Genomic DNA, 57,671 nt, shown 5'->3' with positions numbered 1-57,671 from the left:
GCTGTAGCGCCTTTAGCGCCGAGGCGATAAGGGACGATTTGCCAATCCCCGACGGGCCGCTGATCGCCACAAACCCGGCGAGGTTGTCGCGGCATACCCGGTCAAAGGCGTGGATCAGATCCGTTGCCTGGGGATGGGCGGTGTAGAGGGTGTCGGTGAGATGAAACGCCGGGGCGCGATCCTGTAAGCCGGGGGTAAAGGCGGCAATATCGCCCTCGTCGCTCAGGGTAGCCTGACAGCGGCGCAGGTCGGCGATCAGGCCGTCGATGGTCTGGTAACGGTTCTCCGGTTTTTTTGCCAGCATCTTAAGGATGATGGCCGAGATCATAGCGGGCACGCCGGGGCAGACCGCTCCCGGGGAGCGCGGCTCCGAGGCGATGTGGTAGTGCGCCCACTTGCCCTGATCCTGGCCGCCCAGCTCAAACGGCAGGCTGCCGGTGAGCAGCTCGTAGAGCACCACCCCGAGGCTGTAGAGATCGCTGCGGCTGTCCACCGAGCGGTGGGTGCGGGTGGTGTGCTCCGGCGACATGTAGGCGGGCGTGCCGCCCACGATGGCCAGTCGCGACTGCTGTAGCTCTTCCGAGGCGCCGGACGACAGGCCAAAGCCCCCCAGCCGACAGCTGTTGTCGTCATGAATAAAGATATTGCCGGGCTTGATATCCCCGTGTACCAGGTTGCGCAGATGCATCAGACGCAGAGGCAGGCTGATACGGATCGCCAGCTCCAGGAAGCTCTGGATACAGGCCATCGGCGCACCAACGATGCGCGTCAGCAGCACAAAGGAAAAAGGGGCGTAAACCAGTGCAAAGCGCCCGTGGTACTGCGTGGTGGCGACCGGACGGATAGCCCAGTCGTCGCTCAGGTACTCCCGCAGGGCAAACTCATTACGCAGCAGGCGCGTTGCGCTGGCCTCTTCTTCATCGCTCACGGCGGTGGCGATAATAAACGACCCGCCGGAGCTGGGCAGGCGGGCATTCAGCCAGCAGAGGCTCCCCTCCTGGCCCAGCGGGGTAAAAATAACATCTTCTTTAAGCACAAAAGCCCGCCCTTCGGATAAATTTCCGGGGGCGGGCCAGAGTGCAGGCAGCGATGGGGTGTTCATCCACGTTTCCTTATTTTTCTTCATTAATGGTTCTCGTGGGATAACGGTGCAGGTGGTGTCAGGTGGCGAGCGCGCGCTGAATGTGCGCCAGCAGCACATCGACGTTTATCGGCTTGCGCAAAAAAGCAACGGCGCCATTATCAACAGCGTAGCGCTCTATGTTGTCATCCGCATGACCTGAGATAAAAATGAGCGGCGGCGGTGAACTGGCGATAAGGTGCAGCCTGTCGAGCATCTCCAGACCGTTCATCCCCCGCAGGCGGATGTCGGCAATCACCAGCGCCGCGTCTGTCAGCGCGGTGGGGTGGCTAAGAAACCCCTCCGCCGAGTCGAAGGCTTCTGTGGCATACCCCTCCGACTGCAGCAGGTTGCTTAACCCGCTGCGAACAGACCGTTCATCATCAATGATGGCTATGCGCTGCGGCATGCTCTCTTTCCTCAATATGGACGTGATTAACCCTCGCTGCCGTCGCCGGGACGGGGTGGAGGCGGAGTACCGCTGATTTTGGGTACGCATTCGTGGCGAAACCAGGTCATCGTCAGCTGACGGCTGAACAGGCGGCGGCCAATCGGGATCAACTGCTCCCCCACCAGCATGCCAAATAGCCCCATCAGCGCAACAACGGGCGGCGCGGGCGAGTGTACATCAATTGCGGCATAAATAACCCCTGCCAGAATTCCGCAGCTCAGCGAAACGACCCAGGCTTTCATGAGGAGGCTCCTGTGGAGAGGGTGACAGGCGCCTTTTGCGCGGTGTCGTCAGCATGCAAAAAATGGCGGGTGGCCTGTTCGCCTGCCAGCATGCCCAGCAGACCAATCAGCGCCAGCGCGGGCGGCGCCGGAGAGCGGACTTTCAACAGCGCGTAGAGCAGGCCGATAAGCACGCCTGCCGCGAGGGAAATTAACCCAGTACTCATGATGCACTCCAGAGAGGTTAGCGGACCGGGGCCGGAACCGGCGCCAGGGTTTCGTGCTCGCTCTTCTGGCGAGACGGTGCTTTGTGCACCATGGTGTAGGCGTAATCCACGCCCATGCCGTAGGCACCGGAGTGCTCACGCACGATATCCATTACCGCGTTGTAGGTCTCTTTGCGCGCCCAGTCACGCTGCCACTCCAGCATCACCTGCTGCCAGGTTACCGGGATCACGCCCGCCTGGATCATGCGCTGCATGGCGAAGTCGTGGGCCTCTTTTGAGGTGCCGCCGGAAGCGTCCGCCACCATGTAGATCTCGTAGTCGCCTTCCAGCATCGCGCACAGGGCGAAGGTGTTGTTGCACACTTCGGTCCACAGACCGGAGACCACCACTTTCTTCTTGCCATTGGCTTCCAGCGCGTCACGCACTTTCTGGTCATCCCAGGAGTTCATGGAGGTACGCTCAAGGATCTCTTTGCCCGGGAAAACATCCAGCAGTTCCGGGAAGGTGTTGCCGGAGAAGCTTTCGGTTTCAACGGTGGTGATGGTGGTCGGGATGTTGAACACTTTGGCCGATTTCGCCAGCGCTACCACGTTGTTTTTCAGCACCTGACGGTCGATAGACTGCACGCCAAACGCCATCTGCGGCTGCTGGTCGATGAAGATAATCTGACAGTTATCCGGGGTTAACACTTCGAGCTTTGAGTTAGACATAATGGTATCCAGTGAGGTTAACAGGTGAAATCGCACCACGCGTTGACGATGCGTTGAGTGCATCCTATGCCTCTCTGGTCCCGGCGGTAATTATCTCTTTGTATAATTAACCTTTCGTATAGTTATACGCAGGTATAGTTATACTTTGGTATACCTATCCCTTTGTATAACTGGTTTTTTTCAGTAACCGGTTCCAATAATCCTGACCATTCCCCCTCTCAGTCAGGAGCAATTATGACTTCCTCTGCCAAAGCAGATCTGATTCTGGTGAATGGCCAGTTTCACACCGTCGATCGTGAAAATCCCCTCGCCGAAGCGGTGGCCGTGCGTGACGGTAAATTCCTTGCAGTCGGCACCGCTGCCGAGGTGATGCAGTACCACGACGACGCCACCAAAGTGGTGGATCTGAAAGGCCACACCGCCATTCCCGGTCTCAACGACTCGCACCTGCACCTGATCCGCGGCGGGCTGAACTACAACCTCGAGCTGCGCTGGGAGGGGGTGCCCTCGCTGGCTGACGCCCTGCGGATGCTGAAAGAGCAGGCCCTGCGCACCCCGTCACCGCAGTGGGTGCGCGTGGTGGGCGGCTGGAGCGAGTTCCAGTTCGCCGAGCGCCGCATGCCGACCCTGGACGAGATCAACGAGGCCGCGCCGGACACCCCGGTCTTTATCCTGCACCTGTATGACCGCGCCCTGCTCAACCGCGCGGCGCTGAAGGTGGTGGGCTACACCAAAGAGACCCCGAACCCGCCGGGCGGTGAGATCCAGCGCGATGCCAACGGCAATCCGACCGGGATGCTGATCGCCCGTCCGAACGCCATGATCCTCTACGCCACCCTCGCCAAAGGGCCGAAGCTACCTCTGGAGCAGCAGGTGAACTCCACCCGCCAGTTTATGCGCGAGCTGAACCGCCTGGGCTTAACCAGCGCCATCGACGCTGGCGGCGGTTTCCAGAACTACCCGGAAGACTACGAGGTGATCGCCGAACTGCACGAGAAAAAGCAGATGACCATCCGCATCGCCTATAACCTCTTCACCCAGCGCCCCGGTCATGAGCTGGAAGATTTTGAGAAGTGGACCGATATGCTCAAGCCAGGCCAGGGCACCGACTTCTTCCGCCATAACGGTGCGGGGGAGATGCTGGTCTTTTCCGCCGCCGACTTTGAAGATTTCCTCGAGCCGCGCCCGGATCTGGCCCCCGGCATGGAGGACGAACTGGAGCGCGTGGTGCGCCATCTGGTGGAACACCGCTGGCCGTTCCGCCTGCATGCTACCTACGACGAGTCCATCAGCCGGATGCTGGATGTCTTCGAGAAGGTGAACCGCGAGATCCCGTTCGACGGCCTGCACTGGTTCTTCGACCACGCCGAGACGGTGACCCAGCGCAACATCGACCGCATCAAGGCGCTGGGCGGCGGCATCGCCGTGCAGCACCGCATGGCCTTCCAGGGCGAGTACTTCGCCGAGCGTTACGGCATGGAAGCGGTGCGCCACACTCCGCCGGTCACCCGTATGCTCGAGACCGGCGTGCCGGTAGGACTCGGGACCGACGCCACCCGCGTGGCGAGCTACAACCCCTGGACCGCCCTCTACTGGCTGGTCTCTGGCCGTACCGTCGGCGGGATGCAGCTGTACGATCACAGCGCCCGTCTGGATCGCGACACCGCCCTGATGCTCTGGACCCAGGGCAGCGCCTGGTTCTCGAACGAGCAGAACCAGAAAGGCCAGATCAAAAAGGGCCAGCTGGCGGATCTGGCGGTGCTGAGCAAAGACTACTTCCGCGTGCCGGAAGAGGAGATCAAGGGCATCGAGTCGGTGCTGACGGTGGTGGATGGCAACATCGTCTATGCCGCAGGTAGCTTCGGCCCGCTGGCGCCGCCTGCCATCCCGGTTCTGCCGGAGTGGTCCCCGGTGGTCAAGGTGCCAGGTCACTACCGCAGTGCGCCACCGCAGGCCACCCGCGTGGGGATGCAGCCTGCGCACCACTGCAGCGGTCCGTGCGGGGTGCACAACCATTCGCACGATTTTGCCCGCACCGCAGAGATGCCGGTGGCCGACGATAACGCCTTCTGGGGAGCGCTGGGCTGCAGCTGCTTCGCGTTTTAATCATGATGAATTCACAAACACAGACCCTGCCCCGGATCGACCTGGGGCTGTTCTTCCTGCGCATCACCGGCAGCCTGCTGTTGCTCTACGTGCACGGCCTGCCGAAGGTGCTGCATTTCAGCGAAGAACTGACGCGGATCGAAGATCCCTTTGGTTTCGGGCCCTATTTCAGCCTGATCCCGGCGATCGTCGCCGAGGTGATCTGCCCGATCCTGATCCTGTTCGGCGTGGCGACCCGGCTGGCCTGCGTACCCATTATTGCCGTACTGCTGGTGGCGATGCTGGTGGTGCATCCGGGCTGGTCGATTGCGGAAGGTCAGTTTGGCTGGCTGCTGCTGATCATCTTCACCACCCTGGCCATCACCGGCCCCGGTGGCTGGCGGCTGCGTACACGTGCCACGGAGAGATTCGCATGACCCAGGTGACCGACGCGCACGTGGAGCATCCGCCTGCCCCGGCGATCTCAACGTGGCAGCCGCTGCACCAGCGAGTATTCCGCATGCTGTGGATCGCTACGGTGGTGTCGAACGTCGGCTCGTGGATGAGCGACGTCGGCGTGAACTGGAGCATGCTGACGCTGAGCGCCGATCCGCTGGATATCGCCCTGGTGCAGGCGGCAAGCAGCCTGCCGATGTTCCTCTTCGCCCTGCCCTCCGGGGTGATGGCGGATATCGTCGATCGGCGCAAGTACCTGCTCTTCTCCCAGCTGTGGGTGTTTATTGCCGCTGCGGGACTGACGGTGCTGTCGTTTACCGGCCAGGTGACCCCGACGGTGCTGCTGGTGGCAGCCTTTCTGCTGAGCGTCGGCAGCGCCATGAGTTCGCCGCCGTTCCAGGCGGTGGTGCCGGATCTGGTGAGTAAGGCGGAGCTGGGCCCGGCGATTGCGCTGAACTCGCTGGGGGTGAATATCAGCCGCGCCATCGGCCCGGCGCTGGGGGGCTTTTTGCTCTCGCTGGCGGGGCCGTGGATGGTATTCCTGCTCAACGCCCTGTCGGTGCTGGGCGTGGCCTGGGTGCTGTGGCGCTGGAAACCTGCGGCATCGGTGCAGCGCCTGCCGCCGGAGCACTTCTTCTCGGCGGTGCGTGCCGGGGTGCGCTATGTGCACGCCGCCCCGGTGCTGCGTAACGTCTTAATTCGCACCGTGGCGTTCTTTGTCTTCGCCAGCGCGGGCTGGGCGCTGCTGCCGCTGGTGGCACGCCGGGAGCTGGGCCTCGGCCCGGCGGGATACGGCATCATGCTGGCCTGTATCGGGCTGGGGCGATTGCCGGGGCGGTGCTGCTGCCGCGTCTGCGTCAGCGCCTCAATGCCGACCAACTGATGGTGGCGGCAAGCCTGGTCTTCGCCATCACCATGCTGGCTCTGGCCTTTGTGCGCCACTTCTGGCTGCTGAACCTGTTTGAGTTTTTCACCGGCTTTGCGTGGATCGCGGTGCTCTCCACCCTCAACCTGGGGGCGCAACGCAGCGCCGCACGCTGGGTGAAGGCCCGGGCGCTGGCGGTCTATCTGACGGTCTTCTTCGGCTCGATGACCGCGGGCAGCGCCCTGTGGGGGCAGATCGCCTCGCACGTCAACACCGCCACCTCGCTCTGCGTGGCAACGGTGGGGATGCTGCTGGCGAGCGCCACGGTGCTGCGCTGGAAGCTGGAGAAAGATCCCAACCTGAACCTCGACACCAGCGGGCTTATTGCCGACGACGCCCGGGAGAACATCCCCAACGAGCGCGGCCCGGTGCTGGTCTCCTGTGAGTACCTTGTCGATCCCGAAGCGGTACCCGATTTTCTGCAGGCCGTCCACGAGCTGCGCCGGGTACGCCGCCGGGCGGGTGCCATCAGCTGGGCGGTGTATGAAGATATCGACCAGCCGGGCCTTTATATCGAGACCTTCCTGATGGGCTCCTGGGTGGAACATCTGCGCCTGCAGGAGCGCCACACCATGAATGACCACCTGCTGCAAAGCCGCGTCCTGGCTTTTCATCAGGGCGATGCACCCCCGGCGACCCGCTATCTGGTGGCGCCGGTTTAAAACCTAAAACAACCTTTTGAGGAAGAGACTATGGCTACGATCAAAGCGAAAGACGGCACGCAGATTTACTACAAAGACTGGGGTGCAGGTAAACCGGTGCTGTTCAGCCACGGCTGGCCGCTGGATGCCGACATGTGGGACAGCCAGCTCAACTATCTGGCCGAGCGCGGTTTCCGCGCCATCGCCTTTGACCGCCGCGGCTTTGGCCGTTCGGATCAGCCCTGGAACGGCTACGACTACGACACCTTTGCCTCCGACATCAACGACCTGATCACCGCTCTGGATCTGCGTGACGTGACGCTGGTGGGCTTCTCAATGGGCGGCGGCGACGTGAGCCGCTATATCGGCACCTACGGCACCGACCGCGTGGCTGGCCTGGCGCTGCTGGGGGCGGTAACGCCGATCTTCGGTAAATCCGACTCTTATCCGCAGGGTGTGGATCAGTCAGTCTTCGCCGGCATTCGTGACGGATTGCTGAAAGATCGCGCCCAGTTCATCAGCGATTTCGCCACCCCGTTCTACGGTACCAACGCCGGGCAGACCGTCTCTGAGGGCGCCCTGACCCAGACCCTGAACATCGCTCTGCTGGCCTCGCTGAAAGGCACCCTGGACTGCGTAACCGCCTTTGCCGAGACCGACTTCCGCCCGGATATGGCGAAAGTCGACGTCCCGACGCTGGTGATCCACGGCAGCAACGACCAGATCGTACCGTTCGAAACCACCGGCAAAGTAGCGGCGGAGCTGATTAGCAATGCGGAACTGAAGGTGTATGGCAATGCACCGCACGGCTTTGCGCTGACGCATCAGGACCAGCTGAATGAAGACCTGCTGACGTTTGTGAAATCGCTGTAAGATCTAAGATTGACGCCTGCTGTACAGGCGTCAATTAAAATTTATATTGATAACGTTTCTGAACACATCTAGACGTATACAAAATTTGAGCGTAGATCTGTCAAATCCTTCCAGATTAATATCAATTAATTTAGAAAGGAGTGATACAGACATGAATATTCAGCTACATAAACGCTTAAGTAGAAAATTTATCATCGCAATTTTAACATCTTCATCTTTTGTCACGGCGTGTACGTTTAGCGTAATTTGGTTTTATCTGGCCAACATAGAGCGCTTGGACATATTGTATGACGCACTGAGTGTCAGTAGTGCGATAGGAATAATATTCGGCTTTACCCTGCTCTCTTTATTAGGATTCAGTCTTATTATTTTTATCTCATCTTTCATTATTTACCTTATCTATACGGCACATGAAAAAGAATTAAAACATTATGATGGTCTAACTCATACTTTCACGACCGTATGTATGTGCAACAGCTTAGTCATGTGTTTAATACTGATCAGTGCATTTTGTTTGCAATTTTTTGGAGATCTTAATGGTTTTATCGTGTTCGCATTAGCGACATGCGTTATTATTTTATTTTCTTATGGCTTATGCCACAAATTAATTTTTCTGTTAAGTCCTATATCGATAAAGACAATGAACGTACAGTAAAGTACCTCCAAAAGAAATCAGTTAAACGCTTCCTTCCTGCATTACTCATCATCCCTGCATTTACACAAATTTTTCCTCTGGTTTTTATTGCAGGGCAGTTAGACTTTGTTAAAGAAAACAATTCTTTTCTGCAAATTGCAATCTTCTTTATGTTGTCGGTAGTCCTTATCATAGTAGGAATTTTTCCAGGAGTAATCATTATAAATGAAAAGAAAAACAAAAATATCCTTCAAATCATAACCTATACACTGATTATTATTCCTGTAAGCATTCTTGTCCTGACTATGATTTTTCGTCCTACACCGAATATGATTATCAACATGTCAATGAATCTTTCTGGGATAAGCGACTGGCGCACACATCAATATTATATAAGCATTGAAAGCCATCCTCCAGCCATGTTTGATGGCGCTCTCTGGAATACACGTTTTTATAAAGAAATTCCATCGAGGTTTTTTATCACCGGCGTCAGTATCTTCTCCTTGGGTAATATTAAACTTGTATGTCCAACGCGGATCAATGATGCAAGGATTGCAAGCCTAAAAACTACCGTCGATGATTTTGATGAATATGACATTCGTATCAAAAAATTAAAACAAACTGCTATGGCATGCGTACCTTTTGATAAGGGAGAAATACATCTCTGGGACTCCCCGATATCAGAACCGATCTTCTACCAAAAAGTAAAATCGACCGCCAACAGCAAGTTCTTAAATCTGCTTCATGAACTTAAATAATTTTCGCAAAAAATACTGATGTCCGTAACAGGGCATCAGCATTGTCCTGCTCTAACTGTATTTTTGTCTGGTCATTAACTTGGTTACATCTATCAGTTTTTAGCCTGTATCAAAAAAGCAGCTCAACCGAGACAAAAATGCTTATTGCTATTGCCGTGCTTGAGCTAGTCAGCAGAAATGAAGTTCATTCCCGCATAAGGCTCCTGCCGACACACGGCCAGCCGCGCAGCTAAATCCCCCACGTGCAGTTCCAGCTTGTGCCCGTCCGGGTCGAGAAAATAGAACGACGCCCCTTCGCTTTTGTTCTCTTTCCAGACGGTAACGCCTGTGTCTTTAAGCTTTTGCGTGAAGATGTCGAAATGTTCTGGCTCGATGGAGAAGGCGTAATGGGTGTAGTCGCTCTCCTGTGGCGGAATAAATTTGCGCGTATCGTCATAGGACAGACAGAGCCAGAGATCGCCGCAGGTGAGATAGGCCCCGGTGTGCCATTCGGCATGCAGGCGCAGGCCAAGGAGATCGTGCCAGAAGGTGATGCTGGCAGGCAGGTTGCTGACGGCGAGGGTCAGGTGGTTGAGGGCGTTGAGCATGGGGTTCACTCCTTGATAGAGGTTAACCTCACTTCTTTAGCATGTTTATCGACGTATAAATAGACGCGGTTTCTGCACGCTTTTTTGGGCTGGTACCACACCGTATTTACGCCGGGTGGCGCTGCGCTTACCCGGCCTACGGTGTTGTAGGCCCGTGCAAGCGGAGCGCCGCCGGGCAATGCCGTTAGTGCTTCACCATCACGTGCCGCACCACGGTGTAGTCCTCCAGCCCGTACATCGACATATCCTTGCCGTAGCCGGAGAGCTTCTGCCCGCCGTGCGGCATTTCGCTTACCAGCATAAAGTGGGTGTTCACCCAGGTGCAGCCATATTGCAGACGGGCGCTCATGCGGTGCGCGCGCCCCACGTCCCGGGTCCAGACCGACGAGGCCAGCCCGTACCGGGAGTCATTAGCCCACTCCAGCACCTGCTCTTCGTCGTCAAACATGCTCACGCTCACCACCGGGCCGAAGACCTCGCGCTGGACGATCTCATCTTCCTGTTTCGCCCCGGCCAGCAGGGTGGGCTGATAGTAATACCCGCTGCCGCCTGCCACATTGCCGCCGGCGACCACGTGGATGTGCGGCAGGGCTTTGGCGCGCTCTACCGCCTCGCTGACGCGGGTCAGATGGGCGGCGGAGCTGACCGGTCCCAGCTCGGTGGTTTCATCGTCCGGTGCGCCCATTTTCAGGCTGGCGACGGCGACACCCAGTTTTTCCACCAGCGTGTTATAAACCTCTTTTTGCGCATAGATACGGCAGGCAGCGGTGCAGTCCTGCCCGGCGTTGTAGAATCCAAAGGTGCGCACGCCCTCCACCACCGCATCGATATCGGCGTCGTTAAAGACGATGACCGGCGCTTTGCCGCCGAGCTCCATATGGGTGCGCTTAATCGACGGCGCGGTATGGGAAATAATATGCTCCCCGGTGGCGATAGAGCCGGTCAGGGAGACCATGCGCACCTTGTCGTGGCCAGTCAGCGGGTCGCCCACGGTTTTCCCGCGGCCAAACAGGACGTTAATCACCCCTGCCGGGAAGATATCTTTCGCCAGCTCGGCCAGCTTCAGGGCGGTGAGCGGGGTGATCTCAGAGGGTTTGAGCACCACGCAGTTGCCCGCCGCCAGCGCCGGGCCCAGCTTCCACGCCGCCATCATCAGGGGGTAGTTCCAGGGGGCGATGGAGGCGACAACGCCCACCGGATCGCGGCGGATCATCGAGGTGTGCCCCTCCATATACTCCCCGGCAGCGAGACCGTTCAGGCAGCGGGTGGCACCCGCAAAGAAGCGGAACACATCGACAATGGCCGGGATTTCGTCGTTCAGCACGCAGTGCAGCGGCTTGCCGCAATTCAGCGACTCCAGTCGGGCGAAGGTGTCGGCGTTCTGCTCAATCACCTCCGCCAGCTTCAGCAAACATTCGGCGCGCGCTTTCGGCGTGGTCTGGCCCCAGGTACGGAAGGCGCGATCGGCCGCCTGCACTGCGGCGTCTACCTGCTCCGCGCTGGCCTCGGCAATCTCCAGCAGCACTTCGCCGGTGGCCGGGTTATAGACGGGTTGCATCTCACCTGAACCCGCAACCAGTTCGCCATTAATCAGTAAGTTGTGTTGCATAGCCGACTCCATTGTTTTTATGGTCTGAGTGAATTACAGAGATTGTCCCGCGTTAAGGCGTTTTGCGTGCTCGATCGCGTCGTTTTCCGGCGCGTTTGAGCGGCCAAACGGTCGGGCCAGCGCCATGTACACCAGCCCCGAAATCACCACCACCGACAGCCCCACCAGCACCGTCCAGCGGTCGATAAAACTTGCGCTCTCGGCGGGTTGCGCCAGCAACCAGATCCCACACAGCCCGTAAGCCAGCGCCAGGATATTGACCAGCATGCCCCACCCGCCGACGCTCCACTCCCCGGCGGGTCTCCAGCCTTTCAAACGCTGGCGCAGCGCCGCCAGCACCACCATCTGGAACGAAATGTAGATACCGATAACCGCAAAGGCGGTGATGCGCGCCAGGTTATCCGGCTGGAAGTAAACCCACACGCAGATGAGCACCGGCAGCAGGCAGCTGACGATCATCGCGTTGTCCGGGACGCTGTTTTTCGACAGCTTTGCCATCCAGGCGCTACCCGGTAGCATCTGGTCGCGGGAGAAGGAGAAGATCAGGCGGCTCAGCGCGGCCTGCAGGGAGAGGATGCACGACAACATGGCGATCACCGCGATGATGATAAACACCGTGGCGCCGGTTTCTCCCAGGGCTTCGTTGAGGATCGCCGGGATCGGATCGGCAATCTGGCCGTTGACGATGTTCATCAGATTTGGGGAGGCCAGTAGATAGCCGAGGATCGAGATCAGTGCCGAGATGGCGCCAAAGACGATGCTCAGGATCATCGCCACCGGGATCTTCTTGCTCGGGTTTTTCACCTCTTCCGCCACGTTGCCGCAGGCTTCAAAGCCGAAGAACATGAACAGGCCGATCAGCGCTGCCGCCATAAACGCCGGCTGGTAGCTGCCATCTTTCGCCAGTACCCCCATCGAGTCGAAGACCACCGAGAAGGGCTGCGCGCGGTGGAAAATCAGCAGGTAGATCCCCAGCGCAATCACGCTGACGATCTCGCACCAGAAGCCAATTCGGGCCACCCGGGCGAGGTTTTTGGTGCCCGACATGTTGATGGCCATCATCATCAGCAGCAGCACCACCGAGGTGATCAGCATGTTGCCTGCCGAGGTCTCAAAGCCGAAAAGTGACCCGACGAAGGTGGCGGTATATTCCGCCACCGAGGTGATGGTCACCACCAGCGCCCAGAGGTAGATCCAGGCGGCGATCCACGCATATTTTCGCCCCCACAGACGGCGCGCCCAGGGGTACAACCCGCCGGTGATCGGATACTGCGACGCCACTTCGCCAAACACCAGCGCCACCAGCAGTTGTCCGCAGGCCACAATCGGGATCCACCAGATCGCCGGTGGCCCCGCCAGCGTTACCGCCAGGGCAAACAGGGAGTAGACCGCCGTCAGCGGTGAGAGGTAGGTGAACCCGAGTGAAAAGTTAGAGATAAGGCCGATGGAGCGGTGAAATTGCTGTGTATTATCGCTATGAATTGCTTCACTTTTCTTGCCAGAAGTCTGTTCCATACGTTTATTCTCTGTGTTGTGGTTGAGTCGCAGGTAACACGAATCAAGGTATAGAAGAGCCCCTGAAGGCCGTACAGCGTCGCCCGTGCGATTTGTTAAGATTTGTGTGGATATGTCACGCTTTTGTTATGGTTAACCAGCATTTTCCGTGAGACGCATCACGTCAGTGTGATCAGATAGCGACCTGAGTGCGCTTTTTCCCGACCACTTCGCCTTTTTTCCTGCCTGTATCACAGAATTCAAACAATCTCCCCTGAATAAATCCATTTTGCAAAAATGTAGATATTTTTAATTTATGGCTACGAAACACGCCGTTCCCTGAATACTTTCTGAGAGGATTGATTCTGATGAATGCACTGACCGCCGTACAACAGCCCGACGAGGCGTTAGCCCGGACCATCACCGGTTTTAGCATTGCGCCCTCCGCGCAGTCTCCGCGCCTGCTGGAGCTGACGTTCTCCGCGGAGGTCACGCAGCAGTTCCTGCGGGAGGTGGAGCAGTGGCCCATCCAGGCGCTGGAATACAAATCCTTCCTGCGCTTTCGGGTGGCGAAGATCCTCGATGACCTGTGCGGCAACCAGCTTCAGCCCCTGCTGCTGAACACTATCCTCAGCCGCAGCGAAGGCGCCCTGCTGATTGACGCCGTCGGGGTGGATAACGTCGCCCAGGCGGACGAGATGGTGAAGATTGCCACCGCCGTGGCGCACCTGATCGGACGCTCCAATTACGACGCCATGAGCGGCCAGTACTACGCCCGCTTCACGGTGAAAAACGTCGATAACTCAGACAGCTACCTGCGCCAGCCCCACCGCGTGCTGGAGCTGCACAACGACGGCACCTTCGTGGACGAAGTGACTGACTACGTGCTGATGATGAAGATCGACGAGCAGAACATGCAGGGCGGCAACTCCCTGCTGCTGCATCTCGACGACTGGGAAGCGCTGGATAAATTCTTCAGCCATCCGCTGGCCCGTCGCCCGCTGCGCTGGACGGCACCGCCGAGCAAAAACGTCTCTCAGGATGTGTTCCACCCGGTGTTCGATGTTGACCAGCAGGGTCGCCCGGTGATGCGCTATATCGACCAGTTCGTACAGCCGAAAGATTTTGAAGAGGGTGTCTGGCTGAGCGAACTTTCTGACGCGCTGGAGAGCAGCAAAAACATCATCTCCATTCCGGTCCCGGTGGGTAAGTTCCTTCTGATTAACAATATGTTCTGGCTGCATGGCCGGGATCGCTTCACCCCACACCCGGATCTGCACCGGGAGCTGATGCGCCAGCGCGGGTATATCAGCTATGCCACCACCCACTATCAGACTCATCAGTAGGGATGGCGCGGATGTATGATTTTGTCATTACCGGCGGCGGCATCATCGGCATGTCGACCGCCATGCAGCTGATTGCGCTCTACCCGGATGCCCGCATCGCGCTGCTGGAGAAGGAGGCGGGCCCGGCCTGCCACCAGACCGGACGCAACAGCGGGGTGATCCACGCCGGGGTCTATTACACTCCCGGCAGCCTGAAGGCCCAGTTCTGCCTGGCGGGGAACCGGGCCACCAAAGCCTTCTGCGATGAGAACGCTATTCGCTATGACACCTGCGGCAAGATGCTGGTGGCGACCTCCCCGCTGGAGATGGAGCGGATGCAGGCCCTGTGGGATCGCACCGCCGCCAACGGGATCGAGCGCGAGTGGCTGAGCGGTGCCGAACTGCGCGAACGCGAGCCCAACATCACCGGGCTGGGCGGGATTTTTGTCCCCTCCAGCGGGATCGTCAGCTATCGCGAGGTGGCAGCGGCGATGGCAAAACGCTTCCAGCAACAAGGCGGGGAGGTGATTTTCAACGCCGAGGTCAGCGCCCTGAAGGAGCACGCCAGCGGCGTTGTCATTCATACCCGCGACGGGCGCGAGTTTGAAACCCTTACCCTGATTGCCTGCGCCGGGCTGATGGCCGACCGGCTGGTGAAAATGCTCGGCATCGACCCCGGCTTTATTATCTGTCCGTTCCGCGGGGAGTATTTCCGCCTGGCGCCGGAGCACAATCAGATCGTGAACCACCTTATCTACCCGATCCCCGATCCGGCCATGCCGTTCCTGGGCGTGCATCTCACCCGGATGATCGACGGCAGCGTCACGGTGGGGCCCAACGCGGTGCTCGCCTTTAAGCGCGAAGGCTATCGCAAGAGCGATCTCTCCCTCACCGATATGCTGGAAATTCTGGGCTCAACGGGCATTCGCCGGGTGCTACAAAACAACCTGCGCTCGGGTTTAAGCGAGATGAAAAACTCCCTGTGCAGAAGCGGCTACCTGCGGCAGGTGCAAAAATATTGCCCGAGCCTGACCCTGAAAGATCTGCACCCCTGGCCTGCGGGTGTGAGGGCGCAGGCAGTTTCGCCAGAAGGGAAGCTCATCGACGACTTTTTATTTGTCACCACGCCGCGCACCATCCATACCTGTAATGCGCCCTCACCGGCGGCGACCTCGGCGATCCCTATTGGCGCGCATATTGTCAGCAAGGTCCAGACCCTGCTCGCCAGCCAGCACAACCCCGGCCGCGCGCTGCGGGCAGCCTGCAGCGTGGAACCACTACACGCCGCCTATACCCGTTAATCATTCTGAGACAGGAAGCCATCATGCAACTCAACGATCCCAGCTTATTCCGTCAGCAGGCATATATAGAAGGAGAGTGGTGCGACGCGCACAGCGGCGAGACGATTGCCGTGACCAACCCGGCGAACGGCCAGACCCTGGGCAGCGTGCCGAAAATGGGTGCCAGTGAGACCCGCGAGGCAATTGAGGCGGCGAACCGCGCCCTGCCCGCCTGGCGCGCGCTCACCGCCAAAGCGCGCGCCAACATTCTGCGCCGCTGGTTCGATTTGATGATGGCAAACCAGGACGATCTGGCCCAGCTGATGACCCTCGAACAGGGCAAACCGCTGGCGGAAGCCAAAGGCGAGATTAGCTATGCCGCCTCCTTTATAGAGTGGTTCGCCGAAGAGGGGAAACGCGTTTACGGCGACACCATTCCGGGCCATCAGGCGGACAAGCGGTTGATTGTGATTAAGCAGCCGATTGGCATGACGGCGGCCATCACCCCGTGGAACTTCCCCGCGGCGATGATCACCCGTAAGGCGGGCCCGGCGCTGGCGGCAGGCTGCACCATGGTCCTCAAACCCGCCAGCCAGACCCCCTACTCCGCGCTGGCGCTGGCGGAACTGGCGAGCCGCGCGGGCATTCCGGCGGGCGTGTTTAACGTCGTCACCGGGTCGGCGTCCGACATCGGCAACGAACTGACCGGCAACCCGCTGGTGCGCAAGCTCTCCTTTACCGGCTCGACCGATATAGGCCGCCAGCTGATGGCCCAGTGCGCGAAGGACATCAAAAAGGTCTCGCTGGAGCTGGGCGGCAACGCGCCCTTTATTGTCTTTGACGATGCCGACCTGGATAAGGCCGTGGAAGGGGCGCTGGCCTCCAAGTTCCGTAACGCCGGGCAGACCTGCGTCTGCGCCAACCGCCTGTACGTGCAGGAGGGCGTTTACGACCGCTTTGCTGAAAAACTCCAGCAGGCGGTGGAAAAAATGCAGATCGGCGATGGCCTGACCCAGGGCGTCACCATCGGGCCGCTGATTGACAGCAAGGCGGTGGAGAAAGTCGAAGAGCACATTGCCGACGCGGTGGAGAAAGGCGCCCGCGTGGTTACCGGCGGATCGCTGCATAAATTAGGCGGCAACTTCTTCCAGCCGACTATTCTGGTAGATGTACCCGGTGATGCGAAAGTGGCGAAAGAGGAGACTTTCGGCCCGCTGGCCCCGCTGTTCCGCTTTAAGGATGAGGCGGACGTGATCCATATGGCTAACGACACCGAGTTCGGCCTCGCCGCCTACTTCTATGCCCGCGATTTAAGCCGCGTGTTCCGCGTCGGCGAGGCGCTGGAGTACGGCATCGTCGGGATCAACACCGGCATTATCTCTAACGAAGTGGCCCCGTTCGGCGGCATTAAAGCCTCTGGCCTGGGTCGGGAAGGTTCTAAATACGGCATCGAAGATTACTTAGAAATCAAATATATGTGCATCGGCCTTTAATCTTTCAGGAGATTTCAATGAGCAGCAATAAAGCGTTAATGCAGCGTCGTAGCAATGCCATCCCCCGCGGCGTGGGCCAGATCCACCCGATCTTTGCCGCCCGCGCCGAGAACTGCCGGGTGTGGGACGTCGAAGGCCGTGAGTATCTTGATTTCGCCGGGGGGATTGCGGTGCTGAACACCGGGCATCTGCACCCGGAGGTGGTGAGCGCCGTAGAAGCGCAGCTGAAAAAGCTGTCGCACACCTGCTTCCAGGTGCTGGCCTATGAACCCTATCTGGAGCTTTGCGAAACCCTGAACCAGAAAGTGCCGGGGGATTTCCCGAAAAAAACCCTGCTGGTGACCACCGGCTCCGAAGCGGTGGAGAACGCGGTGAAAATCGCCCGCGCCGCCACCAAGCGCAACGGCACCATCGCCTTTACCGGGGCCTACCATGGCCGCACCCACTACACCCTGTCGCTGACCGGGAAAGTGAACCCTTACTCGGCGGGAATGGGGCTGATGCCGGGCCACGTCTATCGCGCTCTCTATCCCTGCGCCCTGCACGGCGTGAGTGATGACGATGCCATCGCCAGCATCCATCGCATCTTCAAGAACGATGCCGCGCCGGAAGATATCGCCGCCATCGTGATTGAACCCGTCCAGGGTGAAGGCGGCTTCTACGCCACCTCCCCGGCCTTTATGCAGCGCCTGCGCACGTTGTGCGACGAGCACGGCATCATGCTGATCGCCGATGAAGTGCAGAGCGGCGCAGGACGCACCGGGACCTTCTTCGCCATGGAGCAGATGGGCGTGGCGGCGGACATCACCACCTTCGCCAAATCCATTGCCGGTGGCTTCCCGCTGGCGGGCGTTACCGGACGCGCCGAAGTGATGGATGCCATCGCCCCGGGCGGGCTGGGCGGCACCTACGCCGGAAGCCCCATCGCCTGCGCCGCCGCGCTGGCGGTGATGAAGGTCTTCGAGCAGGAAGATCTGCTGGGCAAAGCCAACAAGTTAGGCAACACCCTGCGTGAAGGCCTGCTGGCTATCGCTGAAAAACACCGGGAGATCGGCGACGTTCGCGGCCTGGGGGCGATGATCGCCATCGAGCTGTTTGAAGAGGGCGACCACCATAAACCGGACGCCGCCCTGACGGCGCAGATTGTGGCCCGGGCGCGGGACAAGGGGTTGATCCTGCTCTCCTGCGGCCCGTACCATAACGTGCTGCGCATCCTGGTGCCGCTGACCGTGGAAGAGGCGCAGCTTCAGCAGGGGCTGGCGATTATCGCCGAGTGTTTTGACGAGGCGAAGCAGGGTTAATCTTTATGCCCGGTGCAGGCCGGGCAGTCTTCAAGGAGCAGGACCATGACCATCATTTCCCAGGCGACGGCCATCGACGGCTACCGCTGGCTGAAGAACGACATTATTCGCGGCGTCTATCAGCCGGATGAGAAGCTGCGCATGAGCCTGCTGACGTCACGGTATGAGTTGGGCGTCGGCCCGCTGCGCGAAGCGCTGTCGCAGCTGGTTGCCGAGGGGCTGGTGACGGTCATTAACCAGAAAGGCTACCGGGTGGCACCCATGTCCGAACAGGAGCTGCTCGATATCTTTGACGCCCGCGCCAATATGGAGGCGATGCTGGTGCGTCTTGCCATCGAACGCGGCGGCGAAGAGTGGGAAGCGGAGCTGCTCGCCCGGGCACACCTGCTGAACAAGCTGGAATCCCGCGACGCCAGCGAGACGATGCTGGACGAGTGGGACCAGCGGCATCAGGCGTTTCATACCGCCATTGTGGCCGGGTGTGGTTCGCGGTATTTGATGCAGATGCGGGAGCGGCTTTTTGATTTAGCGGCGCGGTACCGGTATGTGTGGTTGAGGAAGACTGTTTTGTCGGTGGCGATGTTAGAAGAGAAGCACGTGGAGCATCAGAAGCTGATGGATGCGGTGCTGGCGCGGGATGCGGATAAGGCGGGGGAGCTGATGTATCAGCATTTATTGACGCCGATTCCGATTATTAGAGGGGCGATGGGGGTGGGTCTGGGGACATGAAAGTTAAATGCATCTTAAAAAGGGCACTATCCGTTTATTGCCAGTTTTAAGGTGCAATGTCCGCATATTTATTACAAAACCTTTAATTTCCCCGTTGCAGTTAAGCCATATAAATTAAAAACATTTTTTGTATTCATCATTATTAATATTTAAAAGCAGTCTAAACGCGCTTATTACGTTTTATATTAATCTGGACTTATTTTTATTTACTGGTTAGATTTACTGGTGTTATTTAACGCAATACGGGCATGCGCCAACATGCCCGTATCGCTCATCACAATCACTATTTAGAGAGAATAGTAACCATGACTGATATCGATTGTATTGCAGAATCACTGCAACCAGAAGTCTTTGCCGCTGACGACCGGGTATTTACCGTAAGTTATGCGACGCGGTATGGAGATTACACCCGCATCCCGGCGTTTATCATGAAAGGCCTTAGGCTCAGTGAAGCCGGGTTCAGCACTGGCACGAAAAAAGGCTTAAGACAGCGATTGAATGATTAAGGCGCCGGTGGGCGCCTTTTTTGTTGCATGTGAGAAGCTGGTAGGTTGATCGGGTGGGGTTTTGCGAGCATCATCGCAGAAACTACTGGCTCCTGTAACAGAAACATGACTATCGCAAAATCCCTGAGTCACAAAATTGCCCAAATGAAAACAGCCTGGTACGACAATGCACCAGCGCTGAATAAGCCATTGCTCATCCTTTATGTTCTTTCTCACTACAAGAAAGGTCATGCACGGCTTTTCCATTTTGAAACTGAGATACAGCAACAACTTCGCGATTTATTGAAGCGCTACGGACCTAAACGAAGCAAGTATGAAGTCCTTATGCCCTTCTGGCGTTTAAAGAACGATGGGTTTTGGGCACTGGAATGCGTGAATGATTTCTTGCTCGAAAGCCTCGTAGAACCCTCACTGAAAGAGGTTTTAGATAGCAATCTGTCAGGGGGCTTTGATGCTACCTCCTTTTCGTTGTTACAAAAACACATGTCATTGATTGATATACTGGCGCAGCAGGTAATGGGACAATATTTACCTACAGAATTATGCTCTGAGCTGTCCCATGAGTTTGGTTTTGAAACAGCAGAGCACATTGCGGAAGCCGAAGACCCGTTCGATCGTTTTGATCTGATCCAGCAAGATCTCAACATCATCAATAAAGATTTATCTCTTAGCGATACCACCCGAACGTCATTGATCCAGGCCAGAGTTGGACAAGGTGCATTCCGGGCTGATTGTCTTAAGCTTTACCCGGCTTGTCCTGTGACGGGTATTAGCTTTCAGCCATTGCTGAGAGCCAGCCACATTAAACCCTGGTCTGACTGCCGGACGGCTCAGGAACGACTGGACCCGCACAATGGCATTATGCTGGCTGCACATATTGACACATTATTCGATTCAGGATGGATTTCGTTCGCCAACGAAGGTGAGGTTCTGATTAGCAACCAGCTTGATTTCGGCACATGCGACAGGCTAAGTCTGCCGGAAAAGATTATTCGACTGCCTGAACCATCATTTAATTATTTGAATTGGCATCGGGAACATGTATTTAAGGGCTGATACCAGCCCTTAAAATGTATTACTGCTCAAGCCCCTTTCAACATATCAAAAACCACCCGCGCAAAGCCTTTCGCCAACTCAGGATTAGAAAGGTACTGCACCATCATCTCCTGCTGAGCCTCGTTGCTGTCCATCACGGCATCTTCAATGGCTTTCGGGAAATCGCCCAGCATCGCCTGCTCGCGGGTATTGTTCGCAATCTGGGTCATCACCGCCAGATTTTCTGACAGCTTGTCGCGCACCGCGAAGGCATAGTTGATCATATCCTTATCGGTCAGATTATCGGTGACGAACAATGACTCTAAGGTGTCTGTTAAACCCGTTGCGTTTCACCAGGCTGGTATGCAGGTTGCAAATACAACCTGCATTTAATGTGACGGATGTCAGCTCACCGTATCAATTAGCGCAGATAATAATTCGCTGAAGTCGTTATGTGACTCAATGACATAATCCGTGGATGCTTTAGCGCGGATCTCGAAACAGTCACCTGTGAAGCTGAAGGCAAATACGGACACGCCATCTTCACCAATCAATACTTTGTCAGTGAGGTTCGGATCAACATATATTTCGTTGTCACGTATTTCAAAGTTTCGGATGTAGATATTAGACCATACGGGCTTACCGTTCTCCGCCTGTACCATGCTGTACAGAGTTAAGCTGTTGTACTCAAGCCCATCCATGATTTCGAACATACCAGTGTAGTCCGGCCGGCTAGTCATCAAACGCTGGATATCCTCATAAACCCTTATCTTCTGCGCATCCCATTCCGCAGGGGCTGCTTTGCGCATCAGGTCCACCATTATGTCTGGGTCTACTGGGTTGGCTATCGGATAATTATTGTCAACCAGCAGTGTTTTGAGGAGGCCGGGAGTGAAATAACTCTTTAGCTGAGCGGGTAACAAAGCAGGCATTGCTATTGTTTTTCCTTCCTCGTCGCAAAATTCGACGAGATAGCCCAGTGTCGGGGTATCGAAAACCATAACAATCGTACCAACAGTCCCTTTTACCAGGCCTTCATTCGGTAAATCCTCGCATAAAACCACAACGTCTAATTCGGCTCTTTTCATTTTTGTTTTCTCATTTAACGAATATGGTTGTCATGCGAGGAACTAGCGCGTCTGTTTCATACATCCAGCCTGTACGCACGATCGCTGTTTCACCGTTGACGCCTAAAATGGGCATATCGACAGCCATTGTTTGACCGTAATTATTTGCCTGCAACACTTTTGCTGGGGCCGATAATACGCCTTCCTGAATTCTTGCTACTAAAACATCCGCATTAGTTGGGTTGTATCCTAGCGCTGACTCAAATACCCTGGCTTTGTGCCCCCCTGTAGGATGTGTTGAATCTAAAGCATAAGTCGCGAGTTTTTTCGGATCGATAATGGCGTATTCAGCGTTCACTAACGTACCACTCTCAGATGTAAAACCCTTTATATATGGGCTTTCAAACGTTGGTATTTTACTGAATCTCGATATTTCATCTAACTCACTTAAAGGGTTCAACCTGCCCATTGTCAATCCTGCCGCAACAGAGGCCCCCGCAATGATGAGTCCTTTATTGTTCATGACCTGATCGTAACCCGCAGGTGCATCTCCACCGAGCTGCTGCGCAGTCTTATGGAACCCTTCAATCTTGCCGTTATACACACCTCCAGCAGCCAGCAGACGACCAACGGCTTTATTGTTCAAAGTTTTTCCTGCTGGTACGGTTATTGGGCCGTAATAATCGTGGTGTATACGTTGAGTGGGGGCAGGTTTTCTGCCTTGCCTATCGGCGATCGCGTGCCGGTAAGCGCTCATGATTTCGTCCTTAAACCATGCATGCCACACTGAGGCGGTAGGGCTAAAAACCAAATCACCCTTATCGTCGATGTAAAAAGGGTTCCTGTCACTGCTCCAGCGTCTGGAGGTGTCTACACCAACAAGCCAACCTATTTGCAGTTTTTGTTCTACCTCATCATAGATAGGATCTGCATAGCTACGATTTTTTCGCTCATACGGTCTTTGATGTGGGGATATGCTGTACTTTTTTTTGGGGAGACCAAAGGTAAGACTGTGACGGTTCGCTTCATAAGACAGTTCGTAATGTACACACGCTTCTTTCAGTGAACCAGTTGGCGTCAGAATGTATTGAAAATCTTTAGGGTCTAATTGCCGTGTTAAATCATGTGACCGGTAAAGTCTAAACATGCGGAGTCCTTATCCTTTAGTTTTATAAGGATTCTCCACCCGAGCACATTAAAAATCAAATAATAACAACCCTGATAACTTAATAATTAATCACTAGCGACCAATATTACCAAAACTCCAGTTTCCAATACTTCTTTTGATTTCTGCGATTAATAAAACCTTGTTAACTATAAATGATACCAATAATTTATGTAAATAAAGACGCCGCTACCTCAATAGATTCTGCCGATGCCACTCCAAATAACAATACGACTCAATAGAAAAAGCCTTTATTTTCTCCGGCAATAAAAGCTGCTCTTTAACACTAACATCCAGTTCATCACTAATTAATAAACGCCCATCGTTCTCAAACGAAATCCATCCCTGATCGAATAGAATATCAATGTGCGCAGCCAGTATAATTCCATTATAAGGATCAAGACGTTCATTCCCGTTCTCGCAGGCAGCCCATGGTTTTATATGGCTGGCGCGGAGTAACGGCGCAAAAATCGTTCCTGTAACGGGGCATGACGGATACAACATGAGACAATTTTTCCGAAAGGTACCCTGCCCCAGTCGTGCCGCAATCAACTGCTCGCGTACGGTATCTTCAATACTTTTATCCTGCTGAATAGCAAGACAGTCACGTTGCGCCTGTTCATCGCTATCAGAAGATATTAACGAAAGAACGCGCTGCTCAATCACACTCTCTGAAAGCACACTCAATCGCTGATGCACACGCTGCGCTGAATGAGAAAGCGCAGCAGGAGCGCCCTGCTCGTCACGCCAGCCGACACGCATATCACTAAGCCAGGAATCAAAACGGTCACGACTATTTTTCAGACTATTGCGAAACTCACTGGCGGTTTTGCCCGCTCCGAAACGGGGATAAAACAAGGCATAAGCCTCTTTCCATTTCTGAACACCCAGTCCCATGGGTGGTTGAAATTTACCGTACTTCGACAAATACCACGCCACTTCAAGCAAATCGTCTTCTGAGCAATTCAATGTTATGTCCTGTTTTTACAGCGTAATTCATCACCAGATTATGTCTGAAAAGAGCGTTAACTAAACTGCTCCGGTTAGTTTTTTTAGAAAAATTTCACATAGAGCGAAGGCTTAATTATTTTTTTGCTTTTGCCTCAACCTATGCCGAACTAAGCTTAACATCACTCAGAGCTATGTTAAGGGTTCTACGCAAATAAAAACATAATCGAATTGGGATACTCTTAAATTTACCCACCTCAATAAATCGGTTGGCTTAGGTTGGTTGAAAAAAGAAGGAAAGCCTTGCGGATACTGAATTCCAGACACAAAAAAAGCCGCCCTTAAGCGACTTTTTTCACATCTTATGGTGCCGAAGGCCGGACTCGAACCGGCACGTATTTCTACGGTTGATTTTGAATCAACTGCGTCTACCGATTTCGCCACTTCGGCACTGAAGGGGATGCGGAAACGTTGTGGATTATACCTGTCGCGCGCCGCCATGCAAGCGGCGACGCGCTAAACCGCGTTAAGTGCCCAAAAAACCAGCGTTCCCGTCAATCCAGTTCTGTCACCGCCAGCCGAATCACTCTCGCCGCCTTCTGCTCCGGCAGCTGCAGCACCTTGCCCCACATCGCCTGCACCATCTCGCAGGTGAGCTTCTCTTTGCCCACCGCGTTCTCCGGCATCACCAGCAGCTGGATATCCTTGCCGTATTGAACAGTGAGTTCCTGCATAATCGGGCGCACATCTTCCACCGCGGCGGCATGTTCTTCCGGGGTCACGGTGTGGCGATCGTTACTCCAGCCCGCGCGCATCATTTCGGCGTCGGCCTGCATGCGGCGCTGCATCAGGTCTTTATCCAGCACCCGCATCGGGTTGATGCCCCCCTTCACGCCCGGAAACAGGAAACGAAAACAGGCGTCGTCACTCGCCTTCTGAATAGCGGCGGTCTGCTCCATGTTGATCTTCATATACGCCACCGCATTCGCGTCGGGGGCATATTGCAGGCGCGACATCTGCAGGCTCAGGATCTGCGGCTGGATCACGTCGATAATGTCCTGCTCAGAATCGCCCGCCTTTTGCATAGTGAGGATCTGCTCGCGAATACGTGTCACAAACCTGGGGTCCTGCTCTTTCAGCACCTGCCAGGAGGGCATGGCGTTAAGGGTGGTATCAAGCCGGTGTTCGGGCGTGTTTTGCAGGCGTTGCTTATCGTAATAAACCCAGAAGGCTACTGCTGCGGAGATAACTGCCACTGCGACTATAGGTGTCCACGCTCTTCTCATCGTTACGCATCCTTAATCCTTTAGCTATGCCGGTTTACACCGGCACGCCGCTATGAAAGCGAAACTCGTTATCCGGTGTTGAGATAAGTGTGGCTTCAATTTCACCAAAAAGCTGTATCCGGGAAGAGATATCCTCGTCGCTGACCTGTTGGGCAAGCGTCAGATAGTCCTGATAATGCCGCGCCTCAGAGCGCAGCAGCGACAGGTAAAACTTCTGCAGATCGTCGTCGAGGAAGGGTGCCAGCGCGGCGAAGCGTTCGCAGGAGCGGGCTTCGATATAGGCGCCGCAGATGAGCTTGTCGATCAGCGTCAGCGGCTCGTGGGTGCGCACGGCTTTCAGCATCCCTTTGGCGTAGCGGCTGGCGGTGATTTTGACGTAGGGGATGTTGCGGGTCAGCATCGCCTCGCGCACCTGCCAGAAATGGTGCAGCTCCTCTTTAATCAGCAATACCATGCTGTCGATGAGCGCCTGGCCCCAAGGGTCGTCGGTCTTCGGCATCACGCTTTTGCCAATCTGCTTGTGCAGGGCGACAAAGTCCGGTTCCGGGCCTTCGCGGAAGGTAAAGGCTTCATAGGGCTTGAGCCACTCGAGCAGCGCGTCGGCCCCGCTCTCGTCGGCGACGTATTTACGCACTAATAACAGCGCGGTCTGGGCGGCTTTGAGCTCGCACACCATATGGTCGGTGAGCAGCAGCGGCAGGTTCGCCGGGTCGCGGGCTTGATCAATCCATGCTTGCGGGGTCGGGCACTGGAGGAAGTTTAAAACAGGGGCGAGTATCTGCGGGTAGTCCATTATTTTTCCTGAAGCGACAGCCGAAGCTGCCGCAAATACACGTCGCCCTTCACGCTGCCTCTTCGTTGGCTGCCTTCGTTCACCCCAGTCACTTACTTATGTAAGCTCCTGGGGATTTACTCAGTTGCCGCCTCGATGCAACGCGAATGACTCGTGTATTGAATCAATTAGTGACGCACGCCGTCGTCATCTTCGTCGATGAAATCTTCGTCGTCTTCGTCACCCTCTTCGCCGTTCGGATCTTCGAAGTAGGTGCCCCAGCCGTCGTATTCCACTTCAAACTTCTCGGCCAGGTTCATCAGCTGTTCCACCTGGGCGTCGATCAGCTCTGCCTTCAGCGCGCCTTCGCTCAGGATGTCGCAGCAGATGACGGTGTCGCCCTCTTCCACTTCCAGCTCTTCCGGCTCGGTCACTTCATAACCCAGACGGAACGCTTCCACCGCCAGTTTCTCCAGCGCTTCGAAATCATCCGCAGAGAAATGGTGCTCGATGGTGTAGAGCGCATCCGGATCGCTGCCGTCTTCCAGCAGTTCTTCAATAATCAGTCGCGTCTCTTCGCGCTGTTCTTCCAGCAGTTCTGGGTTTGCCATGGCTCGTTCCTCTTTAAAGTGCGGCAGATACTTCTATTTTCACACACGGATGTGTTTGCCTCCACCTTTGTAAGAAAGATTTGTGCAACGGGGTTGCATGTGCATATTGATACAGATAAAGTGAATTTTAATTCAATAAGTGGCCTTTGCCATGTGAGGATAAAATGTCTGAACTGTATAAAAAACATTTCCTGAAATTGCTCGATTTTACCCCTGCACAGCTCACCTCCCTGCTTGCCCTGTCAGCACAGCTAAAGTCCGATAAGAAAAAAGGGACAGAAGTACAGAAACTTACTGGCAAAAACATCGCGCTCATCTTCGAAAAAGACTCAACCCGCACACGATGCTCTTTCGAAGTTGCCGCATTTGACCAGGGCGCTCGCGTTACCTATCTCGGGCCGAGCGGCAGCCAGATTGGGCATAAAGAATCAATTAAAGATACCGCGCGGGTGCTGGGCCGGATGTACGACGGCATTCAGTATCGCGGCCACGGCCAGGAAGTGGTCGAAACCCTGGCGGAATTTGCCGGGGTGCCGGTGTGGAACGGGCTGACCAACGAGTTCCATCCCACCCAGCTGCTGGCGGACCTGCTCACCATGCAGGAGCACCTGCCGGGCAAGGCGTTCAACGAGATGGTGCTGGTCTATACCGGCGATGCGCGTAACAACATGGGTAACTCGATGCTGGAAGCAGCCGCGCTCACCGGGTTGGATCTCCGTCTGGTGGCGCCCAAAGCCTGCTGGCCGGAAGAGCGCCTGGTGGCGGAGTGCAGCGCGCTGGCAGAAAAGAACGGCGGCAAAATCACCCTCACCGAAGATGTCGCGGCGGGCGTGAAGGGCGCGGACTTTATCTACACCGACGTCTGGGTATCGATGGGCGAAGCCAAAGAGAAGTGGGCCGAGCGTATCACCCTGCTGCGCGGCTATCAGGTGAATGCGCAGATGATGGCGCTGACGGGTAACCCGAATGTGAAGTTCCTGCACTGTCTGCCGGCGTTCCACGATGACCAGACCACGCTGGGTCAGCAGATGGCGAAAGAGTTCGATCTGCACGGCGGAATGGAAGTAACGGACGAGGTATTTGAATCGGCGGCAAGTATTGTATTTGACCAGGCAGAGAACCGGATGCACACCATTAAAGCGGTGATGGTCGCGACCCTGGGTGAATAAGGTTGCGTTTAAATAACGGGAGGGTTTTGGCCCTCCTGCTTTTCAAATTATCCGTTCAGGAAATTAATTTGCTGTTACCCGCACCTTACCGTAGGGGCACTTTTTAAAAATACATTTTACCGGGGCATCGCACTGTTTGCTCTCCGGATCGCGATGGCCGGGACATCTGGACATGTTGTGCATCACGCGCCACAGGGTGTGGCTGTATTTATCAATTTGCAGGATATTGATATCGCGTAGCTCGTCGTTCACGAATAAACGATTATAAACCACCTTTATTTCATCGCCCGGTTTAAAAAGCTGCTCGCTGTTATACCACAGAATATATTTATGATTATGCTGAGTAAGAACTTTTGAAAATAACGATCCTGTGGCCGGACTGGCAATAGTACCTAAAGTGATCCATGTTTTAGAAGCGGTCATCAAAATACCTTTTAAACGAGCGTGCAGAAAGCGGAAAGCCATACGGTAAATAAGTGTAAAAGAACAATCAAAATGTGGTAATAGGTACAGCCTATCCTTTCAATCAAGGGTAATAAGCCTCAAAGTTTACTTAAGTCAAATTACAGCAGCATGAATATGACCCGGCGTAAAGAACCTGCCTCCCGCATCGATTGATTTTTCAGCGTAAACAGGGTACGTTTTGGCCCTGATTCCAGCGCGGATGTCCCGATCTTATGCCTATTATTCAATCTGTTGAACGTGCCTTACAGATCCTCGATCTGTTTAACGAACAGGCGACGGAACTTAAAATCACCGACATCAGTAAACAGATGGGCCTGAGCAAGAGCACGCTCCACTCGCTTCTCAAAACCCTGCAACTGCACGGCTATATCGATCAGAATCCTGAGAACGGTAAATATCGCCCCGGCATGAAGCTGGTTGAGCGCGGTCACTTTGTGGTGAGCACCATGGATATCCGCCAGAAAGCGAAGCACTTTCTGACGGAGCTATCGGAACGTACCGGGCAGACCACCCATCTGGGCATTCTGGACGGGCGCGAAGGGGTCTATATCGAGAAAATTGAAGGCAAGCTGGCAGCCATCGCCTACTCGCGCATTGGCCGTCGCCTGCCGGTGCATGCCACCGCTATCGGCAAAGTGCTGATCGCCTGGCTGGGCGAGGCCGAGCTGAACACGCTGCTTGAGGGTTATCAGTACACTACCTTCACCCCCGCGACCCTGGCCTCGCGCGAGGCGCTGCTGGCCGCGCTGGCGCAGACCCGCGAGCAGGGTTATGCCCTCGACAGCGAAGAGAACGAACAGGGAGTGCGCTGCGTATCGGTCCCGGTGCGTAACCATGAATCCCGCGTCATTGCCGCCCTGAGTCTGTCGACGTTGACCTCCCGCGTCAGCGACGAGGAGCTGGCCCGCTTCCGCGAGCAGTTGCAGGAGGCCGGGCGCCAGCTCTCACGCGCGCTGGGCTACCCGGCCTGAGCCGTTATACCGGCTCGTAAGTGAAGTAGTCGAAGTCGGCGTGACAGCCGTCACCGCTGATATCCTCGCAGTGCAGCCCGACAAACGCGCCGGTAAAGAAGCCCCGCCCGCCGATATAGTCATCCGACAGTTTCCACGCCTCGTACGTGACCGGCACGGTGTGCCACTGCTCCCCGTCAAACGAATAGCTGTAGCGGTAGACCAGACGATCAACATCCACCCGCAGCCATATACTCTGCGCCTGATCCGGCACCGGGATGGGCTGCTCGTGCAGCGGCCACGACGGCACGTTGTGGTCGAGCTGGATCACCTTGAGGGTTCTGCCCTGCCCCTCCTCGTAGTCGACAAAGCAGTAGCTCCAGTTTTTGCTGTTGTAGTAGCAGGTCAAGCCCGCACTCTGCTGGAAGTGACGCGGGGCGAACTCCATCCGCGTTTCCGCCCGGAAGGTGAAGTGCTGCCAGCGGCGCGCCACGGTAGACTGGGTGAAGGTCGAGTTCAGCGAGTCGTTGCCGTACAGGCGTAAAAAGCCTTTACGCGCCCGCAGGGAGCCGAGGCTATCGTCGAACGGAATGCGCAGGGTTTGCAGCTCCGGGTCGAGGCGCTCGCCGTCGAAATCGTCTCGCCAGTTGGTCTGCGCCACGGCGGCGCTCTCGGTCATCTGCGGGCCGGGCACCGTCAGTTGGGCATGCTTACCGCCTTCCACGTACGGCCAGCCGTCGCGCCATTCAATGCGCGCGATCCCCGTCTCACGCCCCAGGGAGCAGTATCCGCGCCCGCCGGAGCCCAGCAGCGGAATACCCGGCAGCCGCTGCGGGCGGCTGGTGAGATAAGCCATGTACCACTCTCCGGTGTGGGTCTGAAGCAGCGAGCCGTGGCCGCTTTTTTGCAGCGGGTTCTCCGGCAGGTGCCAGCTGGTCATCATCGTCACCTCCGGGTGCAGCTCGTAGGGCCCGTCGATGGTTTTTGCACGCAGCACCACGACGGCGTGCTCGTAGCTGGTGCCGCCTTCAGCGACCAGCAGATAGCACCAGCCATCCTTACGGTAGATATGTGCCCCTTCGGTGTAGCAGAGCGGCGTGCCGGTAAAGAGGGTTTTACGCTCAGGCGACAGCGTGCAGGTGTGCGGATCAAACGCCTGCATCACGATGGTGTTATGCGGGTTGCTGTGGTGGCGCGGCCCCCACGGGCGGTAGATGTAGTATTTGCGGCCATCGTCATCATGGAACAGGGAGGGATCGAACCCGCCATTGCCCATCGGGATCGGCTCGCTCCACGGCCCCTCGATGGAGGGGGCGGTCACCAGGAAGTTGCGCCCGTTTTTCCACGGGGAGTCGACAATCTTCACATCGGTATAGAGCAGCCAGAACTGCCCGTCGGCGTAGCTCAGGCACGGCGCCCAGATGCCGCCGGAGTCCGGGTTGCCCTTCATGTCCAGCATCGACACGCGATCCAACGGGGTACTCACCAGCCGCCAGTTCTTCAGATCTCGGGAGTGGTAAATCCGCACGCCCGGGAACCACTCAAAGGTTGAGGTGGCGATGTAGTAATCCTCGCCCTGACGACACATCGACGGGTCGGGGTTAAAGCCGGTCAGAATCGGGTTGGTGATGGTGTACATAGTGCCTCCTGCTTAATGAGATGCTGCCGTTGCCGCGGCGGGGATGGCTTCGCCCTGCGCTGCGCGATGCTTGAGTAACTGCTGGCTGATGGCTTCCACCCGCGCATCGGTGAGTTTGTAAAACGACAGCATAGTGAACATGCCCACGTAGAGCGCCACCGGCACCACGCAGAACAGAATTTTGATGGTGGTGAGCACCTCTACCGGCTGTACGCTGCTGCTGGCGGAGTAGTTGACGTACGCCAGGATCCAGCCCACCATCGCGCCGCCAATCGCCAGGCCGATCTTCAGGCTGAACAGGTAGGTGGAGAACACCAGCCCGTCCAGACGACGGCCGCTGCGGCTCTCTTCGTAATCCACCACGTCGGAGGCCATCAGCCATTGCAGCGGCGTGGTGGTGTTAAAGACAAACAGGAACACGATGTTGAGGGCAAAGATCAGGGCGATATGCTCGGCCGGGGTGAAGAAGATCAGCAGGCTGATCAGGGAGTAAGCGACGATGATCCACTTGAAGGCCTTCACCCGGTCGAAACGGCCCAGCAGACGGGAAGAACAGAGCGAGCCAAACATGGTGGCGATGCTGCCGTAGAGCAGGAACTGGGTCGCCAGCTCCGGATGATCCATCACATATTTCACAAAGTAGAGCGTCGCCCCGCCGCGCACCACGTTGGAACAGGTGGCCATCATTTTGAATGCGCACATGATCCGCCACTGGCTGTTGCCCAGCAGCAGCTTCAGATCTTTCGCCACCGACGATCCCGGCTGCACCTCAAAGGTGTAGCGCTCTTTGGTGGTGAAGAAGCAGACGAACAGCAGCACCACGCCGCAAAGCCCCAGCACGCACATCGCGCCGAAGTAACCCAGCTGCTCGTTGCCTTTCCCGATGATCCCTACCAGCGGCAGGGCAATGCCGCTGATCGCCAGCGATCCCGCCGCAGCGAGGAAGAAACGCCAGGACTGCATGGCATGACGCTCCTTCGGATCGGCGGTGATCACCCCCGGCATGGCGCAATAGGGCACGTTCACGAAGGTATAGACCAGGGTCAACAGGATGTAGGTGACGCAGGCGTAAATCACTTTGCCGTTGGCAGAGAAATCCGGCGTGTAGAAGGTGAGCATGCAGACGAGGCCAAACGGGATGGCGCCCCACAGCAGGAACGGGCGGAACTGGCCGTAACGGGTGCGGGTACGGTCCACCAGCAGCCCCATCAGCGGGTCGGTTACCGCATCCAGCACGCGGGAGACTAAAAACAGCGTGCCCATAATCCCGGCGGATAAACCAAACACATCGGTGTAGAAATAGGCGAGCAGAAACATGGTCGCCTGCCAGACAAAGCCGCAGGCGGTGTCACCCAGCCCGTAGCCAATTTTATCTTTCATGGTTAATGGCATCATCAGAAATACACCCTTATTTAGTGTGCTGAATTCACAATAACGTGTTAATAGAGTGTAATAAGCTGATTAATTTATCAGCAATGGCCATATCTTATTTCTGAATTACGTTATTTTGCTTTTGTGACACTGCTCGATATATATCAAATCACTGTTTTAAAAGCGTAAAAATAAATAAATGGCAGGCATGGAAAAGCCGTCCACGGAATATTTTCCGTAGACGACAAGAGCGATAAATATAATTAAAGACCGAGCGCTTTTTTACCGGCGTTAATAACCTCGATGATTTTATCCGTGTCGTAAATACACCCTTTCCAGGTGCCGCCGCTCACTGACTGTAATGCCGCCCACAGACGCGTATCGTCCGGTAAAAATTCATGGGCATGCAGTTCAGGATGCGGCTGGCGACGTGCCAGTTCAATGGCGCCCTCTCCCGGGGTGAGCGGCGTCAGTGGCGTGCCGATAAAGTTCACGCTGCCGGTCAGGGTAAGGCGGTCCACCACAATCTCGATGATGTCGTTATCGCGCAGCTTACCAATCGGCCCACCGGCCAGCGCCTCGGGGGCCACATGACCAAAACAGGCCCCGGTGGAGACGCCCGAGAAGCGAGCATCGGTGATCAGCGAGACCGTTTTACCCCAGGAAACATGCTTCAGCGCCGAAGTGAGCTGGTAGGTCTCCTCCATGCCGGTGCCGGACGGCCCGCCGCCGATCACCACCATGATGTCGCCCTGGGCGATCTCGCCGCTTTTGATTGCCTTGATCGCCCGGGCTTCCGAGACGAACACCCGCGCCCGGCCGGTATGACGGTATACGCCATCCTCACCCACCACCGACGGGTCGATGGCCGTGGCCTTGATCACCGATCCCTCCGGCGCGATGTTGCCCACCGGGAAGGCCACCGTGGAGGTCAGTCCGCGGGCTTTCGCGCGCTCCGGCGGCAGGATCACATCATCCGGATCAACGCCGTCCTGCTCGCGCAGGCACTGGCGGAAGCGTTCCCGCCGCTCAGAGCTCTGCCACCAGTCGAGGTTTTCCCCCACGGTCTGGCCGGTGACGGTCATGGCATCCAGATGCAGCAGACCAAGATCGCGCAGATGGAGCATCACTTCCGGCACGCCGCCCGCGAGGAACGCCCGCACCGTTGGGTGGTAATCCGGCCCGTTCGGCAATACGCTCACCAGCCGCGGTACCTTGCGGTTGATCCGCGTCCAGTGCTCCACGTCAGGAATAGTGCAGCCCGCCGCGTGGGCAATGGCGGGGATGTGCAGCAGCAGGTTGGTGGAGCCGCCGAACGCGGCATGGATCACCATCGCGTTTTCAATCGCTTTATCGGTGAGGATATCGCGCGTGGTGATGCCGCGGTTATCCAGTTCTATCACCGCCCGCGCGGACTGACGGGAGATCTCCAGCCACACGTCCTGCCCCGAGGGAGCCAGCGCCGAATGGGGCAACGCCAGGCCTAAGGCTTCCGCCACCACCTGGGAGGTGCCTGCGGTGCCGAGAAACTGGCAGCCGCCGCCCGGTGTGGCGCAGGCGCGGCAGCCCAGCTCGGCGGCCTCCTGCAACGAGAGTTCATGGTTGGCGTAACGCGCCCCGATGGTCTGCACCTTGCCGGCATCTTCGCCGAAGGTTGGCGGCAGCGTGGCCCCGCCCGGCACCAGAATGGTCGGCAGAGTATGCATCGCGGCCAGGGCGATCATGGTGGCAGGCAGCCCTTTGTCGCAGGTAGCGACGCCAATCACCGCCCGGCGCGTGGGCAGGGAGCGGATAAGACGACGAAACACGATGGCGGCATCGTTGCGGTACGGCAAAGAGTCAAACATGCCGTGGGTGCCCTGAGAACGGCCATCGCAGGGATCGCTGACAAAGGCGGCAAAGGGTATTCCGCCGTTGCGGGTGATCTCTTTCGCCGCCGCCTGCATCTGCAGGCCAATCTCCCAGTGACCGGTGTGGTAACCCAGCGCAATCGGACGGCCATCGCCCGCGCGGATCCCGCCCTGAGTGCCGATAATCAGCACCTCTTTGCCGGTGAGTTTGTTGGCATCCCAGCCCATCCCGGCGTTCTGCGTCATGCCAAACAGATTGCCGCTGGGGGATTCCATCAGCATCTGCGGGGTCAGGGGCAGCGCTCCCTGTGGCCCCGCCGCGTGGGTGATCACCGAATAGAAGGCGTCATCCTGCGGGGTAAAAATGGTTTCTATCGACATCGTGACCTTCCGGTTCAGCAGAGCTTGAGCTGTTGCAGCAGCGTTTTCAGCTGCGCCTTGCGCGCGTCATCCAGCGGCCCGGCAGGCGGCAGCACGTGGGTGGAGACCGGGCGCACGCACAGGGAAATCGCCTCTTTGATTACGTTCACAAACGGCGTATCCAACTGATACATCTGCGGGATTTGCAGCAGGGTCTGATGATACTGCGCCGCCCGGGTCAGGTCGCCGTCGCGGAAAGCCTGCAACAGGTTGACTGACACCTGCGGGGCAAAGTTACCGCTGGCGGAGATTGCCCCGTCGCCCCCCAGCAGCAGGGTGTTGAACAGGTGATCGTCGTAACCGCACAGCACCACAAACTGCGGGTGCGCCGCTTTGACGGTGAGGACCATGCTGCGCAGATGGGCCACCGAGTCGATGGTGTCTTTAATGCCCACGATATTGGCCCGGGAGTCCACCAGGGTTTTAACCAACTGCGGGGTCAGATCCTGCCCGGTCAGGGCCGGGAAGTTATAGAGGATCACCGGCAGGGTGACGCTGTCGGCCACCTGTTCGAAGTAGCGGATCAGGTTCGCTTCCGACACTTTCCAGTAATAGGGATTGATCACCACGATGCCGTCGGCACCGGCCTGCTGGGCGTGCTGGCTCAGCTCGATGGTTTCCCGGGCGTTAGTGCCTCCGGTACCGATAAGCACCGGCACACGCCCCTTCACGTGGGCAATGGCGAATTCGGCGATCGCTTTGCGCTCCGCGGTGTTGAGCTGGGAAAACTCCCCGCCGCTGCCTAAAAAGAACAGGCCATCGACACCGGCGTCGATCATATGGTCGATAAGCGCGGCGGTACCGGCTTTATCCAGTGCACCGTCGGCAGTGAAGAGGGTGGAGACAGGGGGAATAATGCCCGAGAACTGCACGGTCTGCTGCATGAGAACTCCTTGCTGACTCATTTTGTTCTACATTATAGAACAGCGTTCGTTTATTTAACTTTTATACTAGAACGCGAAGAAAGCGAAGGACAATCAGGTAACACGAGGGTATGTCGGTTTTTTAAGCTTGATCACAGAACGGAATGAAAGGATGAAACTCCCTCTCCCGACGGGAGAGGGGAAAGGCATCAGGCCACCAGCATCTTCACAACCACTTTGCGCACCTGCGCCGGGTTGCCCACCGCGCACAGCGGTTTGTGGACTTCGCCGGGATAGAAGACCACGAAATCGCCTTCGTTCAGTACCACGGTTTTCTCCTGCTCGCCTTCCGGCAGGAAAGCGATATCTTTATCCGCCAGCCAGTCGGTCTCCGGCGTACCGTTTGGCAGGGTGCTGAAGGTCATCCCTTCCTGGCCTTTCAGCACAATCTGGATATCCAGATAACGGGCGTGGTACTCCGCGCGACGCTCGGCGAACGGCTGGGTCATATCTTCGGAAACCAGATAGAACAGGTTGTTGCCGTCGATGTCGTGTTTACCGGTCGGGGTAGCATCGGTCACGTGCGCTTTAACGTGTTCGATTGCCTGACGCAGTTCTTGCGGCAGCCAGGCCTGGAGATTATGAATATTACCAACGATCATGTTTAAACCCTCAATATAAAACACCGTTTCATTTTCAACTTTTATACGAGAATTTCAGCTGCCATACCACCACTTTTTGACCGGGATTTGCACTTGCGCATAACCATGCACGCCCAACCGTTTTCGCTGCGTAAAGTGTGCATTATTCGCTTGATCCGCGGGTCAGGCTGCGTATAATGCCCCACAATTTGCCAGGAGGAAGCATGCTCAAACATGTTCGACAGAGTGCCCCAGCGCGTCTTAAAGCAGATGCTGGCCTGCTGTTTTTCTTCCCGTTGCGATCCCTATTCCAGAAGCCCCTCATTTGAGGGGCTTTTTTTTGCCCGGCGTCAGGAGATAAAAATGAATCCGCTTTATCAAAAACACATCATTTCCATCAACGACCTCAGCCGTGAAGAGCTGGAGCTGGTTCTGGCAACCGCGGCAAAACTGAAAGCCAATCCACAACCGGAGCTGCTGAAGCACAAGGTGATCGCCAGCTGCTTCTTCGAAGCCTCCACCCGTACCCGCCTGTCGTTTGAGACCTCCATCCACCGCCTGGGCGCCAGCGTGGTGGGCTTCTCCGACAGCAGCAACACCTCGCTCGGTAAAAAAGGCGAAACCCTGGCGGACACCATCTCGGTCATCAGCACCTACGTTGACGCCATCGTCATGCGTCACCCGCAGGAGGGGGCAGCCCGCCTGGCGACCGAGTTTTCCGGCGGTGTTCCGGTGTTGAACGCCGGGGACGGCGCCAACCAACATCCAACCCAGACCCTGCTGGATCTGTTCACCATTCAGGAGACCCAGGGCCGCCTGGAGAACCTGAATATCGCCATGGTCGGCGACCTGAAATATGGCCGTACCGTCCACTCCCTGACCCAGGCGCTGGCGAAATTCAACGGCAACCGCTTCTACTTTATCGCCCCGGACGCGCTGGCGATGCCGCAGTACATCCTCGATATGCTCGATGAGAAAAACATTCAGTGGAGCCTGCACGCCAGCATCGAAGAGGTGATGGGTGAAGTGGATATTCTCTATATGACCCGCGTGCAGAAAGAGCGTCTGGATCCGTCGGAGTACGCCAACGTGAAGGCACAGTTCGTCCTGCGCGCCAGCGACCTTGAAGGCGCACGCGACAATATGAAGGTGCTGCACCCGCTGCCGCGTATCGATGAGATCACCACCGACGTGGATAAAACGCCGCACGCCTGGTACTTCCAGCAGGCCGGAAACGGCATCTTCGCCCGTCAGGCGTTACTAGCACTGGTTCTGAATCGCGATTTAGCTCTGTAAGGGGAAATGAAATGACACACGATAACAAACTCCAGGTCGAAGCCATCAAGCGCGGCACCGTAATTGACCACATCCCTGCGCAGGTGGGCTTTAAGCTGCTGACCCTGTTCAAACTGACCGAAACCGACCAGCGCATCACCATTGGCCTGAACCTGCCCTCCGGCGAGATGGGCCGTAAAGACCTGATTAAAATCGAGAACACCTTCCTGACCGATGAGCAGGTTAACCAGCTCTCCCTGTATGCTCCGGAAGCGACCGTTAACCGCATCGACGACTACGAAGTGGTGGGCAAATCCCGCCCGAGCCTGCCGGAGCGCATCGAGAGCGTGCTGGTGTGCCCGAACAGCAACTGCATCAGCCATGCTGAGCCAGTAAACTCCAGTTTTGCAGTGAAAAAACGCGCGAATGATATCGCACTTAAATGCAAATACTGTGAAAAAGAGTTTTCACATAATGTGGTGCTGGCCAACTAATTGAGGTGGCAATGCATGCCTGGCTTTCTATAATGGCCGGGACTTTTCGTATTCATTCAGGAGAAATCATGACCAAAGTACTCGCGACGGAAAATGCACCTGCAGCTATCGGCCCTTACGTTCAGGGCGTTGATCTTGGCAGCATGATCATCACCTCCGGCCAGATCCCGGTGAACCCAAAAACCGGTGATGTGCCAGAAGATGTCTCCGCTCAGGCGCGTCAGTCGCTGGAAAACGTCAAAGCGATCGTTGAATCCGCTGGCCTGAAAGTGGGCGATATCGTTAAGACAACCGTATTCGTAAAAGATCTCAACGACTTTGCTACCGTTAACGCCACCTACGAAGCCTTCTTCACCGAGCATAACGCCAGCTTCCCGGCGCGCTCATGCGTGGAAGTGGCGCGTCTGCCAAAAGATGTGAAGATCGAAATCGAAGCGATTGCCGTGCGTCGCTAATAGTTGATTTTAATATGCAAAAGGCAGCCCGGGCTGCCTTTTTTATTTTGTTAATACACAGCCATAAATAGACTTCAAGCATTTTCATCATTATTTTTCATCACTGATTGAAATGATCAATTTTTTATTCCAGGGGAAACTGACCCTGCCCAAAAAATTATTAGTCCCTTTTAATGGAATAAAAAATGAAACTGTCTAAAATTGCGTTGGCACTTGCCACACTCACGGTTGCTTCATCGGCTTTAGCACATGGCTATGTAGAATCTCCAGCCAGCCGCGCTTATATGTGTAAGCTTGGTAAAAATATTGATTGTGGTTCTGTTCAGTGGGAACCGCAGAGCGTTGAACGAACCTCTGGCTTCCCAACTGGCGCACTGCCGCCGGATGGACAGCTGGCCAGCGCCGGTATTACGCAGTATTCTCAGCTCGATCGTCAGAGCCTGAACGCATGGACCAAAACTCCGATTACTGCCGGTAAAAATACCTTTACCTGGTATCATACTGCTCCACATAAAACCACCAACTGGCGTTGGTATATTACTAAACAAGACTGGAATCCAAATAAACCGCTGACCCGCGATCAATTTGAATCCACGCCATTCTGTACTGTAAATGGTAATGGCCAGGCACCAGCTCAGCGTCAGGAAATGACCTGTAATGTGCCACAGCGTACCGGCTACCAGGTTATTTACGCGGTATGGGAAATTGCCGATACCACTAACAGCTTCTACCAGGCTATCGACGTAGATTTCGGTAACGGCGGCAACGTGATCCCTGACGAAACCCCGGCTCAGGTATCCGAGTGGACGAAAACCCTGAACGGCCAGATCGCCGGTAATAACGTCAATGCAGGCGATAAAGTGATTGCCCGCTTCTTCGATGCTAATGGCGAAGTGGTCTCCATGCGCACCGAACTGACCATCTCCTCCGCTTCCCAGGGTCAGGCAAGCCAGTGGTCTTATGACCTGGCGCAGGCAATCAACGCCGCGCACAGCGATGTTCGCGTAGGTGTTAAAGATGAGAGCGGTGTGGTGAACCCGGTTCACGGCGCGAACAACGTCTATGTGAAAGATGGCAGCAACCTGAAATCTGTCGCGATCTCCTATGAAGAGCAGCAGGCTCAGGTGGGTGAAGATATCGCCGTCACCAACGTGCGGTTCTCCAAAATCAAGAACGGCGCAGCAACCGTGACCTTCCACGTGAATACCCAGGGCGATGTGAGCCTGGAAGCGCGTGCGATGAACCACGCGGGTGCGGAAAAAGGTTACCTGAAGCAGGAGATGAATAACGCCAACCAGGACGTGACCATGAACCTGACTGACGTGACTGCTGGTCACCACATGCTGAAATACTTCGCCACCAACAAAGATGGTGTAATGTTCGCGCAGGACGTGATCGACATGATGCTGGAGAACGAAGCGTCATCCGGTACTACAGGTAAATATGACTATACCTTCCCGCAGAACATCGCTTCCTACAAAGCGGGCACCGTGGTACTGCAGCCGAAAGACGGCAAAACCTACCAGTGTAAGAAAGCACCTTACAGCGGCTACTGCGTGCAGTACGCTCCAACTGCTAACCAGTTCGAACCGGGTGTAGGTTCTCACTGGCAGATGGCGTGGACCCTGAAGTAATAGGCTCTCCTGATGCCCGGTGAACAGGCCGGGCACAGGGGTCCGTGGTCTGTTTGCCGGGTGGCGGCTTCGCCTTACCCGGCCTACGGAACCGAATTTTAGTCAGCCCGGTAAGCGTAGCGCCACCGGGCGTTTTTTTACTGATTGCGCGTCGCGCGCAGCAGTTTCTCCAGCGGATAGACCGCCGCAATCACCACTTCATCCTGAATCTGCGCCGCCTTATCCAGCTCGCCCTGAATCGACGCAATCTCCGTATCATCCAGCGTCCCCTGACGCGCCACCAGATCCGTTAAGCGCAACCCAATCGCCGCCAGCTTGTCCACCGTCTGGATCACCGGCGTTATCGCCTTCAGCTGATAACTGTTTTCGGCCAGCGCCAGCACGTCCGGCGTATTGTTCTGCCAGCGGTTAAAGAGATGGCGCAGCGACTCCGCGCTTTCGCTATCCTCAGCATCGCTCACCAGCCGCTCAACCCAGCGGTTCATCTGCCGCACCTGGTTGCTCTCCGGCGCCAGCGCGTCGGCCAGTCGGTTTAGCGGCTCAAACAAATCATAATTTCCGGCCTGGAATTTAAGATGGTTACGGGTGTAATAGTGGGCAGGCTCCAGCGCCTGGGCGAGGATCGTCAGCGGCAGCGTGTCGGTGGTGTTCCCCAGACGTGTGAACTGCACCTGCTGGCGGGCATGCTGCTGCAACCCTACCGACACCGTCGACCAGCTATCCATCGCCTGCAGGCGGGTATACATGTTGTCGATATCCTTCACCTCCTGCGCCGACCACAGGCGTTCCGCCACTGCAAATGTCCGCGGCCACAGTTTGATATCCAGTACTGGCGCCGCGACGTTTTCCGCCCACAGCGCCGCCTCGCCGCCCAGCAGATTGGCCTGCTGGCTGGCATCCGGCACCGCCGGGGCGATCCCTTCCGGCACCGCATCCAGCCGTTGGCCTGTCACCGGATAACGGCTGTTACCCAGCAGGAAATAGCCCTCAATCTTGTCCTCTTTTACCGTCACTACCGGGCGGGTCTCCCCCATCCAGGTATCGACGGTGAAGCTCACCTGATTGTCGCTGCGCCAGACGATATCCTGCACCGCCCGCCGTGATTTGCCGCTGAAATCAATAAACCCGCGCCAGCCCGCGTCGCCTTTTATCAGGGTGAAACTGCCCTCCAGCGGCTTGCCCTTCAGGCGCGGCAGGGTGAAGGACCAGCTCTGGGCGCTGTCGCTGTCGGTAATGACATCCACATTGTTCAGCCCCTGGGGCACGATCTCATTGCGGTAGTGATAGGCGGTGTACTGGGGCTGATCGAGATAGAACCCGGTAGAGAGGATCCCTTTGTAGCCCTGCTTCGCCACTTCGCCCAGCGCGTCCTGCCCCTGCCAGGACTGGATCAGAATGCTTTTGGGCAGATCCGGGTGGAAGATCTCATCCCAGCCCACCATCTGGCGCTGATTTTTCTCGAGGATCGTCTCCAGCTTGCGGTTGAAGTACGCCTGCAACGCATGACTGTCCGCCAGCTTGTTGTCACGCATAAATTGCTGGATGGCGGGATTCGCTTTCCACTGGGTGTCGTCCACCTCATCGCCGCCGATATGCAGATAGGGATCCGGGAAGATCGCCGCCAGTTCAGCGATCATCGCGCTGGCGAAGGTGTAAGTCGCCTCTTTGGTGGGATCCATCACCGGCTTGAGCACGCCCCACTGGCGCTCCATCTCGTAAGGCCCCGGGGCGCTCATCAGCTCCGGATAGGCCACAGCGATGGCCGAAGCATGGCCGGGCATGTCAATTTCCGGCACCACGCGAATACCACGCGCGGCGGCGTAGCGCACCACGTCACGCATCTGATCCTGGGTGTAGAATAGCCCATCACTGGCGAGTTCGGTCAGTTTCGGGTAGCGCTTCGAGGCAAACCGCCAGCCCTGATCGTCGGTTAAGTGCCAGTGCAGCACGTTGAGTTTCGCCGCCGCCATGCCGTCGATCTGGCGTTTGATATCCTCCAGCGGAATAAAGTGGCGGGCCGAATCAAGCAGCAGGCCGCGCCACGAGAAGCGCGGGGCATCTTCAATGGTCACCCACGGTACAGAGGTGTTTTCCGGGCCGTTCTGCACCAGCTGAAGCAGGGTCTCCATGGCACGCAGCGCGCCGAAGCGGGTGTTGGCGGTGATATTTACCCCGCTGGCATCGACGGTGAGTTTGTAGCTTTCATCGCTGTCCGGTTTCGGCAGTGGTGCCACCTTGCGGGCGATGGCGATGGTCACCGTCGGTTTTTCCGGCTTATCGGCCTGCGGCTGGAGCGCCCAGCCGGTTTGCAGCGCCACCCGCTGGCGCAAACGTGCCACCGCGTCGCCAAGATCGTCCCCAGAGACGCTCACCTGGAAGTTATTGTTAATGACCAGTGCGCCCTGGGTGGCGGGACGTTCGACCTTTGCAGGCCAGGGCATCAGCGGAAGATCGCCTGCGGGAGCCGCAAACGCAGAAAAGCCGAGCATAAGCCCGGCGGTTAAGAGGCTGTACCGTAACATGAATGTTCCTTATTTGACGGGCCGAAAAAGGCAAAACATTCTGTTAACATGTGCGCAAATTTGCGTCAAGCGCGGCGGATGATGGCGATCACAGGTTGTTGAATTTGGGAAGAAAGCCAGTAGCCGGGTAAGCGCAACGCCACCCGGCAAAAATCACTGCCACCCGTACCGGCGGCTATAAAACCCTTTCACCAGCTGCGTCAGCGTCATATACCCGGCGAGGATCGCCACCAGCCACGGGAAGTAGCTGAGCGGCAGCGCCTGCAGTTGCAGATAGCCCGCCAGCCCCGAAAACGGCAGTGCGATACCGAGCACCATCACCAGCCCCGTCATCACGATCAGCGGCCAGGCGGCGCGGCTCTGGAGGAACGGAATGCGCCGGGTGCGGATCATATGCACAATCAGCGTTTGCGACAGCAGCCCCACCACGAACCAGCCGGACTGGAACAGAGTCTGCTGCTCCGGGGTGTTGGCGTGGAACACAAACCACATCAGGCAGAAGGTTAAAATGTCGAAGATGGAGCTGATCGGGCCGAAAAAGAGCATAAACCGGCCCAGTTCTGCCGGCTCCCAGCGCTGCGGCTTCTGGATCTGATCGTCGTCGACGTTATCAAACGGGATCGCCACCTGGGAGATGTCGTACATCAGGTTCTGGATCAGCAGATGCAGCGGCAGCATCGGCAGGAACGGCAGAAACGCGCTCGCCACCAGGACGCTAAAGACGTTGCCGAAGTTGGAACTGGCGGTCATTTTGATGTACTTGAGCATGTTGGCGAAGGTACGGCGGCCTTCGATCACCCCCTCTTCCAGCACCATCAGGCTCTTCTCCAGCAGAATGATATCCGCCGCTTCCCGGGCAATATCCACCGCGCCGTCGACCGAAATCCCGATATCCGCCGCACGCAGCGCGGGCGCGTCGTTGATGCCGTCGCCCATAAAGCCCACCACGTGCCCCTCACGCTTCAGCAGGGTGACAATCCGCTCTTTGTGCAGCGGGGTGAGACGGGCAAAGAGCGTGGTACGTTGGGCAAGCAGAGCCAGCGCGTCGTCAGAGAGGGCTTCTATCTCGCTGCCTGTCACTACTTCGCCTGCATCCAGCCCCACGTCGCGGCACACTTTCGCCGCCACCAGCTCGCTGTCGCCGGTGAGGATTTTCACTGTGATGCCGCTCTCTTTCAGCGCCTTTAACGCCGGTGCGGTGGTCTCTTTTGGCGGATCGAGGAAGGCGATGTACCCTTCGAGGATCAAATCGGATTCGTCGATACGCTGATAGTCACCTTCCCGCGCGGGCAGGAACTTGCTGGCGACCGCCACCACCCGCAGCCCCTGGCGGTTCAGGTTGTCGGTGACGCGTTTGATGCGTCGCAGCATGGTCTCATCCAGGGGAACAATTTCACCGTGATGCCGCACCTGGGTAGATACATTGAGGATCTCCTGTAATGCCCCTTTGCAGATCAGCTGATGCACGCCCTGCTCTTCACTCACCACCACCGACATGCGGCGGCGTTCGAAGTCAAAGGGGATCTCATCCACCTTCTGCCAGCGGGATGAAAGGGCGCGGGCGGTGGCTTCATCCACCCCTTCCAGCACCGCGACGTCGAGCAGATTCTTCAGCCCGGTCTGGTAGTGGCTGTTCAGCCAGGCGGTTTCCAGCACCCGCTCGCAGATCTTGCCTGCGATGTCGGTGTGGTGCTCCAGCACGATCTTGTCCTGGGTCAGGGTGCCGGTTTTGTCGGTGCAGAGGATATCCATGGCGCCAAAGTTCTGAATGGCATCGAGGTGCTTGACGATCACCTTCTGCTTAGAGAGTTTTACCGCCCCGCGCGCCAGGGTGGAGGTGACAATCATCGGCAGCATCTCCGGGGTGAGTCCCACCGCCACCGAGAGCGCGAACAGCGCCGCTTCCCACCAGTCGCCTTTGGTGTAGCCGTTAATCAGCAGCACGACGGGCGTCATCGCCAGCATAAAGCGGATCAGCAGCATGCTGACGCGGCCAATCCCCTGCTGGAAGGCGTTGGGTTCGCTCTCCTGCTCGCTGACGCGCCCGGCCAGCTGCCCAAACCAGGTGCCGCCGCCGGTGGCGATCACCATCGCCTGGGCCGTGCCGCTCACCACCGTGGTGCCCATAAAGCACAGGGTGTCGCACTCCAGCGGATTGCTCTGCTGCGGATCGCGGCTGTGGTCCACCTTTTCCACCGGCAGGGATTCACCGGTCAGCGACGCCTGGGCCACAAACAGGTCGCGGGCCTGGAGAATGCGCAGGTCCGCCGGGATCATATCCCCGGCCGCCAGCCTGACGATATCGCCCGGCACCAGCTGGTCGATGGGCAGCTCCCGCCAGCCGCTTTCGCCTTTGTCGTTAAGGGTGCGCAGGACGGTGGCGGTATTACTGACCATCGCCTTCAGGGCATCCGCCGCGCGGGTGGAGCGGGCCTCCTGAATAAAGTTCAGCAGCGTGGAGATACCCACCATCAGGGCGATCACCCCGGCGGCAAACAGGACTTCTGTGGCATAAGAGATAAGACCAAGCACCGTCAGCAGCAGGTTAAAAGGGTTGCGGTAGCAGGCCCACAGATGCACCCACCAGCGGGCCGGTTGTTGCGCCGGGATGGTGTTTTCGCCGTGAAGGGCGCGGGTAGCCTGAACCTCGGCGGCGGTGAGCCCTTCCGGGTGGCTGCCAAACGTCCGCCACAGGGCGGGCTCATCCATGGCGGCAATCTGCAGGCAGTGGGCGGCAAGGTTGGCGGGAATAGCGGCATCGCTTTTGCCGGTTGCCATAGGGGTGCGCTGCACCAGACGGCGCGGCAGGTGACGGCTCAGCCGGGCAAACAGCTGCTGTGTGAAATTTTTGAACATAACAAGTCCCCCGCACCCGCAAAAAACGGGCGCAGTTTTGCCTTCAGACGTGACAGAGCCACACCTGAGCGGCGATATCAGTTATGCAGGGACGCGGGAATACGTCACTGCCCTACGCATCCGGTAAGGCAGTGAAAAGGCTTACCGGAGTGAACGGGTTCTCCCTGTCGGGAGAGGGGTGGGATCGGGATCCATACAGCCTCCGGTAAGAAAAAAAGGTAAGTCGGTGCGCACTATAGCGTTTTAGCCATACCGCGTACGGCAATTCGGGCGGTATGATAACGGCCGGGTATTAAACCAAACGTAAACCAGACATTGCCCATTGCACAACCCGGGGCCCGACTTAGGATTAATGATTATTTCATTGATGCATAACAGGATATAAAGCATGCAGAACCGCCTCACCATTAAAGATATTGCGCGTCTGAGCGGCGTGGGTAAGTCCACCGTCTCACGGGTGCTGAACAACGAAAGTGGTGTCAGCCAGCGCACGCGCGAACGGGTCGAGGCGGTTATGAACCAGCACGGTTTTTCCCCTTCCCGCTCGGCGCGCGCCATGCGTGGGCAGAGCGATAAAGTGGTGGCGATCATCGTCACCCGTCTGGATTCGCTTTCAGAGAACCTGGCCGTACAGACCATGCTGCCCGCCTTCTATGAGCAGGGCTACGATCCGATCATGATGGAGAGCAAGTTCTCGCCGCAGATGGTGGAAGAGCACCTCGGCATGCTGAAACGCCGCAACATTGATGGCGTGGTGCTATTTGGCTTTACCGGCATCAATGAAGAGATGCTCATCCCCTGGAAGCCGTCGCTGGTGCTGATGGCGCGGGATGCCCGCGGGTTTGCCTCCGTATGCTATGACGACGAAGGGGCGATTCTCACCCTGATGCAGCGCCTGTATGAGAGCGGCCATCGCCATATCAGCTATCTCGGCGTGCCGCACAGCGACGTTACCACCGGTCAGCGCCGTCATGCTGCCTACCTCGCGTTTTGTAAACAGCACGCGCTCCCCGCCGTAGCCGCGTTACCCGGCCTTGGCATGAAGCAGGGCTATGAAAAGGTGGCCGACGTGCTGACCCCGCAGACCACCGCCCTGCTCTGTGCCACGGATACTCTGGCTCTGGGCGCAAGTAAGTACTTACAAGAACAGCGAATCGATAACCTGCAGCTGGCGAGCGTGGGCAATACGCCGCTGATGAAGTTCCTCCATCCGGAGATCATCACCGTCGATCCCGGCTACGCCGACTCCGGCCGCCAGGCCGCCAGACAATTGATTGAGCAGATTAACGGCCGCAACAAACCGCGTCAGATCGTCATTCCCGCCACCCTCTCCTGAGCGTCAAAAGAGGCTTTATTGTGATCCTCGCCCGCTTTCGGGAACGTTCCCATTTTCCAGGTTACGTTGAAAGAGTAGGCTTGCCCCCAGTCCATAACCCCTACCATCTGTCATGAGGTTTCATGATGAGCAAAGTAAAACAAACGGATATCGACCAGCTGATCGTGCTGGTTGGCGGACGTGACAACATCGCCACGGTCAGCCACTGCATTACCCGACTGCGTTTTGTGTTAAACGACCCGGCCAAAGCCAACCCGAAAGCGATCGAAGAGCTGTCGATGGTGAAAGGCTGCTTCACCAACGCCGGACAGTTCCAGGTGGTGATCGGCACCGAGGTGGGCGACTACTACAAGGCGCTGCTGGCCACCACCGGTCATTCATCGGCGGATAAAGAGCAGGCCAAAAAGGCTGCGCGCCAGAATATGAAGTGGCATGAACAGCTCATTTCACATTTTGCGGAGATTTTCTTCCCGCTGCTGCCAGCGCTGATCAGCGGAGGCTTGATCCTCGGCTTCCGTAACGTGATTGGCGATGTGCCAATGAGCGGCGGCAAAACCCTGGCGCAGCTCTACCCGGCGTTGCAGAGCATCTATGACTTCCTGTGGCTGATTGGCGAGGCGATCTTCTTCTACCTGCCGGTGGGGATCTGCTGGTCGGCGGTGCGTAAAATGGGCGGTACGCCAATCCTCGGCATTGTGCTGGGCGTAACGCTGGTCTCTCCGCAGTTAATGAACGCTTACTTACTTGGTCAGCAGGTACCTGAGGTGTGGAACTTCGGCCTGTTCACCATCGCCAAAGTGGGCTATCAGGCGCAGGTGATCCCGGCCCTGCTCGCGGGCCTGGCGCTGGGGATGATTGAAACCCGTCTTAAGCGTATGGTGCCAGACTACCTCTACCTGGTGGTGGTGCCGGTCTGCTCCCTGATCCTCGCGGTGTTCCTCGCCCACGCCTTTATCGGTCCGTTTGGCCGCATGATTGGCGACGGCGTGGCGTACGCGGTGCGTCATCTGATGACCGGCAGCTTCGCCCCGATTGGCGCCGCGCTGTTTGGCTTCCTCTATGCTCCACTGGTGATCACCGGCGTGCATCAGACCACCCTGGCGATTGATATGCAGATGATCCAGAGCCTCGGCGGCACCCCGGTGTGGCCGCTGATCGCCCTGTCGAACATTGCGCAGGCCTCGGCAGTCACCGGCATCATCATCGTCAGCCGTAAGCATAACGAACGTGAGATCTCGGTTCCGGCGGCCATCTCCGCCTATCTCGGCGTCACCGAACCGGCGATGTACGGCATCAACCTGAAATATCGCTTCCCGATGCTCTGCGCGATGATCGGCTCCGGGCTGGCGGGCCTGCTGTGTGGCCTGAACGGCGTGATGGCCAACGGCATCGGCGTCGGCGGTCTGCCGGGCATCCTCTCCATCCAGACCGCCTTCTGGCAGGTCTTCGCGCTGGCGATGGCCGTGGCGATCGTCGTGCCGATGGCGCTCACGACCGTTGTCTATCAGCGCAAGTATCGTCAGGGCACATTGCAGGCGGTTTAATCTTCTTCGGGGCGCAGTTGCGCCCCTTCGCATTTGCAGGAACGCATTATGAATACCCTTCCTCACTGGTGGCAGAACGGCGTCATCTATCAGATCTACCCGAAGAGCTTCCAGGACACCACCGGGCGCGGCACCGGCGATCTGCGCGGCGTGACGTCGCGTCTCGACTACCTCAAAACCCTCGGCGTTGACGCCCTCTGGCTGACACCGTTCTACATCTCCCCCCAGGTGGATAATGGCTACGACGTGGCAAACTACCTCAGCATCGATCCGGCCTACGGCACGCTGGATGATTTTGACGCGCTGGTGGCCCAGGCTCATGAGCGCGGGATACGCATCGTGCTGGATATGGTGTTTAACCATACCTCCACCCAGCACCCCTGGTTTCGCGAGTCGCTCAATAAAGCCAGTCCGTACCGGGAGTTCTATATCTGGCGCGACGGCACGCCGGAGCAGGCGCCCAACAACTGGCGCTCCAAGTTTGGCGGCAACGCCTGGCGCTGGCACGCCGAAAGCGAGCAGTACTATCTGCATCTGTTTGCCCCGGAGCAGGCCGATCTCAACTGGGAGAACTCGCAGGTGCGCGCCGAGCTGAAAAAGGTGTGCGAGTTCTGGGCCGATCGCGGCGTGGACGGCCTGCGTCTCGACGTGATTAACCTGGTGTCGAAAGACCAGGACTTCCCCGACGATGCGATCGGTGATGGCCGCCGCTTCTACACCGATGGACCGCGCATACACGCGTTTTTGCAGGAGATGAGCCGGGAGGTCTTTACCCCGCGCAACCTGATGACGGTGGGCGAGATGTCCTCCACCAGTCTGGCGCACTGCCAGCAGTACGCGGCGCTCGATGGGCGTGAGCTGTCGATGACCTTTAACTTCCACCATCTGAAGGTGGATTATCCCAACGGCGAGAAGTGGACGCTGGCGAAGCCCGATTTCGTGGCGCTGAAAGCCCTGTTCAGCCACTGGCAGCAAGGGATGCACAACCGGGCGTGGAACGCGCTGTTCTGGTGTAACCACGATCAGCCGCGCATCGTCTCGCGCTTTGGCGATGAGGGAGAGTACCGCGTCCCGGCGGCGAAGATGCTGGCGATGGTGCTGCACGGCATGCAGGGCACGCCTTACATCTATCAGGGTGAAGAGATTGGCATGACCAACCCGCACTTCAGCCGCATCACCGATTACCGGGATGTGGAGAGCCACAACATGTTCGCCGAACTGCGCACCCAGGGGCGGGACGCCGATGAGCTGCTGGCGATCCTCGCGAGTAAATCCCGCGACAACAGCCGCACGCCGATGCAGTGGGACGCCTCCCCCAACGCCGGCTTCACCACCGGCGAGCCGTGGATCGCCCTGAGTGATAACGCAGAGACGATCAACGTCGAGGCGGCGCTGGCCGATCCCGACTCGGTGTTTTACACCTACCAAGGGCTGATTAAGCTGCGTAAAACCCTGCCGGTGCTGACCTGGGGTGAGTATGAGGATCTGCTCCCGGATCACCCGTCGCTGTGGTGCTACCGCCGTCAGTGGCAGGGCCAGACGCTGATGGTGGTGGCTAACCTGAGCCGCGAGTGCCAGCCGTGGCAACCGCAGGCGGTGGACGGCAACTGGCAGGTGGTGATGAGCAACTATGCCGAGGTGTCGCCGCAGCCGGGCACCATGACCCTGCGACCGTTTGAAGCGGTCTGGTGGCTACAGGCATAACCTTCTGCGCCGGGCACCGCGCGGTTGCCCGGCGCACGCTTTTTGGGTGGAAAATCACCCCGATTTCGGCTTGCAAAATTTACAAATCCTCTATCGCGCGTCATCTGTACACTTCGTTTTTTACCTTGTCCTGAATCAAATAAATCGCAAACTTGTTTGATGCAAATCACTACATATAGAACTTAGAATGCTCGCCGACCCAAGATGTTGTATCCATGGTCTATTATTTCCACAAGACGACGGACACCACACAACATAAATTTGTGGATAAAAAGGGTCGAAATCAGGAGAAATCGCGCACGCGTCGAGAGTTACGCTCCCGCGCCTTTTTCCTGCCTCTGTGGATAACCTGTTCTTAAATGGAGTGATCATGACACCGCATGTGATGAAACGAGATGGCTGTAACGTGCCTTTCAAATCAGAGCGCATTCAGGAAGCGATTCTGCGTGCAGCTAAAGCAGCGGGAGTCGATGACGCAGATTACTGCGCCACCGTCGCAGAGGTGGTCAGCAACCAGATGATGGGCCGCAGCAAGGTCGACATTAACGAGATCCAGACCGCGGTGGAAAACCAGCTGATGTCCGGCCCCTATAAGCAGCTGGCGCGCGCCTACATTGAATACCGTCACGACCGGGATATTGAACGTGAAAAACGCGGTCGCCTGAATCAGGAGATCCGCGGCCTGGTGGAACAGACCAACTCCGCGCTGCTCAACGAAAATGCCAACAAAGACAGCAAAGTGATCCCCACCCAGCGCGACCTGCTGGCCGGTATTGTGGCTAAACACTACGCCCGTCAGCACCTGCTGCCACGCGACGTGGTGCAGGCGCACGAGCGCGGGGATATTCACTATCACGATCTCGACTATTCGCCGTTCTTCCCGATGTTCAACTGCATGCTGATCGACCTGAAGGGCATGCTGACGCACGGCTTCAAGATGGGCAACGCCGAGATTGAGCCACCAAAGTCGATCTCCACCGCCACCGCAGTGACTGCGCAGATTATCGCCCAGGTCGCCAGCCACATTTATGGCGGCACCACCATCAACCGGATCGACGAAGTGCTGGCCCCGTTTGTGACAGCCAGCTTCAACAAGCATCGCCAGGTGGCGGAAGAGTGGCAGATCCCGGATGCGGATGGATATGCCCGCTCCCGCACCGAAAAAGAGTGCTACGACGCCTTCCAGTCGCTGGAATATGAGGTGAACACCCTGCACACCGCCAACGGTCAGACGCCGTTTGTCACCTTTGGCTTTGGGCTGGGCACCAGCTGGGAATCACGCCTGATCCAGCAGTCCATCCTGCGCAACCGGATTTCCGGCCTCGGCAAAAACCGCAAAACCGCGGTGTTCCCGAAGCTGGTGTTCGCCATCCGCGACGGTTTGAACCACAAGTTCGGCGATCCGAACTACGACATCAAACAGCTGGCGCTGGAGTGCGCGAGCAAGCGCATGTATCCGGACATTCTGAACTATGACCAGGTGGTGAAAGTCACCGGCTCGTTCAAAACCCCTATGGGCTGCCGCAGCTTCCTCGGCGTGTACGAAGATGAGAACGGCGAGCAGATCCACGACGGGCGTAACAACCTGGGCGTGATCAGCCTGAACCTGCCGCGCATCGCGCTGGAAGCCAAAGGCAATGAAGCAACATTCTGGAAACTGCTGGACGAGCGCCTGGTGCTGGCGCGTAAGGCGCTGATGACCCGTATCGCCCGTCTGGAAGGGGTCAAAGCCCGCGTCGCCCCGATCCTCTATATGGAAGGGGCCTGCGGGGTACGCCTGAAGGCCGACGATGATGTGTCGGAGATCTTCAAAAATGGCCGGGCCTCCATTTCGCTGGGCTATATCGGCATCCACGAAACCATTAACGCCCTGTTTGGCGACAAGCACATCTACGACAGCGAGGCCCTGCGCGCAAAAGGCATCGCGATTGTCCAGCGTCTGCGCGACGCGGTTGACCAATGGAAAGAGGAAACCGGCTACGGCTTTAGCCTCTACAGCACCCCAAGCGAAAACTTGTGCGACCGCTTCTGCCGCCTGGATACCGCCGAGTTTGGCGTGGTGGAAGGTGTCACCGATAAGGGCTATTACACCAACAGCTTCCACCTCGACGTGGAGAAGAAGGTGAACCCGTACGACAAGATCGATTTTGAAGCGGCCTACCCACCACTAGCCAGCGGCGGGTTTATCTGTTACGGCGAATACCCGAACATTCAGCACAACCTGAAGGCGCTGGAAGACGTGTGGGATTACAGCTATCAGCACGTGCCCTATTACGGCACCAACACGCCAATAGATGAGTGCTACGAATGCGGCTTTACCGGTGAGTTCGAGTGCACCAGCAAAGGCTTCACCTGCCCGAAATGCGGTAACCACGACGCCGCCCGCGTCTCCGTGACCCGCCGCGTGTGCGGCTACCTCGGCAGTCCGGACGCCCGTCCGTTCAACGCCGGTAAGCAGGAAGAGGTGAAGCGCCGCGTGAAGCATTTAGGGAATGGGCAGATCGGGTAACCCTCTGCCACATTTATGCCCGGTGGCGCTGCGCTTACCGGGCCTACAATTCGCATTCACACTGTAGGCCGGGATCGCTACGCGACACCCGGCGTGGTTATACACTATGAAGTATCATCAATATTATCCTGTCGACATCGTCAACGGCCCCGGCACCCGCTGCACCCTGTTTGTCTCCGGCTGCGTTCATGAATGCCCCGGCTGCTACAACAAAAGCACCTGGCGACTGAATTCCGGCATGCCGTTTACCGCGGAGATGGAACAGCAGATCATCGACGATCTCAACGACACGCGCATCAAACGCCAGGGGATTTCGCTCTCCGGCGGCGATCCGCTGCACCCGCAAAACGTGCCGGATATCCTGAAGCTGGTGCAGCGCATTCGCGCCGAGTGCCCGGGCAAAGATATCTGGGTGTGGACGGGCTATAAGCTGGACGAACTGAACGATGAGCAAATGCAGGTGGTGGATCTGATTAACGTGCTGATCGACGGCAAATTTGTGCAGGATCTGAAAGATCCGATGCTTATCTGGCGCGGCAGCAGTAACCAGGTGGTGCATCACCTGCGTTGAGTCTTAAAGCCGTTGATTCGCGTCGTGATAGACGGCTGATTTTTCGCGTTTTCCCACTGCGACCACAAATACCGTAATGACCTTATCCCTGACCTGATATACCAGCCGATAACCGGACGAACTGAGTTTAATTTTATAGCAGTCCGGCAAGCCATGTAACCTGGCAGACTCTCTCCGCGGGTTTGACAGGACGACTGCCAGCTTCTTCTTAAACTGACTCTTAACCGTATCACCCAGCTTCTGCCACTCCTTTAGCGCACGTGGATCGAATTCCAGCTCATAGGTCATCCAGACTAACCTTGATCCCTTTTTGCGGATTCGCCAGCCGTTCCCTGACCGTCCTGATCAGTTCATCTTCGCTGTCGCTCACCGTCAAGGTTTTGACCGGCATGCGGCCATTTTCCGCGACATACTGGAACAGAAGCCGAACGGCTTCCGTCGGGGTAATGTTCAGTTTTTCCAGCACGGCATATGCCTCGTTTTTGAGTTTGTCATCCAGACGGACGTTAAGCGTGGCCATTATGCCTCCGGTAAAAACGAATGTGTAATGCAGTTTAGCATTACATTCGCATTACATCGAATTCTGGATAGCGCCTCTCAAAACCGGCTCAAACTCTCCATCGCCACAGTTTTAAACTCCGCGAAGTCGTGACATTGACAGAGTCGCGTCATCGCCCGTTCGCGCAGGAAGGTGACGAAAATATCGTAGATGGCCATCGCCTCTTCATACTCGCTTTTACTGATCGCCAGCAGGAAGATCACGTGCGCGGTTTCATCCCCCCACTGAATCCCCTGCGGGGCCAGCACGGTGTAGACCACGGTTTTTTGCGCCAGTAAACCGAGGGAGTGCGGCAGGGCGATGCCGTCGCCGAGCAGGGTGCTGACGATGGCCTCGCGCTCCACCACCGAGTCGAGAAACTCCGCATCCACAAACCCCTCCTCCTGTAGCTGACCGCACAGCTCACGGAACAGCGTCTGCTGGTCGATGGGCTGATTAATCATCCGGAAGTGGCTGGCGTCAAAGTACTTTTCCAGCATCCAGGGGCGCGTTCTGTCCACCAGCACCAGCTTGCCGATCTGCTCAAGCTGATAGTCGGTCGGGAACGGGGCAATCATCACCACCGGCTTGGCTTTTTCGCCGATCCGCGCGGTAGAGATGACAAAATCTTCGCTGATGTTCTCGCACTGCTCATACTCCCGCAGCGTCAGCACGCGCGTCACCTCGATTTGCGGATACTTGCGCTGCAACACGGCCTCGATCATCCGTACCATCGCGTTGCCCGCGTCGCACACCAGCATCACCCGCGGCTGGCGCTGATAGCCAATGTTGTAGTGGCGCTCCAGCCCGACGCCGATATGCAGCACCAGGAAGCCAATCTCGTTTTCGCTGATCACATACGGCGTGTACTTGCCCCAGCTCGAGACCGCCGCCAGGGTCATGTCCCATGCCATCGGATAGTGCTGCTTGATGTTATCCAGCAACGGATTGGGGATCATGATCTGGTAGCGCACCCGGGTGATCATGGTTTTTATGTGGGTCAGCAGATCCGCGTGGAGCTGAGCGTCCGCGAGGAGGTTGTAGTTATAGTGGGTGTTGATATAGCGCAGGATGTAGTTCACCAGCGCCTCTTCATCATCGGCGTTGATGGCGCTGGGGGAGATCTCCTGCACCTGACGCGCGGCGATATGCACTCCCAGCCAGGTCACCTCCGAGGGCGACAGCGTTTTATCTGCCAGCCGGGCGATGGCGCTGGCGATATCCCGCGCAGCGTCGCGCACATTCTCGGCCACCTCTTCAGCGTTAAACTCTGGCAGCGGATAGCCTTCGCTGATACGTCGCACCGTGACCGCGCCGTAGAGCCGTAAAAACAGCTCGCCCTCATCGGTCAGACGGATATGGTGGCGGGTGAAGGTCTCATGCAGCACGGCGGCGAGCTGCTCCGGCACGCCCGCATTGAGTGCCACTTCCGTTACCAGCGGATTAAGGTTGTCCTGCTGCGCCAGCTGCCACAGCAGATCGGTGAGGCAGGCGCGGATCGCCATCTCGCTGCCAAATAGCTTCATGCCGTGACGTGGGCGGGTCTCCAGCGTCAGGCGATAGCGATGAAACCACTCGCGCACCTCCGCCATATCGCTTTGCAGCGTGGCGCGGCTGACAAACCACTCGTCGGCCAGATCCTCCAGCTTGAGGGAGAATGCCGAGGTGAGAAAGCGCACCACCAGGTAGTGCACCCGCTCGGGGCCGGTGCGCGGAATACGCAGCGTCTGCGGATGCGAAGCCTGCAACAGCTGATAGCGCGCCGGATCGTCAATTTTCAGTTGATAGCCGTTACCCCGGCTAAGGATAAACTGCGCCCCGTTCCCCGCCAGTAGCGCGTTCAGCGCGGTGATATCAGCCCGGACGGTACGCGTGGAGACCGACAACCGTTGCGCCAGTTCGTCCTGCGGCAGCGTCTCGTTTTGCAACATCTCGAACAGTTGCGCTAAACGTTGGTTGGGAAATCGCACGGGGTTGTCCTCTTACAGCTTAGGGTGAAATGACCATCTGGGATGGACTGCCGACCGGGGTATAGTCTGGCTCGACGCTCAGCTTGCCGTCCTGCGCCACGCGAAACCGGGTGATGTTGTCGCTGCGCTGGTTCATGACATAGAGCCAGCGCCCCTGTTTATCCAGCGTCAGGGTGCGCGGGTAATCGCCACGCGTCCAGACATCGTCCTGATGCGTCAGCGTTCCTTCCGCCGTTACGGTAAAGTGACCGATGCTGTTATGCAAACGGTTAGCAACATACAACTGCTTGCCATCACCACTTAACGCCAGCCCGGCGGCAAAACTGGTGCCCTTGTAGCCGGCTGGCAGCGCAGAGACGCTCTTGCCCTCTTTCAGCGTACCGTTGGCCTCTACGGCATAATGGGTCAGCGTAGACGCCTCTTCGTTTATCAGCCACAGGGCGTCACCTTTTGGCGTAAAGACGAAATGGCGCGGCCCGGCCCCTTTTGAGGAGGCGCTGATAAATGGCGGATCGTTCGGGGTGAGCTTCCCGGTGCGATCGTCAAAACGGTACTGATAGATACGATCCAGCCCCAGATCGGTGGAAAAAACATATTTCCCGCTCGGATCGGCGGCGATCATGTGCGCATGGGGGCCGTTATGATCGCTGATGGCAAAACTGCCCTCTACGGCGGCTTCAGGTTTAGCGGCACCCGGTTCGCCTTGATCCTGGTGGGTATCCGTGGCATTACCCAGGCTGCCGTCAGCGTTGATCGGCAGCACCGCAATGGATCCGCTGATGTAGTTGGCCACCAGCAGGTGCTTGCCGTTCGGCGTCAGCGAGAAATAGACCGGGCCCGCACCGCCGGATGCCACCTGATTCAGTTCGCTCAGCTCGCCGTTATCCCCTATCCGCAGCGCCTGCACCACCCCCTGCTCCACTTCGCTTGCCAGATAGAGCGTTTTGCCATCGTGTGAGACGGTTAACTGCGCGGCGTTCGGCAGTTTGCTCACCAGCGTTTTGTTGGCGAGCGCACCGGATTGCGGATCGACGGTAAAGCGGTAGAGCCCTTCACCGTTGGGGTTGTAGGTTCCCACCCAGGCATACTGCGTCTGGGCGACAGCGGCGGTGGCAAGCATAGAAAGTGAAGCGACAAGCAGGTTACGGGTGTGCATGGTGGCTCCTGATCGTGTTTCCCTCCCCCGGCGGGAGAGGGTTAGGGTGAGGGACTACTTAACCTGTTTTTTCGTCATCTCCAGCAGCGTACGCACATCCTCCGGACGCGTATCGCCGCTGGCTTTGTCGATAATCGAGCTGTAGATATGCGGGATGATCTTGCTCACGCCTGCATCGAGGGCGATCTGCAGGATTTCCTCAAAGTTTTCCAGATCGATACCCCCGGTCGGCTCCAGCCAGAAGTCGTGACGGGCGCAGGCTTCCGCCACCGCTTTATACTCGTCACGGCATTTCAGGCCGCCCATCGGGAAGTATTTGATTGAGCTGCCGCCGAAATCTTTCAGCAGGGCAATCGCCGTTTCAACCGGTACGATGCCGTCCGGTGCCGCGCTGCTCAGCGGGCCGGTGGAGATTTTCACCATCCCGACGGTGCCGGTCGGGGAGACCAGGCCGTTAACCACGGACTCGCTCTGCCCCAGCAGCGCGCGGCTGGTCGCCACGCCAGTGAAGACCTGGTTGACGTGCTGCGGCTGCACCTGACGGGCGATCTCGCTCACCATCGCCGACTGGTTCGGATCGCCCGCGCCCAGGCCCACAGAGAGCGCATTATCAATCAGGGCGGCGTATTCGCGCATATCGGCGACGGCGCTGTCCACGTCCGGGTAATTTTTGGAGAGCACGCCTACCAGCACATGACCTTCCGCCGCCTCGTAAATGGCGCTGGCGTTGGCTTTCGAGCCGGCCAGCACGTTCAGGCAGACGCGGTCACGGTAAAAATTGGGGGTCAGTTTCATGCGGTTTTCTCCTGCCTAATACTTCGCTGATGCGGCGGTAGACAATGTTCAGTTGGTCAGCGGTGACGCTGCGCACGTCCGCTTCGATAATCCCTTCGTTCGCTTTATAGCCGCGGAAGTAGATGGCGTATTCGCCCTGTTTCAGCGCGTGCACCAGATCGCCGGTGCCGACGCCGGTGGTGGCTTCGTCGAACTTAATCTCGGTGCGGGCGATATCGCGCCCGGCGCTGTCCCACACCACGCGGGCGGTTACGCCATTCAGGGTGTTGAGCGCGTCGATAAACGGCGTCATCTTCGCCACCATCTCCGCCCCGCTCTCTTTGGTCGCCGTCAGGTAGTGTTCGATGGCGCAGGTGAGGCCCAGAATGCCCTCTTTACCCACCTTCATCGCCCGGCCAATGCCCGCCGTCTGACGCTTCACCCACTCCACATACTGGGTTCTGCCAATCACCAGCCCGCTGGTTGGCCCTTCGATCGCCTTCGCGCCGCTGTAGATAACAAGAGAAGCCCCGGCGCGGTAGTAAGTGTGCAGATCCTCTTCCGCTGCCGCGTCGACGATCAGCGGCAGATCGTGTTTACGTGCGACTACCGCCGCCTGCTCCACGCTGAGCATGCTTTTCTGCACGCAGTGGTGC

The 57,671-nt window shown here is 57.3% G+C and carries 51 protein-coding genes, 1 tRNA gene and 3 pseudogenes (2 of these 55 cut by a window edge); 25 read left to right on the top strand and 30 right to left on the bottom strand.

The annotated features are described in order from the left end of the window. The 5 genes and pseudogenes from C3406_RS15535 to C3406_RS15515 form a co-directional block, all read right to left on the bottom strand. Positions 1-1,102: pseudogene (locus C3406_RS15535) on the bottom strand (trifunctional serine/threonine-protein kinase/ATP-binding protein/sensor histidine kinase); it reaches 4,515 nt to the left of the window's first position. A 58-nt stretch (positions 1,103-1,160) separates the two neighbouring features. After that, positions 1,161-1,529 carry a response regulator gene (locus C3406_RS15530; RefSeq protein ID WP_103823085.1) on the bottom strand — a complete coding sequence of 123 codons (369 nt, stop codon included), beginning with the start codon at positions 1,527-1,529 and terminating at the stop codon, positions 1,161-1,163. Between the two features lie 26 nt (positions 1,530-1,555). Then, positions 1,556-1,813 (bottom strand): DUF1427 family protein, encoded by a 258-nt coding sequence (locus C3406_RS15525; RefSeq protein WP_103823084.1) that lies wholly within the window; start codon positions 1,811-1,813, stop codon positions 1,556-1,558. Further along, on the bottom strand, positions 1,810-2,019 hold the full coding sequence (locus tag C3406_RS15520; RefSeq protein WP_032616311.1) for a DUF1427 family protein: 210 nt from the start codon (positions 2,017-2,019) through the stop codon (positions 1,810-1,812). The genes C3406_RS15525 and C3406_RS15520 overlap by 4 nt, the downstream gene beginning before the upstream one ends. Before the next feature lie 17 nt (positions 2,020-2,036). Continuing rightward, on the bottom strand, positions 2,037-2,729 hold the full coding sequence (locus tag C3406_RS15515; RefSeq protein WP_103823317.1) for a hydrolase: 693 nt from the start codon (positions 2,727-2,729) through the stop codon (positions 2,037-2,039). A gap of 234 nt (positions 2,730-2,963) precedes the next feature. On the opposite strand from C3406_RS15515, the gene C3406_RS15510 reads away from it, so the two are divergent. From C3406_RS15510 to C3406_RS15490, 5 genes and pseudogenes are all read left to right on the top strand, one after another. After that, entirely contained in the window at positions 2,964-4,835 is a 1,872-nt protein-coding gene (locus C3406_RS15510) for an amidohydrolase (protein ID WP_103823083.1), read from the top strand. Between the two features lie 5 nt (positions 4,836-4,840). Further along, complete coding sequence (locus tag C3406_RS15505) at positions 4,841-5,251, top strand: DoxX family protein (protein WP_442913467.1); 411 nt, start codon at positions 4,841-4,843, stop codon at positions 5,249-5,251. Further along, positions 5,248-6,857, top strand: a pseudogene (locus C3406_RS15500) (MFS transporter). The gene C3406_RS15505 and the pseudogene C3406_RS15500 overlap by 4 nt, the downstream one beginning before the upstream one ends. Positions 6,858-6,887: 30 nt before the next feature. Beyond that, on the top strand, positions 6,888-7,709 hold the full coding sequence (locus C3406_RS15495) for an alpha/beta fold hydrolase (RefSeq protein ID WP_103823081.1): 822 nt from the start codon (positions 6,888-6,890) through the stop codon (positions 7,707-7,709). Between the two features lie 594 nt (positions 7,710-8,303). Next, complete coding sequence (locus tag C3406_RS15490; protein ID WP_233210571.1) at positions 8,304-9,101, top strand: hypothetical protein; 798 nt, start codon at positions 8,304-8,306, stop codon at positions 9,099-9,101. A 164-nt stretch (positions 9,102-9,265) separates the two neighbouring features. Here the strand turns inward: C3406_RS15490 and C3406_RS15485 are convergent, their stop codons facing one another. The 3 genes from C3406_RS15485 to C3406_RS15470 all read right to left on the bottom strand — a co-directional run bounded on the left by C3406_RS15485 (position 9,266) and on the right by C3406_RS15470 (position 12,812). Beyond that, positions 9,266-9,688 (bottom strand): FosA8 family fosfomycin resistance glutathione transferase, encoded by a 423-nt coding sequence (locus C3406_RS15485; RefSeq protein ID WP_103823080.1) that lies wholly within the window; start codon positions 9,686-9,688, stop codon positions 9,266-9,268. 184 nt (positions 9,689-9,872) lie between these two features. Next, positions 9,873-11,297 (bottom strand): aminobutyraldehyde dehydrogenase, encoded by a 1,425-nt coding sequence (gene patD, locus C3406_RS15475; RefSeq protein WP_103823079.1) that lies wholly within the window; start codon positions 11,295-11,297, stop codon positions 9,873-9,875. Positions 11,298-11,330: 33 nt separating this feature from the next. Then, entirely contained in the window at positions 11,331-12,812 is a 1,482-nt protein-coding gene (locus C3406_RS15470; protein ID WP_103823078.1) for an APC family permease, read from the bottom strand. Between the two features lie 347 nt (positions 12,813-13,159). Between C3406_RS15470 and glaH the strand changes: the two genes are divergently transcribed. From glaH to C3406_RS15435, 7 genes are all read left to right on the top strand, one after another. Further along, complete coding sequence (glaH, locus tag C3406_RS15465) at positions 13,160-14,137, top strand: glutarate dioxygenase GlaH (RefSeq protein ID WP_103823077.1); 978 nt, start codon at positions 13,160-13,162, stop codon at positions 14,135-14,137. Between the two features lie 11 nt (positions 14,138-14,148). Next, on the top strand, positions 14,149-15,417 hold the full coding sequence (gene lhgO, locus C3406_RS15460) for an L-2-hydroxyglutarate oxidase (protein WP_103823315.1): 1,269 nt from the start codon (positions 14,149-14,151) through the stop codon (positions 15,415-15,417). A gap of 23 nt (positions 15,418-15,440) precedes the next feature. Continuing rightward, on the top strand, positions 15,441-16,889 hold the full coding sequence (gene gabD, locus C3406_RS15455; RefSeq protein WP_103823076.1) for an NADP-dependent succinate-semialdehyde dehydrogenase: 1,449 nt from the start codon (positions 15,441-15,443) through the stop codon (positions 16,887-16,889). A 17-nt stretch (positions 16,890-16,906) separates the two neighbouring features. Further along, complete coding sequence (gabT, locus tag C3406_RS15450) at positions 16,907-18,190, top strand: 4-aminobutyrate--2-oxoglutarate transaminase (protein ID WP_103823075.1); 1,284 nt, start codon at positions 16,907-16,909, stop codon at positions 18,188-18,190. A gap of 45 nt (positions 18,191-18,235) precedes the next feature. Continuing rightward, complete coding sequence (gene csiR / locus C3406_RS15445; RefSeq protein WP_103823074.1) at positions 18,236-18,919, top strand: DNA-binding transcriptional regulator CsiR; 684 nt, start codon at positions 18,236-18,238, stop codon at positions 18,917-18,919. Positions 18,920-19,224: 305 nt separating this feature from the next. After that, a complete protein-coding gene (locus C3406_RS15440) occupies positions 19,225-19,425 on the top strand; it encodes a SymE family type I addiction module toxin (protein WP_103823073.1) in 201 nt (66 codons plus the stop codon). Between the two features lie 105 nt (positions 19,426-19,530). Continuing rightward, on the top strand, positions 19,531-20,481 hold the full coding sequence (locus tag C3406_RS15435; protein ID WP_233210570.1) for a phosphorothioated DNA-binding restriction endonuclease family protein: 951 nt from the start codon (positions 19,531-19,533) through the stop codon (positions 20,479-20,481). Between the two features lie 26 nt (positions 20,482-20,507). Here C3406_RS15435 and C3406_RS15430 read toward each other — a convergent pair. From C3406_RS15430 to rraB, 8 genes and pseudogenes are all read right to left on the bottom strand, one after another. Continuing rightward, positions 20,508-20,786 (bottom strand): annotated as a pseudogene (locus C3406_RS15430) (hypothetical protein); the annotation flags it as partial. Positions 20,787-20,864: 78 nt separating this feature from the next. Beyond that, positions 20,865-21,548, bottom strand: coding sequence for a YrhA family protein (locus tag C3406_RS15425; protein ID WP_103823072.1), 684 nt, complete (start codon positions 21,546-21,548; stop codon positions 20,865-20,867). A gap of 10 nt (positions 21,549-21,558) precedes the next feature. Continuing rightward, entirely contained in the window at positions 21,559-22,674 is a 1,116-nt protein-coding gene (locus C3406_RS15420; protein ID WP_103823071.1) for a DUF8093 domain-containing protein, read from the bottom strand. 207 nt (positions 22,675-22,881) lie between these two features. Then, positions 22,882-23,661: an HNH endonuclease gene (locus C3406_RS15415; RefSeq protein ID WP_103823070.1), complete on the bottom strand. Its 780-nt coding sequence runs from the start codon at positions 23,659-23,661 to the stop codon at positions 22,882-22,884. A gap of 344 nt (positions 23,662-24,005) precedes the next feature. Beyond that, positions 24,006-24,090: transfer RNA gene (locus tag C3406_RS15410), tRNA-Leu, on the bottom strand. Between the two features lie 104 nt (positions 24,091-24,194). Further along, positions 24,195-24,926, bottom strand: coding sequence for a topoisomerase II (locus C3406_RS15405; protein ID WP_103823069.1), 732 nt, complete (start codon positions 24,924-24,926; stop codon positions 24,195-24,197). A gap of 34 nt (positions 24,927-24,960) precedes the next feature. Further along, complete coding sequence (gene miaE / locus C3406_RS15400) at positions 24,961-25,719, bottom strand: tRNA isopentenyl-2-thiomethyl-A-37 hydroxylase MiaE (protein ID WP_103823068.1); 759 nt, start codon at positions 25,717-25,719, stop codon at positions 24,961-24,963. 167 nt (positions 25,720-25,886) lie between these two features. After that, positions 25,887-26,309 carry a ribonuclease E inhibitor RraB gene (gene rraB / locus C3406_RS15395; RefSeq protein ID WP_103178050.1) on the bottom strand — a complete coding sequence of 141 codons (423 nt, stop codon included), beginning with the start codon at positions 26,307-26,309 and terminating at the stop codon, positions 25,887-25,889. Here rraB and argL point away from each other — a divergent pair. Together argL and argF are read left to right on the top strand one after the other, a co-directional pair. Continuing rightward, entirely contained in the window at positions 26,199-26,504 is a 306-nt protein-coding gene (argL, locus tag C3406_RS26885) for a putative translational regulatory protein ArgL (protein ID WP_371413825.1), read from the top strand. The genes rraB and argL overlap by 111 nt on opposite strands. Beyond that, positions 26,474-27,478 (top strand): ornithine carbamoyltransferase, encoded by a 1,005-nt coding sequence (gene argF, locus C3406_RS15390; RefSeq protein WP_103823067.1) that lies wholly within the window; start codon positions 26,474-26,476, stop codon positions 27,476-27,478. Before argL ends, argF begins: the two co-directional genes overlap by 31 nt. Before the next feature lie 63 nt (positions 27,479-27,541). On the opposite strand, the gene C3406_RS15385 is transcribed toward argF, so the two are convergent. Next, the gene (locus C3406_RS15385) at positions 27,542-27,901 is read right to left on the bottom strand and encodes a hypothetical protein (protein WP_103823066.1); all 360 of its coding nucleotides are present in this window, start codon (positions 27,899-27,901) and stop codon (positions 27,542-27,544) included. Positions 27,902-28,155: 254 nt separating this feature from the next. Here C3406_RS15385 and C3406_RS15380 point away from each other — a divergent pair, with 254 nt between their 5' ends. Then, positions 28,156-28,914: an IclR family transcriptional regulator gene (locus C3406_RS15380; protein ID WP_103823065.1), complete on the top strand. Its 759-nt coding sequence runs from the start codon at positions 28,156-28,158 to the stop codon at positions 28,912-28,914. Positions 28,915-28,918: 4 nt separating this feature from the next. Here C3406_RS15380 and C3406_RS15375 read toward each other — a convergent pair whose 3' ends face one another. From C3406_RS15375 to C3406_RS15355, 5 genes are all read right to left on the bottom strand, one after another. Next, complete coding sequence (locus tag C3406_RS15375) at positions 28,919-30,532, bottom strand: glycoside hydrolase family 43 protein (RefSeq protein ID WP_103823064.1); 1,614 nt, start codon at positions 30,530-30,532, stop codon at positions 28,919-28,921. Between the two features lie 12 nt (positions 30,533-30,544). Then, entirely contained in the window at positions 30,545-31,927 is a 1,383-nt protein-coding gene (locus C3406_RS15370; protein ID WP_103823063.1) for an MFS transporter, read from the bottom strand. 239 nt (positions 31,928-32,166) lie between these two features. Continuing rightward, complete coding sequence (gene yagF / locus C3406_RS15365) at positions 32,167-34,134, bottom strand: xylonate dehydratase YagF (RefSeq protein ID WP_103823062.1); 1,968 nt, start codon at positions 34,132-34,134, stop codon at positions 32,167-32,169. Between the two features lie 14 nt (positions 34,135-34,148). After that, entirely contained in the window at positions 34,149-35,057 is a 909-nt protein-coding gene (locus C3406_RS15360; protein ID WP_103823061.1) for a dihydrodipicolinate synthase family protein, read from the bottom strand. A 188-nt stretch (positions 35,058-35,245) separates the two neighbouring features. Further along, positions 35,246-35,698 (bottom strand): YhcH/YjgK/YiaL family protein, encoded by a 453-nt coding sequence (locus tag C3406_RS15355; protein WP_103823060.1) that lies wholly within the window; start codon positions 35,696-35,698, stop codon positions 35,246-35,248. Between the two features lie 176 nt (positions 35,699-35,874). Here C3406_RS15355 and C3406_RS15350 point away from each other — a divergent pair, with 176 nt between their 5' ends. The 5 genes from C3406_RS15350 (at position 35,875) to gbpA (ending at position 39,535) form a co-directional block, all read left to right on the top strand. Further along, on the top strand, positions 35,875-36,006 hold the full coding sequence (locus tag C3406_RS15350; protein WP_370463881.1) for a pyrBI operon leader peptide: 132 nt from the start codon (positions 35,875-35,877) through the stop codon (positions 36,004-36,006). Positions 36,007-36,040: 34 nt separating this feature from the next. Further along, positions 36,041-36,973, top strand: a complete 933-nt coding sequence (pyrB, locus tag C3406_RS15345; protein WP_103823059.1) for an aspartate carbamoyltransferase — start codon at positions 36,041-36,043, stop codon at positions 36,971-36,973. Between the two features lie 11 nt (positions 36,974-36,984). Next, the gene (pyrI, locus tag C3406_RS15340) at positions 36,985-37,446 is read left to right on the top strand and encodes an aspartate carbamoyltransferase regulatory subunit (RefSeq protein WP_103823058.1); all 462 of its coding nucleotides are present in this window, start codon (positions 36,985-36,987) and stop codon (positions 37,444-37,446) included. Positions 37,447-37,514: 68 nt separating this feature from the next. After that, on the top strand, positions 37,515-37,901 hold the full coding sequence (gene ridA / locus C3406_RS15335; protein ID WP_103823057.1) for a 2-iminobutanoate/2-iminopropanoate deaminase: 387 nt from the start codon (positions 37,515-37,517) through the stop codon (positions 37,899-37,901). 185 nt (positions 37,902-38,086) lie between these two features. Then, positions 38,087-39,535, top strand: coding sequence for an N-acetylglucosamine-binding protein GbpA (gbpA, locus tag C3406_RS15330; RefSeq protein ID WP_103823056.1), 1,449 nt, complete (start codon positions 38,087-38,089; stop codon positions 39,533-39,535). Between the two features lie 137 nt (positions 39,536-39,672). Here the strand turns inward: gbpA and C3406_RS15325 are convergent, their stop codons facing one another. Next, on the bottom strand, positions 39,673-42,057 hold the full coding sequence (locus C3406_RS15325; RefSeq protein ID WP_103823055.1) for a beta-N-acetylhexosaminidase: 2,385 nt from the start codon (positions 42,055-42,057) through the stop codon (positions 39,673-39,675). 153 nt (positions 42,058-42,210) lie between these two features. Next, on the bottom strand, positions 42,211-44,913 hold the full coding sequence (mgtA, locus tag C3406_RS15320) for a magnesium-translocating P-type ATPase (protein WP_103823054.1): 2,703 nt from the start codon (positions 44,911-44,913) through the stop codon (positions 42,211-42,213). A 388-nt stretch (positions 44,914-45,301) separates the two neighbouring features. Here mgtA and treR point away from each other — a divergent pair, with 388 nt between their 5' ends. The 5 genes from treR (at position 45,302) to nrdG (ending at position 52,577) form a co-directional block, all read left to right on the top strand. Further along, the gene (treR, locus tag C3406_RS15315) at positions 45,302-46,249 is read left to right on the top strand and encodes a trehalose operon repressor TreR (RefSeq protein WP_103823053.1); all 948 of its coding nucleotides are present in this window, start codon (positions 45,302-45,304) and stop codon (positions 46,247-46,249) included. A gap of 125 nt (positions 46,250-46,374) precedes the next feature. Next, the gene (treB, locus tag C3406_RS15310) at positions 46,375-47,793 is read left to right on the top strand and encodes a PTS trehalose transporter subunit IIBC (protein ID WP_199182724.1); all 1,419 of its coding nucleotides are present in this window, start codon (positions 46,375-46,377) and stop codon (positions 47,791-47,793) included. A gap of 48 nt (positions 47,794-47,841) precedes the next feature. Continuing rightward, positions 47,842-49,497: an alpha,alpha-phosphotrehalase gene (gene treC, locus C3406_RS15305; RefSeq protein ID WP_103823051.1), complete on the top strand. Its 1,656-nt coding sequence runs from the start codon at positions 47,842-47,844 to the stop codon at positions 49,495-49,497. Between the two features lie 370 nt (positions 49,498-49,867). After that, entirely contained in the window at positions 49,868-52,006 is a 2,139-nt protein-coding gene (nrdD, locus tag C3406_RS15300; protein ID WP_103823050.1) for an anaerobic ribonucleoside-triphosphate reductase, read from the top strand. Between the two features lie 106 nt (positions 52,007-52,112). Then, positions 52,113-52,577 (top strand): anaerobic ribonucleoside-triphosphate reductase-activating protein, encoded by a 465-nt coding sequence (gene nrdG, locus C3406_RS15295; protein WP_103823049.1) that lies wholly within the window; start codon positions 52,113-52,115, stop codon positions 52,575-52,577. A gap of 3 nt (positions 52,578-52,580) precedes the next feature. On the opposite strand, the gene C3406_RS15290 is transcribed toward nrdG, so the two are convergent. The 6 genes from C3406_RS15290 to C3406_RS15265 form a co-directional block, all read right to left on the bottom strand. Next, the gene (locus C3406_RS15290) at positions 52,581-52,865 is read right to left on the bottom strand and encodes a type II toxin-antitoxin system RelE family toxin (RefSeq protein WP_103178030.1); all 285 of its coding nucleotides are present in this window, start codon (positions 52,863-52,865) and stop codon (positions 52,581-52,583) included. Continuing rightward, positions 52,855-53,097, bottom strand: coding sequence for a type II toxin-antitoxin system RelB/DinJ family antitoxin (locus C3406_RS15285; RefSeq protein WP_103823048.1), 243 nt, complete (start codon positions 53,095-53,097; stop codon positions 52,855-52,857). The genes C3406_RS15290 and C3406_RS15285 overlap by 11 nt, the downstream gene beginning before the upstream one ends. Before the next feature lie 77 nt (positions 53,098-53,174). Next, positions 53,175-55,085 carry a BglG family transcription antiterminator gene (locus C3406_RS15280; RefSeq protein WP_103823047.1) on the bottom strand — a complete coding sequence of 637 codons (1,911 nt, stop codon included), beginning with the start codon at positions 55,083-55,085 and terminating at the stop codon, positions 53,175-53,177. A 19-nt stretch (positions 55,086-55,104) separates the two neighbouring features. Beyond that, positions 55,105-56,241, bottom strand: coding sequence for a lactonase family protein (locus C3406_RS15275; protein WP_103823046.1), 1,137 nt, complete (start codon positions 56,239-56,241; stop codon positions 55,105-55,107). A 54-nt stretch (positions 56,242-56,295) separates the two neighbouring features. Continuing rightward, positions 56,296-57,036, bottom strand: coding sequence for a 2-dehydro-3-deoxy-phosphogluconate aldolase (gene dagF, locus C3406_RS15270; protein WP_103823045.1), 741 nt, complete (start codon positions 57,034-57,036; stop codon positions 56,296-56,298). Next, positions 57,008-57,671, bottom strand: partial view of a DgaE family pyridoxal phosphate-dependent ammonia lyase gene (locus C3406_RS15265; protein WP_103823044.1) — the 3' portion only. It continues 479 nt past the right edge of the window; 664 of the gene's 1,143 nt are visible here — the last part of the coding sequence; its start codon lies off the right edge, out of view; it ends in the stop codon at positions 57,008-57,010. The genes dagF and C3406_RS15265 overlap by 29 nt, the downstream gene beginning before the upstream one ends.

It is taken from the genome of Leclercia sp. LSNIH8, from assembly GCF_002920195.1.
GTDB lineage: Bacteria > Pseudomonadota > Gammaproteobacteria > Enterobacterales > Enterobacteriaceae > Enterobacter.
The sequence above is the reverse complement of the archived record's forward strand: the minus strand, read 5'-3'. Positions and strand labels throughout refer to the sequence as shown.

Bases quoted from the DNA above. Each gene is read 5' to 3' on its own strand.
- C3406_RS15530 (WP_103823085.1), bottom strand. From the start codon at position 1,529: ATGCCGCAGCGCATAGCCATCATTGATGATGAACGGTCTGTTCGCAGC.
- C3406_RS15525 (WP_103823084.1), bottom strand. From the start codon at position 1,813: ATGAAAGCCTGGGTCGTTTCGCTGAGCTGCGGAATTCTGGCAGGGGTT.
- C3406_RS15520 (WP_032616311.1), bottom strand. From the start codon at position 2,019: ATGAGTACTGGGTTAATTTCCCTCGCGGCAGGCGTGCTTATCGGCCTG.
- C3406_RS15515 (WP_103823317.1), bottom strand. From the start codon at position 2,729: ATGTCTAACTCAAAGCTCGAAGTGTTAACCCCGGATAACTGTCAGATT.
- C3406_RS15510 (WP_103823083.1), top strand. From the start codon at position 2,964: ATGACTTCCTCTGCCAAAGCAGATCTGATTCTGGTGAATGGCCAGTTT.
- C3406_RS15505 (WP_442913467.1), top strand. From the start codon at position 4,841: ATGAATTCACAAACACAGACCCTGCCCCGGATCGACCTGGGGCTGTTC.
- C3406_RS15495 (WP_103823081.1), top strand. From the start codon at position 6,888: ATGGCTACGATCAAAGCGAAAGACGGCACGCAGATTTACTACAAAGAC.
- C3406_RS15490 (WP_233210571.1), top strand. From the start codon at position 8,304: ATGCCACAAATTAATTTTTCTGTTAAGTCCTATATCGATAAAGACAAT.
- C3406_RS15485 (WP_103823080.1), bottom strand. From the start codon at position 9,688: ATGCTCAACGCCCTCAACCACCTGACCCTCGCCGTCAGCAACCTGCCT.
- patD (WP_103823079.1), bottom strand. From the start codon at position 11,297: ATGCAACACAACTTACTGATTAATGGCGAACTGGTTGCGGGTTCAGGT.
- C3406_RS15470 (WP_103823078.1), bottom strand. From the start codon at position 12,812: ATGGAACAGACTTCTGGCAAGAAAAGTGAAGCAATTCATAGCGATAAT.
- glaH (WP_103823077.1), top strand. From the start codon at position 13,160: ATGAATGCACTGACCGCCGTACAACAGCCCGACGAGGCGTTAGCCCGG.
- lhgO (WP_103823315.1), top strand. From the start codon at position 14,149: ATGTATGATTTTGTCATTACCGGCGGCGGCATCATCGGCATGTCGACC.
- gabD (WP_103823076.1), top strand. From the start codon at position 15,441: ATGCAACTCAACGATCCCAGCTTATTCCGTCAGCAGGCATATATAGAA.
- gabT (WP_103823075.1), top strand. From the start codon at position 16,907: ATGAGCAGCAATAAAGCGTTAATGCAGCGTCGTAGCAATGCCATCCCC.
- csiR (WP_103823074.1), top strand. From the start codon at position 18,236: ATGACCATCATTTCCCAGGCGACGGCCATCGACGGCTACCGCTGGCTG.
- C3406_RS15440 (WP_103823073.1), top strand. From the start codon at position 19,225: ATGACTGATATCGATTGTATTGCAGAATCACTGCAACCAGAAGTCTTT.
- C3406_RS15435 (WP_233210570.1), top strand. From the start codon at position 19,531: ATGACTATCGCAAAATCCCTGAGTCACAAAATTGCCCAAATGAAAACA.
- C3406_RS15425 (WP_103823072.1), bottom strand. From the start codon at position 21,548: ATGAAAAGAGCCGAATTAGACGTTGTGGTTTTATGCGAGGATTTACCG.
- C3406_RS15420 (WP_103823071.1), bottom strand. From the start codon at position 22,674: ATGTTTAGACTTTACCGGTCACATGATTTAACACGGCAATTAGACCCT.
- C3406_RS15405 (WP_103823069.1), bottom strand. From the start codon at position 24,926: ATGAGAAGAGCGTGGACACCTATAGTCGCAGTGGCAGTTATCTCCGCA.
- miaE (WP_103823068.1), bottom strand. From the start codon at position 25,719: ATGGACTACCCGCAGATACTCGCCCCTGTTTTAAACTTCCTCCAGTGC.
- argL (WP_371413825.1), top strand. From the start codon at position 26,199: ATGGTGCTCGATGGTGTAGAGCGCATCCGGATCGCTGCCGTCTTCCAG.
- rraB (WP_103178050.1), bottom strand. From the start codon at position 26,309: ATGGCAAACCCAGAACTGCTGGAAGAACAGCGCGAAGAGACGCGACTG.
- argF (WP_103823067.1), top strand. From the start codon at position 26,474: ATGTCTGAACTGTATAAAAAACATTTCCTGAAATTGCTCGATTTTACC.
- C3406_RS15385 (WP_103823066.1), bottom strand. From the start codon at position 27,901: ATGACCGCTTCTAAAACATGGATCACTTTAGGTACTATTGCCAGTCCG.
- C3406_RS15380 (WP_103823065.1), top strand. From the start codon at position 28,156: ATGCCTATTATTCAATCTGTTGAACGTGCCTTACAGATCCTCGATCTG.
- C3406_RS15375 (WP_103823064.1), bottom strand. From the start codon at position 30,532: ATGTACACCATCACCAACCCGATTCTGACCGGCTTTAACCCCGACCCG.
- C3406_RS15370 (WP_103823063.1), bottom strand. From the start codon at position 31,927: ATGATGCCATTAACCATGAAAGATAAAATTGGCTACGGGCTGGGTGAC.
- yagF (WP_103823062.1), bottom strand. From the start codon at position 34,134: ATGTCGATAGAAACCATTTTTACCCCGCAGGATGACGCCTTCTATTCG.
- C3406_RS15360 (WP_103823061.1), bottom strand. From the start codon at position 35,057: ATGCAGCAGACCGTGCAGTTCTCGGGCATTATTCCCCCTGTCTCCACC.
- C3406_RS15355 (WP_103823060.1), bottom strand. From the start codon at position 35,698: ATGATCGTTGGTAATATTCATAATCTCCAGGCCTGGCTGCCGCAAGAA.
- C3406_RS15350 (WP_370463881.1), top strand. From the start codon at position 35,875: ATGCCCCACAATTTGCCAGGAGGAAGCATGCTCAAACATGTTCGACAG.
- pyrB (WP_103823059.1), top strand. From the start codon at position 36,041: ATGAATCCGCTTTATCAAAAACACATCATTTCCATCAACGACCTCAGC.
- pyrI (WP_103823058.1), top strand. From the start codon at position 36,985: ATGACACACGATAACAAACTCCAGGTCGAAGCCATCAAGCGCGGCACC.
- ridA (WP_103823057.1), top strand. From the start codon at position 37,515: ATGACCAAAGTACTCGCGACGGAAAATGCACCTGCAGCTATCGGCCCT.
- gbpA (WP_103823056.1), top strand. From the start codon at position 38,087: ATGAAACTGTCTAAAATTGCGTTGGCACTTGCCACACTCACGGTTGCT.
- C3406_RS15325 (WP_103823055.1), bottom strand. From the start codon at position 42,057: ATGTTACGGTACAGCCTCTTAACCGCCGGGCTTATGCTCGGCTTTTCT.
- mgtA (WP_103823054.1), bottom strand. From the start codon at position 44,913: ATGTTCAAAAATTTCACACAGCAGCTGTTTGCCCGGCTGAGCCGTCAC.
- treR (WP_103823053.1), top strand. From the start codon at position 45,302: ATGCAGAACCGCCTCACCATTAAAGATATTGCGCGTCTGAGCGGCGTG.
- treB (WP_199182724.1), top strand. From the start codon at position 46,375: ATGAGCAAAGTAAAACAAACGGATATCGACCAGCTGATCGTGCTGGTT.
- treC (WP_103823051.1), top strand. From the start codon at position 47,842: ATGAATACCCTTCCTCACTGGTGGCAGAACGGCGTCATCTATCAGATC.
- nrdD (WP_103823050.1), top strand. From the start codon at position 49,868: ATGACACCGCATGTGATGAAACGAGATGGCTGTAACGTGCCTTTCAAA.
- nrdG (WP_103823049.1), top strand. From the start codon at position 52,113: ATGAAGTATCATCAATATTATCCTGTCGACATCGTCAACGGCCCCGGC.
- C3406_RS15290 (WP_103178030.1), bottom strand. From the start codon at position 52,865: ATGACCTATGAGCTGGAATTCGATCCACGTGCGCTAAAGGAGTGGCAG.
- C3406_RS15285 (WP_103823048.1), bottom strand. From the start codon at position 53,097: ATGGCCACGCTTAACGTCCGTCTGGATGACAAACTCAAAAACGAGGCA.
- C3406_RS15275 (WP_103823046.1), bottom strand. From the start codon at position 56,241: ATGCACACCCGTAACCTGCTTGTCGCTTCACTTTCTATGCTTGCCACC.
- dagF (WP_103823045.1), bottom strand. From the start codon at position 57,036: ATGAAACTGACCCCCAATTTTTACCGTGACCGCGTCTGCCTGAACGTG.